The sequence below is a fragment of the Actinacidiphila sp. bgisy160 genome (assembly GCF_057707815.1).
The window spans coordinates 1-57047 of the sequence record NZ_JBYIQW010000045.1 but is presented as its reverse complement, the minus strand read 5'-3'; the positions used below and the strand labels follow the sequence as shown (position 1 = coordinate 57047).

General features: G+C 71.9%; 49 protein-coding genes and 3 tRNA genes (1 of these 52 running past the window's edge). 28 read left to right on the top strand and 24 right to left on the bottom strand.

The window, feature by feature from the left end; genetic code table 11:
- Positions 1–1365 carry the 3' portion of a glycine--tRNA ligase gene (locus tag AC3EUJ_RS28165; RefSeq protein WP_431966148.1) on the top strand. Its footprint begins 18 nt before the window's first position, so only the last 1365 of its 1383 coding nucleotides appear in the window; its start codon lies beyond the left edge, outside the window; its stop codon occupies positions 1363–1365.
- A gap of 94 nt (positions 1366–1459) precedes the next feature.
- Here the strand turns inward: AC3EUJ_RS28165 and AC3EUJ_RS28160 are convergent, their stop codons facing one another.
- The 3 genes from AC3EUJ_RS28160 to AC3EUJ_RS28150 form a co-directional block, all read right to left on the bottom strand.
- A complete protein-coding gene (locus tag AC3EUJ_RS28160) occupies positions 1460–2044 on the bottom strand; it encodes a TetR/AcrR family transcriptional regulator (protein ID WP_431966146.1) in 585 nt (194 codons plus the stop codon).
- 34 nt (positions 2045–2078) lie between these two features.
- On the bottom strand, positions 2079–3089 hold the full coding sequence (locus AC3EUJ_RS28155; protein WP_431966144.1) for an aldo/keto reductase: 1011 nt from the start codon (positions 3087–3089) through the stop codon (positions 2079–2081).
- Between the two features lie 153 nt (positions 3090–3242).
- Positions 3243–4775 carry an MFS transporter gene (locus AC3EUJ_RS28150; RefSeq protein ID WP_431966142.1) on the bottom strand — a complete coding sequence of 511 codons (1533 nt, stop codon included), beginning with the start codon at positions 4773–4775 and terminating at the stop codon, positions 3243–3245.
- 101 nt (positions 4776–4876) lie between these two features.
- On the opposite strand from AC3EUJ_RS28150, the gene AC3EUJ_RS28145 reads away from it, so the two are divergent.
- Positions 4877–5749 carry a helix-turn-helix transcriptional regulator gene (locus AC3EUJ_RS28145; RefSeq protein ID WP_431966140.1) on the top strand — a complete coding sequence of 291 codons (873 nt, stop codon included), beginning with the start codon at positions 4877–4879 and terminating at the stop codon, positions 5747–5749.
- On the opposite strand, the gene ybiA is transcribed toward AC3EUJ_RS28145, so the two are convergent.
- The 3 genes from ybiA to AC3EUJ_RS28130 are packed head-to-tail and all read right to left on the bottom strand — an operon-like array spanning position 5730 to position 8200.
- Positions 5730–6317 (bottom strand): riboflavin biosynthesis intermediates N-glycosidase, encoded by a 588-nt coding sequence (gene ybiA / locus AC3EUJ_RS28140; protein WP_431966138.1) that lies wholly within the window; start codon positions 6315–6317, stop codon positions 5730–5732. The two genes, AC3EUJ_RS28145 and ybiA, sit on opposite strands and share 20 nt — an antisense overlap.
- A 51-nt stretch (positions 6318–6368) precedes the next feature.
- Positions 6369–6791: a MarR family winged helix-turn-helix transcriptional regulator gene (locus tag AC3EUJ_RS28135; RefSeq protein WP_431966136.1), complete on the bottom strand. Its 423-nt coding sequence runs from the start codon at positions 6789–6791 to the stop codon at positions 6369–6371.
- Positions 6788–8200 carry an MFS transporter gene (locus tag AC3EUJ_RS28130; protein ID WP_431966134.1) on the bottom strand — a complete coding sequence of 471 codons (1413 nt, stop codon included), beginning with the start codon at positions 8198–8200 and terminating at the stop codon, positions 6788–6790. The genes AC3EUJ_RS28135 and AC3EUJ_RS28130 overlap by 4 nt, the downstream gene beginning before the upstream one ends.
- Positions 8201–8309: 109 nt before the next feature.
- On the opposite strand from AC3EUJ_RS28130, the gene dusB reads away from it, so the two are divergent.
- Positions 8310–9458: a tRNA dihydrouridine synthase DusB gene (dusB, locus tag AC3EUJ_RS28125; RefSeq protein ID WP_431966132.1), complete on the top strand. Its 1149-nt coding sequence runs from the start codon at positions 8310–8312 to the stop codon at positions 9456–9458.
- A 418-nt stretch (positions 9459–9876) separates the two neighbouring features.
- Positions 9877–12573, top strand: coding sequence for a pyruvate, phosphate dikinase (gene ppdK, locus AC3EUJ_RS28120; RefSeq protein WP_431966164.1), 2697 nt, complete (start codon positions 9877–9879; stop codon positions 12571–12573).
- Positions 12574–12750: 177 nt separating this feature from the next.
- Here the strand turns inward: ppdK and AC3EUJ_RS28115 are convergent, their stop codons facing one another.
- The 6 genes from AC3EUJ_RS28115 to AC3EUJ_RS28090 all read right to left on the bottom strand — a co-directional run bounded on the left by AC3EUJ_RS28115 (position 12751) and on the right by AC3EUJ_RS28090 (position 19638).
- On the bottom strand, positions 12751–13677 hold the full coding sequence (locus AC3EUJ_RS28115) for an oxidoreductase (RefSeq protein ID WP_431966130.1): 927 nt from the start codon (positions 13675–13677) through the stop codon (positions 12751–12753).
- Between the two features lie 60 nt (positions 13678–13737).
- Entirely contained in the window at positions 13738–13935 is a 198-nt protein-coding gene (locus AC3EUJ_RS28110) for an antitoxin (RefSeq protein WP_431966128.1), read from the bottom strand.
- Positions 13936–14711: 776 nt separating this feature from the next.
- Positions 14712–15365, bottom strand: a complete 654-nt coding sequence (locus AC3EUJ_RS28105; RefSeq protein WP_431966126.1) for a PhzF family phenazine biosynthesis protein — start codon at positions 15363–15365, stop codon at positions 14712–14714.
- A 28-nt stretch (positions 15366–15393) separates the two neighbouring features.
- Complete coding sequence (gene nirD / locus AC3EUJ_RS28100; RefSeq protein ID WP_431966124.1) at positions 15394–15726, bottom strand: nitrite reductase small subunit NirD; 333 nt, start codon at positions 15724–15726, stop codon at positions 15394–15396.
- The gene (nirB, locus tag AC3EUJ_RS28095) at positions 15723–18308 is read right to left on the bottom strand and encodes a nitrite reductase large subunit NirB (protein WP_431966122.1); all 2586 of its coding nucleotides are present in this window, start codon (positions 18306–18308) and stop codon (positions 15723–15725) included. Before nirB ends, nirD begins: the two co-directional genes overlap by 4 nt.
- A gap of 1 nt (position 18309) precedes the next feature.
- Complete coding sequence (locus AC3EUJ_RS28090; protein WP_431966162.1) at positions 18310–19638, bottom strand: NAD(P)/FAD-dependent oxidoreductase; 1329 nt, start codon at positions 19636–19638, stop codon at positions 18310–18312.
- Between the two features lie 172 nt (positions 19639–19810).
- On the opposite strand from AC3EUJ_RS28090, the gene AC3EUJ_RS28085 reads away from it, so the two are divergent.
- Positions 19811–21037: an MFS transporter gene (locus AC3EUJ_RS28085; RefSeq protein WP_431966120.1), complete on the top strand. Its 1227-nt coding sequence runs from the start codon at positions 19811–19813 to the stop codon at positions 21035–21037.
- On the opposite strand, the gene AC3EUJ_RS28080 is transcribed toward AC3EUJ_RS28085, so the two are convergent.
- The 4 genes from AC3EUJ_RS28080 to AC3EUJ_RS28065 all read right to left on the bottom strand — a co-directional run bounded on the left by AC3EUJ_RS28080 (position 21018) and on the right by AC3EUJ_RS28065 (position 24984).
- Positions 21018–21422, bottom strand: a complete 405-nt coding sequence (locus AC3EUJ_RS28080) for a PIN domain-containing protein (RefSeq protein WP_431966118.1) — start codon at positions 21420–21422, stop codon at positions 21018–21020. The two genes, AC3EUJ_RS28085 and AC3EUJ_RS28080, sit on opposite strands and share 20 nt — an antisense overlap.
- The gene (locus tag AC3EUJ_RS28075; protein ID WP_431966116.1) at positions 21419–21637 is read right to left on the bottom strand and encodes a type II toxin-antitoxin system VapB family antitoxin; all 219 of its coding nucleotides are present in this window, start codon (positions 21635–21637) and stop codon (positions 21419–21421) included. The genes AC3EUJ_RS28080 and AC3EUJ_RS28075 overlap by 4 nt, the downstream gene beginning before the upstream one ends.
- A gap of 52 nt (positions 21638–21689) precedes the next feature.
- On the bottom strand, positions 21690–23801 hold the full coding sequence (locus AC3EUJ_RS28070; protein WP_431966114.1) for a molybdopterin oxidoreductase family protein: 2112 nt from the start codon (positions 23799–23801) through the stop codon (positions 21690–21692).
- Positions 23802–24291: 490 nt separating this feature from the next.
- Positions 24292–24984 carry a SanA/YdcF family protein gene (locus tag AC3EUJ_RS28065; protein ID WP_431966160.1) on the bottom strand — a complete coding sequence of 231 codons (693 nt, stop codon included), beginning with the start codon at positions 24982–24984 and terminating at the stop codon, positions 24292–24294.
- 122 nt (positions 24985–25106) lie between these two features.
- Here AC3EUJ_RS28065 and AC3EUJ_RS28060 point away from each other — a divergent pair, with 122 nt between their 5' ends.
- The 7 genes from AC3EUJ_RS28060 to AC3EUJ_RS28030 all read left to right on the top strand — a co-directional run bounded on the left by AC3EUJ_RS28060 (position 25107) and on the right by AC3EUJ_RS28030 (position 33181).
- Positions 25107–25529 carry a gamma-glutamylcyclotransferase family protein gene (locus AC3EUJ_RS28060; protein ID WP_431966112.1) on the top strand — a complete coding sequence of 141 codons (423 nt, stop codon included), beginning with the start codon at positions 25107–25109 and terminating at the stop codon, positions 25527–25529.
- Between the two features lie 114 nt (positions 25530–25643).
- Complete coding sequence (locus tag AC3EUJ_RS28055; protein ID WP_431966110.1) at positions 25644–26522, top strand: sirohydrochlorin chelatase; 879 nt, start codon at positions 25644–25646, stop codon at positions 26520–26522.
- A gap of 36 nt (positions 26523–26558) precedes the next feature.
- Positions 26559–27866: a deoxyguanosinetriphosphate triphosphohydrolase gene (locus AC3EUJ_RS28050; protein ID WP_431966108.1), complete on the top strand. Its 1308-nt coding sequence runs from the start codon at positions 26559–26561 to the stop codon at positions 27864–27866.
- Positions 27867–28026: 160 nt separating this feature from the next.
- The gene (locus AC3EUJ_RS28045; protein ID WP_431966106.1) at positions 28027–29289 is read left to right on the top strand and encodes an NAD(P)/FAD-dependent oxidoreductase; all 1263 of its coding nucleotides are present in this window, start codon (positions 28027–28029) and stop codon (positions 29287–29289) included.
- 30 nt (positions 29290–29319) lie between these two features.
- Positions 29320–29766 carry a GNAT family N-acetyltransferase gene (locus AC3EUJ_RS28040; protein ID WP_431966104.1) on the top strand — a complete coding sequence of 149 codons (447 nt, stop codon included), beginning with the start codon at positions 29320–29322 and terminating at the stop codon, positions 29764–29766.
- A gap of 31 nt (positions 29767–29797) precedes the next feature.
- Positions 29798–31720 carry a DNA primase gene (gene dnaG / locus AC3EUJ_RS28035; RefSeq protein WP_431966102.1) on the top strand — a complete coding sequence of 641 codons (1923 nt, stop codon included), beginning with the start codon at positions 29798–29800 and terminating at the stop codon, positions 31718–31720.
- A gap of 108 nt (positions 31721–31828) precedes the next feature.
- Positions 31829–33181, top strand: coding sequence for an RNA polymerase sigma factor (locus AC3EUJ_RS28030; protein WP_431966100.1), 1353 nt, complete (start codon positions 31829–31831; stop codon positions 33179–33181).
- A gap of 60 nt (positions 33182–33241) precedes the next feature.
- Here the strand turns inward: AC3EUJ_RS28030 and AC3EUJ_RS28025 are convergent, their stop codons facing one another.
- From AC3EUJ_RS28025 to AC3EUJ_RS28010, 4 genes are all read right to left on the bottom strand, one after another.
- Positions 33242–35197 (bottom strand): ABC transporter ATP-binding protein, encoded by a 1956-nt coding sequence (locus AC3EUJ_RS28025; protein ID WP_431966098.1) that lies wholly within the window; start codon positions 35195–35197, stop codon positions 33242–33244.
- Positions 35194–36942 (bottom strand): ABC transporter ATP-binding protein, encoded by a 1749-nt coding sequence (locus AC3EUJ_RS28020; RefSeq protein WP_431966096.1) that lies wholly within the window; start codon positions 36940–36942, stop codon positions 35194–35196. Before AC3EUJ_RS28020 ends, AC3EUJ_RS28025 begins: the two co-directional genes overlap by 4 nt.
- 69 nt (positions 36943–37011) lie before the next feature.
- Entirely contained in the window at positions 37012–38466 is a 1455-nt protein-coding gene (locus tag AC3EUJ_RS28015) for an FGGY family carbohydrate kinase (protein WP_431966094.1), read from the bottom strand.
- 81 nt (positions 38467–38547) lie between these two features.
- Positions 38548–38847, bottom strand: a complete 300-nt coding sequence (locus tag AC3EUJ_RS28010; RefSeq protein ID WP_431966092.1) for a YtxH domain-containing protein — start codon at positions 38845–38847, stop codon at positions 38548–38550.
- Between the two features lie 177 nt (positions 38848–39024).
- On the opposite strand from AC3EUJ_RS28010, the gene AC3EUJ_RS28005 reads away from it, so the two are divergent.
- The 10 genes from AC3EUJ_RS28005 (at position 39025) to AC3EUJ_RS27960 (ending at position 43105) form a co-directional block, all read left to right on the top strand.
- Positions 39025–39097 (top strand) — tRNA-Asn (locus AC3EUJ_RS28005).
- Between the two features lie 14 nt (positions 39098–39111).
- Positions 39112–39184 (top strand) — tRNA-Asn (locus AC3EUJ_RS28000).
- A 168-nt stretch (positions 39185–39352) separates the two neighbouring features.
- Positions 39353–39429, top strand: a tRNA-Ile gene (locus tag AC3EUJ_RS27995).
- A 285-nt stretch (positions 39430–39714) separates the two neighbouring features.
- Positions 39715–40524: a transposase family protein gene (locus AC3EUJ_RS27990; RefSeq protein ID WP_431966091.1), complete on the top strand. Its 810-nt coding sequence runs from the start codon at positions 39715–39717 to the stop codon at positions 40522–40524.
- Between the two features lie 147 nt (positions 40525–40671).
- On the top strand, positions 40672–40887 hold the full coding sequence (locus AC3EUJ_RS27985) for an HNH endonuclease (RefSeq protein ID WP_431966089.1): 216 nt from the start codon (positions 40672–40674) through the stop codon (positions 40885–40887).
- A gap of 187 nt (positions 40888–41074) precedes the next feature.
- Positions 41075–41932, top strand: coding sequence for a peptidoglycan-binding protein (locus AC3EUJ_RS27980; RefSeq protein ID WP_431966087.1), 858 nt, complete (start codon positions 41075–41077; stop codon positions 41930–41932).
- Between the two features lie 14 nt (positions 41933–41946).
- The gene (locus AC3EUJ_RS27975; RefSeq protein WP_431966085.1) at positions 41947–42180 is read left to right on the top strand and encodes a holin; all 234 of its coding nucleotides are present in this window, start codon (positions 41947–41949) and stop codon (positions 42178–42180) included.
- A complete protein-coding gene (locus AC3EUJ_RS27970; RefSeq protein ID WP_431966083.1) occupies positions 42177–42539 on the top strand; it encodes a hypothetical protein in 363 nt (120 codons plus the stop codon). The genes AC3EUJ_RS27975 and AC3EUJ_RS27970 overlap by 4 nt, the downstream gene beginning before the upstream one ends.
- Positions 42536–42667, top strand: a complete 132-nt coding sequence (locus AC3EUJ_RS27965) for a hypothetical protein (protein ID WP_431966081.1) — start codon at positions 42536–42538, stop codon at positions 42665–42667. Before AC3EUJ_RS27970 ends, AC3EUJ_RS27965 begins: the two co-directional genes overlap by 4 nt.
- A 117-nt stretch (positions 42668–42784) precedes the next feature.
- Positions 42785–43105, top strand: a complete 321-nt coding sequence (locus AC3EUJ_RS27960) for a hypothetical protein (protein WP_431966079.1) — start codon at positions 42785–42787, stop codon at positions 43103–43105.
- Positions 43106–43192: 87 nt separating this feature from the next.
- Here the strand turns inward: AC3EUJ_RS27960 and AC3EUJ_RS27955 are convergent, their stop codons facing one another.
- Together AC3EUJ_RS27955 and AC3EUJ_RS27950 are read right to left on the bottom strand one after the other, a co-directional pair.
- Positions 43193–44323, bottom strand: coding sequence for an NsdA family TPR-like regulatory protein (locus AC3EUJ_RS27955; RefSeq protein WP_488180972.1), 1131 nt, complete (start codon positions 44321–44323; stop codon positions 43193–43195).
- Complete coding sequence (locus AC3EUJ_RS27950; RefSeq protein WP_488180971.1) at positions 44266–44535, bottom strand: hypothetical protein; 270 nt, start codon at positions 44533–44535, stop codon at positions 44266–44268. The genes AC3EUJ_RS27955 and AC3EUJ_RS27950 overlap by 58 nt, the downstream gene beginning before the upstream one ends.
- A 173-nt stretch (positions 44536–44708) precedes the next feature.
- On the opposite strand from AC3EUJ_RS27950, the gene AC3EUJ_RS27945 reads away from it, so the two are divergent.
- The 5 genes from AC3EUJ_RS27945 (at position 44709) to AC3EUJ_RS27925 (ending at position 48153) form a co-directional block, all read left to right on the top strand.
- Complete coding sequence (locus AC3EUJ_RS27945; protein ID WP_431966075.1) at positions 44709–45245, top strand: hypothetical protein; 537 nt, start codon at positions 44709–44711, stop codon at positions 45243–45245.
- Positions 45242–45712, top strand: coding sequence for a hypothetical protein (locus AC3EUJ_RS27940; protein WP_431966073.1), 471 nt, complete (start codon positions 45242–45244; stop codon positions 45710–45712). Before AC3EUJ_RS27945 ends, AC3EUJ_RS27940 begins: the two co-directional genes overlap by 4 nt.
- Before the next feature lie 181 nt (positions 45713–45893).
- Positions 45894–47024 carry a radical SAM protein gene (locus AC3EUJ_RS27935; protein ID WP_431966158.1) on the top strand — a complete coding sequence of 377 codons (1131 nt, stop codon included), beginning with the start codon at positions 45894–45896 and terminating at the stop codon, positions 47022–47024.
- A complete protein-coding gene (locus tag AC3EUJ_RS27930) occupies positions 47021–47188 on the top strand; it encodes a hypothetical protein (protein WP_431966071.1) in 168 nt (55 codons plus the stop codon). The genes AC3EUJ_RS27935 and AC3EUJ_RS27930 overlap by 4 nt, the downstream gene beginning before the upstream one ends.
- Before the next feature lie 86 nt (positions 47189–47274).
- The gene (locus tag AC3EUJ_RS27925) at positions 47275–48153 is read left to right on the top strand and encodes a GNAT family N-acetyltransferase (RefSeq protein ID WP_431966069.1); all 879 of its coding nucleotides are present in this window, start codon (positions 47275–47277) and stop codon (positions 48151–48153) included.
- Positions 48154–48429: 276 nt separating this feature from the next.
- On the opposite strand, the gene AC3EUJ_RS27920 is transcribed toward AC3EUJ_RS27925, so the two are convergent.
- Together AC3EUJ_RS27920 and AC3EUJ_RS27915 are read right to left on the bottom strand one after the other, a co-directional pair.
- A complete protein-coding gene (locus AC3EUJ_RS27920; protein ID WP_431966067.1) occupies positions 48430–51699 on the bottom strand; it encodes an FG-GAP-like repeat-containing protein in 3270 nt (1089 codons plus the stop codon).
- 961 nt (positions 51700–52660) lie between these two features.
- On the bottom strand, positions 52661–56011 hold the full coding sequence (locus AC3EUJ_RS27915; RefSeq protein ID WP_431966065.1) for a DNRLRE domain-containing protein: 3351 nt from the start codon (positions 56009–56011) through the stop codon (positions 52661–52663).
- Positions 56012–56469: 458 nt separating this feature from the next.
- On the opposite strand from AC3EUJ_RS27915, the gene AC3EUJ_RS27910 reads away from it, so the two are divergent.
- On the top strand, positions 56470–57047 hold a 578-nt coding region (locus AC3EUJ_RS27910; protein ID WP_431966063.1), incomplete at its 3' end, for a hypothetical protein.

Below are 57047 nucleotides of genomic sequence, written 5' to 3'. Positions count from 1 at the left end.
GACACCATCGTCAGCCTGAGCAAGCGCCGTGGCTTCGTTTTCCCCTGCAGCGAGATCTACGGCGGTCAGCGCGCCGCCTGGGACTATGGGCCGCTGGGCGTCGAACTGAAGGAGAACATCAAGCGCCAGTGGTGGCGCGCGATGGTCACCTCCCGGGAGGACGTGGTCGGCCTCGACTCCTCGGTGATCCTGGCCCGTGAGGTCTGGGAGGCCTCGGGTCACGTCGCCACGTTCACCGATCCGCTCACCGAGTGCACCTCCTGTCACAAGCGTTACCGCGCCGACCACCTGGAGGAGGCGTACGAGGCCAAGCACGGCCACCTGCCCGCCAACGGCCTGTCGGACCTCAACTGCCCCAACTGCGGCAACAAGGGCACCTTCACCGAGCCCAAGCAGTTCTCCGGCCTCCTCGCCACCCACCTGGGCCCGACCCAGGACTCCGGCTCGGTCGCGTACCTGCGTCCGGAGACCGCGCAGGGCATCTTCACCAACTTCTCGCTGGTGCAGACCACCTCGCGCCGCAAGCCGCCGTTCGGCATCGCCCAGACCGGCAAGTCCTTCCGCAACGAGATCACGCCCGGCAACTTCATCTTCCGGACCCGTGAGTTCGAGCAGATGGAGATGGAGTTCTTCGTCAAGCCGGGCGAGGACGAGACCTGGCACGAGTACTGGATGCAGCAGCGCTGGGACTGGTACCGGGGCCTCGGCATGCGCGAGGAGAACATGCGCTGGTACGAGCACGCCAAGGAGAAGCTGTCCCACTACTCGAAGCGCACCGTCGACATCGAGTACCGCTTCAACTTCGGCGGCACCGAGTTCTCCGAGCTCGAGGGCATCGCCAACCGCACGGACTACGACCTCAAGGCGCACAGCCAGGCCAGCGGCCAGGACCTGTCGTACTTCGACCAGGAGGCCGGTGAGCGCTACTTCCCGTACGTCATCGAGCCCGCGGCGGGTCTCAACCGCGCCATGCTCGCCTTCATGCTCGACGCGTACAACGAGGACGAGGCCCCCAACGCCAAGGGCGTGATGGAGAAGCGCACCGTCATGCGCCTCGACCCGCGCCTGGCGCCGGTCAAGGTCGCCGTCCTGCCGCTGTCGCGCAACCCGCAGCTCTCGCCCAAGGCGAAGGGCCTCGCGGCCGACCTGCGGCGCCACTGGAACATCGAGTTCGACGACGCCGGCGCCATCGGCCGCCGCTACCGCCGTCAGGACGAGATCGGCACCCCGTTCTGCGTGACGGTCGACTTCGACACCCTCGAGGACAACGCGGTCACCGTGCGCGAGCGCGACACCATGAAGCAGGAGCGCGTCTCGCTGGACCAGGTCGAGGCCTACCTCGGCGGCCGGCTGCTCGGCTGCTAGGCCCGGACCCGGACGCATGCGAAAGGCGCCCGGTCACCCCCCTCGGGGTGGCCGGGCGCCTTTCGCGCGTCCGCGGGGCCCGGGCGGCCGGGGCTCAGGGCCTCAGGCCGCGCAGGATCAGGTCGTTGACCGCGGAGTACGCGGCGTCGACGCCCGGGCTGAACCACGACCCGGCGTACGCCGGGTCGTGGAAGCGGGCGGTGGCGTCCCACACCGCCTGTGCGGCGGCCCCGGGGTCGCCGGCGGCGAACTCCCCGCCGGCCACGCCGTCCCGGATGATCCGGGTGAGGAGCCCGACCATGACCGCGACGTGACCGGCGACCACGGAGCTGTGCTCCTCGGTCAGCGCCATGTAGGTGGCGAACAGCTCGGGGTCGCCGCCCGCCTTGCGCCGCTTGGCCGCGAACAGGGCCTCCAGCCAGGCGCGCAGCCGCGCCTGGGCCGGCCGCCCGCCGTCCTCCGCTATCGCCGACAGCTCCGCGTGGGCCTGGTCGAGCCACCGCTGGGTGACGGCCTCGCGCAGCGCGGCCTTGGTGCGGAAGTGCCGGTAGACGCTGCCGTGGCTGACGCCGAGGGCACGGGCCACGTCGACCACGGTGGCCTTGGCCGGGCCGTAACGGCGCAGCACCTCTTCCGTGGTCTCGAGGATGCGTTCGGCGGTCAGCGTCTCGGGTGGCATGGTCGCCATTCTCCCAGGGCCGGGCGGGTGCCCGTCAGTGCCGGTGCTCACTGTCCAGGTGGGCCATCTGCGACTGCGGGTAGCGCTCGCCGGCGGCCGCGCCGGCCGGGACGGCGGTCTCGATCGCCGCCAGGTCGTCCGCGTCCAGGGTCACGTCCAGCGCGCCCAGCGCCTCGGCCAGCCGCTCGCGGGTGCGGGCGCCCACCAGCGGGACGATGTCCTCGCCCCGGGACAGCACCCAGGCGATGGCGGTCTGGGCGACCGTGACGCCCTTCTGCTCCGCGATCTTGCGCAGCGCCTCGACCAGCCCGAGGTTGTGCTCCAGGTTCTCGCCCTGGAAACGGGGGCTCATGGCGCGGAAGTCGTTGCCGGCCAGCTGCCGGTCGCGGGTGAAGTGGCCGCTGATCAGACCGCGGGACAGCACACCGTACGCCGTGACGCCGATGCCCAGTTCGCGGGCGGTGGGCAGGATCTCGTCCTCGATGCCGCGGGAGATCAGCGAGTACTCGATCTGCAGGTCGCTGATCGGGGCCACGGCGGCGGCCCGGCGCAGGGTGGCGGCGCCGACCTCGGACAGGCCGATGTGCCGTACGTAGCCGGCCTCGACGAGCTCGGCGATGGCGCCGACGGTCTCCTCGATCGGGACGTCCGGGTCGACCCGGGCGATGCGGTAGACGTCGATGTGGTCCGCGCCCAGGCGCTGCAGGGAGTACGCGGCGAAGTTCTTCACGGCGGCCGGGCGGCCGTCGAGGCCCAGCCACTCGCCGCCGGGCCCGCGCAGGGCGCCGAACTTGACGCTGACCAGTGCCTTCTCGCGGTCGGCCGGGGAGGCCGTGCGCAGGGCCTGGCCGACGAGCAGCTCGTTGTGGCCCATGCCGTAGAAGTCGCCGGTGTCGATCAGCGTCACGCCGGCGTCGAGGGCGGCGTGGACGGTGGCGATCGACTCGCCGCGGTCGGCGTCGCCGTAGAGGGCGGACATGCCCATGGCGCCGAGGCCGAGGGCGGAGACGGTGGGGCCGGAGGAACCGAGGGTGCGGTTCTGCAAAGGGGACTCCTTGGTCGCATCAGGAGGTCGTGCGGGGATGCCGGCAACAATGGCACATGTGCTGACAGATTTCAATATCTGTCAGCACACGTGTCACTCCCGGCTCCGTCTCCACGGGCCGGACCAGGGTCCCGGACCCGGCCCGGCGGCTCCTCAGGCCACCTGGCGCGGCAGCCGCAGGCTGGCCAGCGCCGTCACGACCACCGCCGCGAGCTGCACGACCAGCACCGTGACCAGTGCCTCCCGCGTCCCGTGCGAGGGGGCCAGGGCGAGGAAGAGTGTTCCGAGGGTGGCCACGCCCAGAGCCAGCGCCGACTGCTGGGTGGTGACCATGACCCCGCTGCCCACCCCGGCCCGCTCGGCCGGGACGTCCGCGAGCACCAGCCGGAACAGCACCGGCAGCTGCAGTCCCTGACCGAGGCCCGCGATCGCCACACCCGGCAGCAGGGCCCAGGCCGTCATCCCCGGTCCCCAGCTGCGGGCCACGGTCAGCGCCAGCACCGCGACGCCGACGCCCTGCAGGACGCCGCCCGCCGTGACCACGCGCCCGCCGTAGCGGCCCACCAGGCGCGGTCCGGCCAGCGAGGCCAGGAAGAACGCCACGGCCATCGGCACGAGCGTGGCGCCCGCCTCCACCGGCCCGTAGCGCAGGCCCTGTTGCAGGGCGACGGCGATCACGAACATGAAACCGCCGAAGCCGATGGAGAACGGCACCATCAGCGGCAGCGCCCGCCGCATCCCGGTGAGCACGAACAGGCTCGGCGGCACCAGCGGGATCCGCCCGGCCCGGTCGGCCCGCCGCTCGACCAGGAAGAACGCCAGGGCCGCGAACGGGAAGATCGCCAGCGACACCCACGTCCACGCCGGCCAGCCGGCCGCCCGGCCCTCGGTCAGCGGCGCCAGCAGGGTCACCAGCGACACCGCCAGCAGCAAGGTGCCCGGCCGGTCGACCGGCGCGGGACGGTCGGAACGAGTCTCCGGCACCGAGCGCAGCGCGAGCAGCAGACCGGCCGCCGCGACCGGCACGTTGACCAGGAACACCGCGCGCCAGCCGGTGCCCGCGATGTCCGCGGCGACCAGGACGCCGCCGAGGATCTGGCCCGCGACCATGGACAGGCCGGCGGTCGCGCCATACAGGCTCAGCGCCCTGGCCCTGCGGTGACCGGCGGTCGCGGAGTGGATGGTGGCCAGCACCTGGGGCAGCATCAGCGCGGCCGCCGCGCCCTGCGCGACGCGGGCGCCCACCAGCACCCACGCGTCCGGCGCCAGGCCGCAGGCGAGCGAGGTCAGGCCGAAGGCCGCCATGCCGGCGAGGAAGAGCCGGCGGCGGCCGAAGGAGTCGCCGAGCCGGCCGCCGAGCACCAGCAGCACGGCGTACGCCACGCCGTAACCGGCCACGACGAGCTCCAGCACGGCGACCCCGGCGTGCAGGTCGGTCTCGATGGCGGGCAGGGCGACGTTGACGATGAAGAAGTCGATGAGCGGCAGCGCCGCGCCCAGCAGCACGGTGAACAGTCCCAGCGGGCTGAGCGCCGGCGCGGCGGGGCCGGGCGGCGCCCCCGCGGCCGGTGGCGCGGTTCTCGCGGCCGGTGCCGGGCCGGTGGCGTCCACCTGGATGACGTGGGGTCGTACCTCGGCGCGGGAACGGAGGCCGGTGGATACGGAGGTTTCGATGCGATCGGTCACGTATGCCACGATGACCTTGTTCCCAGGGGGGTACCAGAGAGCGTTTATCCAGGTATCGCGACCACCTGGCAATGGTCTGGGGTGTCAGGCACCCTGGAGGTATGACGTCTCCCAGCGCCGCCGCGCGGAGCGAACTCGCTTCCTTCCTCCGCAGCCGCCGTGAACGGATCTCCCCCGAGCAGGTCGGACTCCCGCCCGGCCGCCGACGCCGCACTCCCGGGCTGCGCCGTGAGGAGGTGGCACAGCTCGCCGCGGTCGGGGTGACCTGGTACACGTGGCTCGAGCAGGCCCGCGAGATCCGGATCTCCGCCCAGGTGGCCGACTCCATCGCCAGGGCCCTGATGCTGGACCCGAACGAGCGCACCCACCTCTTCCTGCTCGCCGGGGTGCAGGACCCCAACCCGCGCGCCCAGTGCCCGGGGATGTCCGACCAGATCCGGGAGATGCTGGCGAAGCTGGAGCCGCTGCCGGCCGCGGTCCTCAACAGCCGCACCGACGTCATCGCGCACAACCGCACCTACGCGCGGCTCATCAGCGACCTCGACAGCCTCCCCTTCGAGGACCGCAACATCATGTGGCTGGTCTTCACCGACCCGGCCTGGCGCGAGGGCCTGCCCGACTGGCACGACACCAGCCGGCAGCTGGTCGCCAAGTACCGTGCGGCGATGGCCGAGCACCTCGCGGAGCCCGCGTGGAAGTCCCTGGTCAAGCGGCTGGAGCAGGCCTCACCGGAGTTCCGCGAGCTGTGGGAGCGTCATGAGGTGCAGGAACCGGAGAACCGCACCAAGCGCTTCCTCAACCCCCGGGTCGGTCTGCTGACCTTCCACTTCACGCACCTGTGGCTCGGCCCCAGCCAGGGTCCGCGGCTGGTCACCTACTGCCCGGCGGACGCTGCCACCCGCGAACGGCTGGAACGGCTGTACGCGTACGAGATGGCCGGGTCCGCGCCGAGCGCTATGCCGATGCCGGTGTGAGGAGCTGCTGCCGCGCCTCCATGAGGGCGAAGCCCAGCAGGTTCAGGCCGCGCCACCGCAGGGGGTCGGCGGCGCCCTCGTCGTCGGCGGCCAGGCCGATGCCCCATACGCGGTCCACCGGGCTGGCCTCGACCAGCACGCGTGAGCCGGTGCCCAGCAGGTAGTCGCGCAGCGCCGGGTCCTGGCCGAACTTGGCGACGTTGCCCTCGACGACGAGTTCCTCGCGGTGCCGCTCCCAGGTGGCGTTGTCGAAGCCGCGGACCTGGCGGCCCAGCTTCTTCGCGGCGTTCGGGTGCGGGGCGTCGAGGATCGCGGCGAGGGCCCGGTCGTCGCCGAAGAGGCGGGCCTTGCCGGCCATCATCCAGTGTTCGGCGGTGGCGTAGCCGATGCCGTCGACGGTGAACTCCGAGGGCCACCACTGGCTCAGGCAGCCCGCGCCCACGCTGCCGTCGCGCTGCGGCCGGTGGCCCCAGAAGAACAGGTACCTGGGCCGTATGCCGCGCGCGGTCAGCTCCGTCAGCGCTGCCCGGGAACGGGCGTCGCGGGGCTCGGTGATCTGCGTCGTCATGTCAGTGACGGTAGCGCCGGGCACCGACAACGGCCCCCGGTTTTCCCCGGCTCACCCCTGGGCCGATCCGAGCAGCTTGGTCACCACCCGGTCCAGCGCCGCGAGTTCCTCCGCGTCCAGCTCCACCAGGCCCGGCGGGGGAGCGCCCAGGATGCGGTCGGCCTCCCGCGCCGCCGCGGCCCCGGCGGGTGTGACGCTCAGGAGCTTGCGGCGCCGGTCGCGCGGGTGCGGCGTGCGTTCCACCAGCCCCCGCCGGGCGAGGTCGTCGACGACGAGTGTGACATACGGGCGGTCCGTGATGAGGTCGGCGGCGAGGTCGCCCGGGGTCACGGGGGCCGCCGCGATCCGGCGCAGCGCCTTGACCCGGAAGAAGCTCATGCCGAGGGCGTCGGCCACCTCGCGGCGGCGTTCGTTGCGCTCGAGGACGAGCGTCCGCAGGCCGCGCCATACCCGGGTGGCCGTGGCCTCGTTCACCGGGCACCCACCGGCTCCCGGGCGGCGTCCGCGCCGAGCCGCTTCGCGGCGCGTTCCGCGGTGCCCGCCGCCCAGTGGCCCGAGGTCAGGGCCCCCAGCGCCAGGATCGCCACTCCGCAGCCGGTGATGATCCACCACGCGGTGAGGTCGAGTCCGGCGGCGAGCGCGGCGCCCATGACGGCCACGCCCAGGGACTGCCCGACCTGCCGGCTGGTCGAGGCCACCGCCGCGGCGACCCCGGCCTGGGTCCGCGGCATACCGGAGACGGCGGTGTTGGTGATCGGCGCGTTGACGAAGCCGAAGCCGACGCCGAACAGGACGTACGCGGTGAACAGCTTCGCGTCCGAGGCGGTCGCGTCCAGCGCGGCGAACATCACGCCGCTCGCCGTGGTGGCCACACCCGCCAGCAGCAGCGGCAGCCGCGGGCCACGGCTGCCGACCATGCGGCCGGACAACGGGGCGCAGACCAGGGCCATGGCCGCCATCGGCAGCAGGTGCAGACCGGCGTCCAGGGCCGACATCCCGCGAACGTCCTGGAGGTACAGGGTGTTGAGGAAGAGGAAACCGGCGAGGGCCGCGAAGGCGCTGACCGCTATCACCGTCGCCCCGCTGAACGGCGCGCTGCGGAAGAAGCGCGGGTCGATCAGCGGTTCCCTGCGCCGCCGCTCGTAGGGGACCAGGCCCACCGCGGAGCACGCGGCGAGCACCAGGCAGCCGACGATGACCGGGGAGCCCCAGCCCGCCGCGGGCGCCTCGATGATGGCGTACGTCAGTGAGCCGAGCAGCGCGATGACCAGCAGTTGACCGACCGGGTCGATCCGGCGCGGCCGGGGGGCCCGGGACTCGGGCACGTACAGTGTGGTGAGCACCAGGGCGAGCAGGCCGATGGGCAGGTTGAGCCAGAACACCGAGCGCCAGCCGACCGACTCCACGAGCGCGCCGCCGATGATCGGACCGGCGGCCATGCTGATGCCCACGACACCGCCCCACGCCCCGATCGCCCGCGCGCGCTCGCGCGGATCTGTGAAGACGTTGGTGATGATCGACATCGCGACGGGGTTGAGCATCGAGCCGCCGACCGCCTGCAGCATGCGGAAGACCACCAGCCATTCCAGGCTGGGGGCGATGCTGCACAGACCGGACGCGACGGTGAAGATCACCAGCCCGGTGCGGAAGATCCGGCGGCGGCCGATCCGGTCGGCTGTGGAGCCGGAGAGCATGAGCAGCGAGGCCAGCACGAGCGTGTAGGCGTCGATCGTCCACTGCAGCCCGGAGATGGAGGTGTGCAGGTCCCGGCGCATGGCGGGCAGCGCGACGTTGAGGATGGTGTTGTCGAGGCTGACGATCAGCAGACTCATGCAGCAGATCGCCAGCACCAGCAGACGTCTGCCCCGGCTCAGCTCCGGCATCGGCCGTTCCCGTCTCCGTGATCGCTGTGATCGGGCGGATTGATTGTATGTGTGTAACCATTTCACGCTACACCCAATCCCTCCCGGGTGATACGGGAGAATGGTCCGCATGACTGCTGACGCCACCGCTCCCGCACTCCGCATCGGCCCGCACACCGTGTGGCCCCCGGTGGTGCTGGCACCGATGGCCGGGATCACCAACGCGCCGTTCCGCACGCTGTGCCGCGAGTTCTCCGGCGGCAAGGGGCTCTTCGTCTCTGAGATGATCACTACCCGGGCCCTGGTCGAGCGCAACGACAAGACCATGCAGCTGATCCACTTCGACGGCACCGAGAAGCCGCGCTCGATCCAGCTGTACGGGGTCGACCCGGTGACCGTCGGCAAGGCGGTCCGGATGATCGTCGACGAGGACCTCGCCGACCACATCGACCTGAACTTCGGCTGCCCGGTCCCCAAGGTGACCCGCCGGGGCGGCGGCTCGGCCCTGCCCTACAAGCGCAACCTGCTCCGCTCGATCCTGCGCGAGGCGGTCGGCAACGCGGGCGACCTGCCGGTCACGATCAAGATGCGCAAGGGCATCGACGACGACCACACCACCTATCTGGACGCCGGCCGGATCGCCGTCGAGGAGGGCGTCACCGCCGTCGCGCTGCACGGCAGGACCGCCGCCCAGCACTACGGCGGGACGGCCGACTGGGAGGCGATCGCCCGCCTCAAGGAGCACGTCCCGGAGATCCCGGTGCTGGGCAACGGCGACATCTGGAGCGCCCGGGACGCGGTCCGGATGATGCGGGAGACCGGCTGCGACGGCGTCGTCGTCGGGCGCGGCTGCCTCGGCCGCCCCTGGCTCTTCGGCGACCTCGTGGCCGCCTTCGAGGGCGGCGGCGCCCCGGCCGCACCGTCGCTGCGCGAGGTCGCCGGCGTCATGCGGCGCCACGCCGAGCTGCTGGGGGAGTGGCTGGGCGACGAGGAGCGCGGCGTCATCGACTTCCGCAAGCACGTCGCCTGGTACACCAAGGGCTTCTCGGTCGGCTCGGAGATGCGCCGCAAGCTGGCGATGACCTCCTCCCTCGCCGAGCTCGACGCCCACCTCGCCGACCTCGACCTGGACCAGGAATGGCCGGATGGCGCCGAAGGCCCGCGCGGTCGGACGGCCGGGAGCAAGCGCGTGGTGCTCCCGGACCGCTGGCTGGAGGACCCGTACGACTGCTCGGTGGTCGTCGGCGCCGATGCCGAGCTGGACACTTCGGGCGGCTGAGGAGGTTTCTCCGGTCCATGGGGAGGTCCGGACTGTAAGACAAAAGGCGGGGAGGCCGAGTGATTCTCGCCACGCCTGATAGGGGTATCGCTCAAATGAGCGGTGGGAGTGTCACCACACCTCTCCAATGAGTGGCACTGGGTGCCAAGGTTGTCGTGGCCACATGCTCAAGTCATCCGTCACGTGGAGTGACCGACTCCGAGTGTGCCGATCACGTGGCGAGAGCATGTGTTCGACGGTTGAACACACCCATCGTTCACCCGGAAGGACGCCACGACTTTCGATCTCTCGGCGGATGGGTGGTTACGCCCGTGTGACCTGGTGATTGACGTACTGCAGCGCCTTCGAGATGGGTACGCTCCCCGCCGTCAGGGCATCCCGGCCGCGAGGAGCGAGTCCCGTGTCGGAAGAACAAGTAATCCAGAAGTTCGTCTACGACTTCACTGAGGGCAACAAGGACCTCAAGGACCTGCTCGGCGGCAAGGGTGCGAACCTCGCCGAGATGACCAACCTCGGTCTGCCCGTCCCCCCGGGCTTCACGATCACCACCGAGGCGTGCAAGGTCTACCTGGAGTCGGGCGCCGAACCCGCGGCGCTGCGCGACGAGGTGAGTGCGCACCTCGAGGCGCTCGAGCGGAAGATGGGCAAGAAGCTCGGCCAGGCGGACGACCCGCTGCTCGTCTCCGTCCGGTCGGGGGCGAAGTTCAGCATGCCGGGCATGATGGACACCGTCCTCAACATCGGCCTGTCCGACGCCTCGGTCGCGGGCCTGGCCGCGCAGGCCGGCAACGAGCGCTTCGCATGGGACTCCTACCGGCGCCTCATCCAGATGTTCGGCAAGACCGTGCTGGGCGTCGACGGCGAACTCTTCGAGGACGCGCTGGAGGACGCCAAGCGGGCCAAGGGCACCCACGATGACCTCGACCTGGACGCGGCCGATCTGCAGGGCCTGGTCGATCAGTTCAAGGCCGTCGTCGCCAAGGAGACCGGGCGGGACTTCCCGCAGGACCCGCGGGAGCAGATGGACCTGGCCGTCCGCGCCGTCTTCGACTCGTGGAACGGCGAGCGCGCCAAGCTCTACCGCCGCCAGGAGCGCATCCCGGGCGACCTCGGCACGGCTGTGAACGTCTGCTCCATGGTCTTCGGCAACCTCGGCTCCGACTCCGGCACCGGCGTCGCCTTCACCCGCGACCCGGCCACCGGCCACCAGGGCGTGTACGGCGACTACCTGAGCAACGCGCAGGGCGAGGACGTCGTGGCGGGCATCCGCAACACCGTGCCGCTCGCCGAGCTGGAGCAGCTGGACAAGGCCTCCTACGACCAGCTGATGCAGATCATGGAGACCCTCGAGACGCACTACAAGGACCTGTGCGACATCGAGTTCACCATCGAGCGCGGCAAACTGTGGATGCTGCAGACCCGTGTCGGCAAGCGCACCGCCGCCGCCGCCTTTCGTATCGCCACCCAGCTGGTCGACCAGGGCCTGATCGACGAGGCCGAGGCGCTGCAGCGGGTCAACGGTGCGCAGCTGGCGCAACTGATGTTCCCCCGTTTCGACGAGAAGGCGAAGGCCGAGCGGATCGGCTGGGGCATCGCCGCCTCGCCGGGCGCGGCGGTCGGCAAGGCCGTCTTCGACTCGTACACCGCCGTGAAGTGGTCGCGCTCCGGCGAGAAGGTCATCCTCATCCGCCGCGAGACCAACCCCGACGACCTCAACGGCATGATCGCCGCAGAGGGCATCCTCACCTCGCGCGGCGGCAAGACCTCGCACGCGGCCGTCGTCGCCCGCGGCATGGGCAAGACCTGTGTGTGCGGCGCCGAGGAGCTCGAGGTCGACACCAAGCGCCGCCGGATGACGGCCCCCGGCGGGGTCGTGGTCGAGGAGGGCGACGTCATCTCCATCGACGGCTCCTCCGGCAAGGTCTACCTGGGCAAGGTGCCGGTCGTCCCGTCCCCGGTCGTGGAGTACTTCGAGGGCCGCATGCACGCCGGCGCCGACGACGCCGACGAGCTGGTGCGGGCCGTGCACCGGATCATGGCGTATGCCGACCGGGTCCGCCGGCTGCGGGTGCGCGCCAACGCCGACAACGCCGAGGACGCCTCGCGCGCCCGCCGCTTCGGCGCCCAGGGCATCGGCCTGTGCCGCACCGAGCACATGTTCCTCGGCGAGCGCCGCGAGCTGGTGGAGCGGCTGATCCTCGCCCACACCGACTCCGAGCGCGACAAGGCGCTGTCCGCGCTGCTGCCGCTGCAGAGGGCCGACTTCGTGGAGCTCTTCGAGGCGATGGACGGGCTGCCGGTGACCGTGCGCCTGCTGGACCCGCCGCTGCACGAGTTCCTGCCCGACATCACCGAGCTGTCGGTGCGCGTCGCGCTCGCCGAGTCCCGCAAGGACGCCAACGAGAACGACCTGCGCCTGCTCCAGGCCGTCCACAAGCTGCACGAGCAGAACCCGATGCTCGGCCTGCGGGGTGTCCGTCTCGGCCTGGTCATCCCCGGCCTGTTCGCCATGCAGGTGCGGGCCATCGCCGAGGCCGCCGCGGAGCGCAAGAACGCCAAGGGCGACCCCCGCCCCGAGATCATGATCCCGCTGGTGGGCACGGTCCAGGAGCTGGAGATCGTGCGCGAGGAGGCCGGGGCCGTGATCGCCGAGGTCGAGGCCGCCACCGGCACCGAGCTGGGGCTCACCCTGGGCACGATGATCGAGCTGCCCCGCGCCGCCCTGACCGCCGCTCAGATCGCCGAGGCCGCCGAGTTCTTCTCCTTCGGCACCAACGACCTGACCCAGACGGTCTGGGGCTTCAGCCGCGACGACGTCGAGGCCAGCTTCTTCACCGCCTACCTGGAGAAGGGCATCTTCGGCGTCTCCCCGTTCGAGACCATCGACAAGGACGGCGTCGGCGCCCTCGTCCGCTCCGCCGCCGCGGCCGGCCGCGCCACCCGGCCCGACCTCAAGCTCGGCGTCTGCGGCGAGCACGGCGGCGACCCCGAGTCCGTCCACTTCTTCCACGAGGTGGGCCTGGACTACGTCTCCTGCTCCCCGTTCCGCATCCCCGTCGCCCGCCTGGAGGCGGGCCGGGCCGCGGCGCTGAGCAAGGGCAGCGACAGCCGGTAACCCCGGCCAGGAGGACCATCTCCCACCCTCACCGGGGGCGGCACCTTTGTGCGAAGGTGCCGCCCCCACTTTCGTTCCGCCCCTCTACGAGCGGAACGGGCCGCGCACCCTCGCAGGTGATGCCGCGGTCCGCCGGAGTTCACCGTCATGGCGACGGGCGTCCCGGTACGCGGCGGCTCACCCCGCCGCGGGCAGCTCGTAACGGACGCGCGTGAGCTGTTCGGAAGCCGCCCACAGCAGCTCGCCGGCGCGGTCGTCGCGGGTCCACGGGGCACGCCAGGAGGGGACGGGGGAGCCGCGCCACCCCTGGAACCGGGGACCGGTGAAGGAGTCGGGGAGCACGCCGGGCGCCGTGGCGGCGTACAGCAGCGGGAGCGCGCCGGCGTCCGCGGACTGGGCGATCACCCGGTTGCCGAGGTTCACCACGCGTTCGAGGGTCCGGCGGTTCTCCATGCGCGCGGCGCGGGTCTGCAGCCCGGTGCTCGCGTAGCCGGGGTGCGCCGCGGTGGCGACGGTGCCGGCGCCCGCGGCCGCCAGCCGCCGGGACAACTCGTGGACGAAGAGCAGGTTGGCGCTCTTGGAGCGGGCATACGCGATCCAACGGCGGTAGCGGCGCCGGCTGTTGAGGTCCGTGGGGTCGATGGTGGCGACCACGTGCATGCTGCTGGAGACGGTGACGACGCGGGATCCCGGGGTGGCCAGCAGGCGCGGCAGCAGGAGTCCGGTGAGGGCGAAGTGGCCGAGGTGGTTCACGCCCATCTGGGTCTCGAAGCCGTCGGCGGTGGTGCCGTACGGCAGGGCCATCACGCCGGCGTTGTTGAGCAGCAGGTCCAGCCCGGTGCCGCCGTACCCGGCGGCGAAGGCGCGCACCGAGGACAGGTCGCCCAGGTCGAGGTGGCGGTATCCGGCGCGGGCCTCGGGCACTTCGGCCTTCAGGCGCTCGACCGCCTGCTTGCCGCGCGTCTCGCTGCGGCAGGCGAGGAGCACCCTGGCGCCCCTGCGGGCGAGCTCGCGGGCTGCGCAGTAGCCGATACCGCTGTTCGCGCCGGTGACGACGGCCGTGCGGCCGCTCTGGTCGGGGATGTCGTTCGCGGTCCACACCATGCGGGTCAGCGTAGGGCCGCCGCGCCGCCCTCCACACGGGGGCGCGACGGCCCTACGGCGTCAGGAGTGCGGGGGACGGTCCTCGCCGGAGCTGCCCGTGCCGAACTCGTCGCCCAGCTTGTCCTGAGCGGTGTCGACCTGGCGCTGGTACTTCCCGCCGGTCTTCTCGTCCAGCATGTCGCCGCCCTTGTCGATGCCCTTGTGGGTCTGGCTCTCGTGGCCCTTCAGCTTGGCTTTGATCTTGTCGAACATGGACATCGCTGTCCTCCTCGCCGTAGTGGCACTTCTCTCAGCATCACCGCCCCACCGAAGATCCGCATCCGGAACCTCCGGGGCCGCAAAATCGCAGGTCAAAGCGGTGCCGCGAGGCGCGGCCACGGCGAGGGCGCCCCGTGTCGGCCGGCGCGGGCCGGTGTGCACGGTGGCGTTGCGTGTCGGGCGAGGGCATTGCGGGAAGCGGGCGCGATGTCCCGCCCCGGGCGAGGACGGGGCTGAGGCCGGCGCGGGCCACGGGGCCCGGGCGGCCGGCCGGGAGGGCGCGTCGGCCGTTGCCGGGTACCGCGAGAGAATCCGGGGCGCCGGCCACGGGATCCGCCTCCCGGGCCGGCGCGACGTGCCGTCCTGGCCGAGGGCAGAGGGTCGGTGACGGGTGGGCGCGGCGTCGATCACGGGGCAGCGGCCCGTTGCGCCGCGGGCGGTTGCGACGGCGACGCGGGCCCGGTCCGCCCTGGGCCCTGCGCCGGATGACGGGGGCGGGCGGCCGGCGGCCCGCCCCTCCCGTGTGACGGGCGGGAGCCACGGCCCCGGCGGCTGCTCCTTGCCGTGGCGGTCGGTCGTCGGGCCTCGTGAGCGCGCCCGCGCGTCGCCACCGGGCACCGGCCGTTGGGCCGTCGGCGAGCGGACGGGCTCGGCGCCCCGGGCTGCCGGCTCCCCGGGGCCGTGTACGCGCCCGGGGCGGTGATCGCGGGGGCCGACGGCCGGTTCGGCCGGTGTGCGTGCGGGGGTTGCTGGGGTCGTGCCGGATCGACGACCGGTCAGGGGGCCAGGGCCACCCGGCCGCCGATGTCGACGGTGCCGTCGGGGTGGGGGCGGGTCAGGATCTGTGAGCCCAGGCCCTGGCGGACATCCAGCGGGCGCCCGAGTCCGGCGGTGAGTACGAGGGCGGCGGCTCCCGTCGCCTCGTCCTCCACGATCGCGTCGCCGCGGCGCGGGAAGGCCCGCGCCCGCACGCGTCCGGCCGCCTCGTCCGCCCAGGCCCACGCGTAGAGCCAGCCCTCGCCGGGCGGCGGCGCGGGCAGCGCGTCCACCTCGGCGGGCGAGCCCAACCGCTGGGTGCGACGCCCCGACGCCCACTCGGCGCGCCCGCGCACCCAGGTGAACTCGCCCTCCGCCCAGGCCTTCACCGCGCCGGCCGGCGGCCGCAGCACCTCGGCCCCGAGCAGCCATGCCGTCCCCACCGTCGCGTGACCCGCGAAGGGCAGCCGCACACTCGGCGTCCAGATGTCGACGACGCCGCGCCCGGCGTCGTCGACGAACACGGTCTCGCTGTAGCCGAGCTCGGCGGCCAGCCGCTGCCGTGCCTCCGTCCCCGGCACGGACGCGCCGTTGCGTACCACCCCGAGCAGGTTCCCGCCCCGCCCGTCGGGACCGACGAACACCCGCAGCACCTCTACCTCGACCTCGGCCATGGACCGATTCAAGCAGGTGCCGCGTCCGTCACCGCATCCGCACCGGGAAGGCCGGGACCGAGACCGCCTCGTCGTCGAGGCAGCGGCCGTTCTCCAGGTCGAAGCGCTGCTTGAGCAGCGGGGAGGCGACGAAGGCCCGGCCTTCGGCGGTGGAGCCGGTCAGGCCGCGGGACAGGACGTAGGCGCCGGTGAACGGGTCGCGGTTGTCGATGGCGTACAGGCGCCCGTGCCGGTCGGTGAAGAGGGCGGCCTGCCGGCCGTCGGGGAGGAGGGCGGCGACGCCGCGGCCGGGGGTCAGGGCTTCGTGCTCGCAGACGGCGAACCAGTCGGCGGTGCCGGGGAGGAGGACTTCGACGGTCATGCGGTGGTGGTCCCTTCGAGGGTGCGGACGGGGAGCACGGGGCCGGCGAGCAGGTCGAGGTCGGGCTTGACCTGGTCCCGCTCGGGGACGAAGCGCACGGAGGGGTCGGGGACGCCGGGCGCGTTGACGAAGGAGACGAAGCGCCGCAGCCGCTCCGGGTCGCCCAGCGTCTGCGCCCACTCGTCGCGGTAGTGGGCGACGTGGTCGGCCATCAGCCGCTCCAGCTCCGCGCAGATGCCGAGGGAGTCGTGGACGACGACGTCCCGTACGTGGCCGAGCCCGCCCTCGAGCCGCTCCAGCCAGGCGGAGGTGCGCTCCAGGCGGTCGGCGGTGCGGATGTAGAACATCAGGAAGCGGTCGATCAGCCTGACCAGCTCGGCGTCGCTCAGGTCCTGGGCGAGCAGGTCCGCGTGGCGCGGGGTGGCGCCGCCGTTGCCGCCGACGTAGAGGTTCCAGCCGCCCACGGTGGCGATGACGCCGAAGTCCTTGCTCCGGGCCTCCGCGCACTCGCGCTGGCAGCCGGAGACGGCGGACTTGAGCTTGTGCGGTGAGCGCAGGCCCCGGTAGCGCAGCTCCAGGTCGATGGCCATGCGGACGCTGTCCTGCACGCCGTAGCGGCACCAGGTCTGCCCGACGCAGGACTTCACGGTGCGCAGCGCCTTGCCGTACGCGTGCCCGGACTCGAAACCGGCGTCCACCAGCCGGGCCCAGATCACCGGGAGCTGGTCGACCCGGGCGCCGAACAGGTCGATCCGCTGGCCCCCGGTGATCTTGGTGTAGAGGCCGAAGTCGCGGGCCACCTCGCCGATCACGATCAGCTTCTCCGGGGTGATCTCACCGCCGGGGATACGGGGCACGATCGAGTACGAGCCGTTGCGCTGCATGTTGGCCAGGAAGTGGTCGTTGGTGTCCTGCAGCGCCGCCTGCTCGCCGTCCAGGACGTAGCCGGAGGCACCGATCGTGGGGGCGAGCGAGGCGATGATCGACCCGACGGCCGGCTTGCAGATCTCGCAGCCGTCGCCGCCGCGGGCGCCGTCGCGGCCGTGACGGTCGAGCAGCTCGCGGAATCCGGTGATCCGCAGCGCGCGCACGATCTCGTAGAGCTCCTGGCGGGTGTGGGCGAAGCAGCCGCACAGCCCCTTGTCGACCTCGACGCCCGAGGCCTCCAGCTCGGCGGTGACCAGCTGGCCCAGCACCTTCACGCAACTGCCGCAGCCGGTCCCGGCCTTGGTGCACTTCTTGACCTCGGGGACGGTGGCGCAGCCGTGCTCGGTGACCGCGCCGCGGATCGCGGCCTTGGTGACGTTGTGGCAGGAGCAGATCACCGCCTCGTCCGGCAGCGCCGAGGGGCCCAGCGCCACGGGGGCGCCCGCGCCCGCCGGGAGCACCAGCTGCTCCGCGGGGACCGGCGGCACCGAGCCGGTGAGCGGGCGCAGCATGCCGTACTGCTCGGCGTCGCCGACGAGGATGCCGCCCAGCAGCACACCGTCCCGCGAGACGACCAGCTTCTTGTAGACCCCGGAGCGGGAGTCGGAGTAGACCACGTCGAGGCAGCCGGCGGTCGCGCCGTGCGCGTCGCCGAAGGAGGCGACGTCCACACCGAGCAGCTTCAGCTTGGTGGAGGTGTCGGCGCCGGTGAAGGAGCCCTCCTCGCCGGCGATGGCCTTCGCCGCGGTCTCGGCCATGTCGTAGCCCGGCGCCACCAGGCCGTACACCCGGCCGTCCGAGGCCAGGGCGCACTCGCCGATCGCATAGACGTACGGGTCCTCGGTGCGGCAGGTCGCGTCGACGACGATGCCGCCGCGCTCGCCGACCGGCAGCCCGCACTCACGTGCGAGCTGGTCGCGCGGCCGTACGCCCGCCGAGAAGACCACCAGGTCGACGTCGAGCGACGAGCCGTCCGACAGCGCCATGGCCCTGACCGAGCCGTCGCCGGTCGTGAGGATCTCCTGCGTGCCCACGCCCGTGTGGACGGTCACGCCCATGTCCTCGACGGTGCGCCGCAGGGCCTCCCCGCCGCCCTCGTCGACCTGCACCGGCATCAGCCGGGGCGCGAACTCCACGACGTGGGTGTCCAGTCCGAGCCCCTTGAGCGCGCCCGCCGCCTCCAGCCCGAGGAGCCCGCCGCCGACCACCGCGCCGGTGCGCGAGGTCATCGCGTACTCCTCGATCGCCAGCAGGTCCTCGATCGTGCGGTAGACGAAGCAGCCGCCCGCGTCCTTTCCCGGGACCGGCGGCACGAAGGGGTACGAGCCGGTGGCGAGCACCAGGGTGTCGTAGCCGACGGTCAGGCCGGAGCGGGCGGTGACCGTCCGGGCCTGCCGGTCCACGGCGACCGCCGGGTCGCCCAGATGGACTTCGATGCCGTGCTCCGCCATGAAGCCGGCCTCCACCAGGGAGAGCGACTCGGGGCCCGCGCCGGCGAAGTACGAGCTGAGGTGGACGCGGTCGTACGCCGGGCGGGGCTCCTCGCAGAGCACCACCACCCGGGCGCGGGAGGTCAGGCCCCGGTCGGCCAGCGCCTCCAGGAACCGCTGTCCGACCATCCCGTGGCCGACGAGCACAATGGTAGGCGTGGTCATGTCAGGACCCTCCGTTGTCGGTGAGCAGGTGGAGCGGGGGAGCGGGCAGTGGCTCGTCGCCCTCCCAGGTGCGGGCGAGGGTGCCCACGGTGCTGAGGTCGCCGAGGAGGATGCCGCCGACGAGGCGGTCACCGCGCAGGACGACCTTCCGGTAAGCGCCGCGCGTGGCGTCGGCGAGACGGAGCACGTCGTCGCCCGGCGCGGGGGTCGTCTCGCCGAAGGAGGCGATGTCCAGGGTCGCCGGGCCGCCCAGGGTGAGCCGGGTCAGCGAGCGGGTGCCGCCGTAGCGCGCCGCGGGGTCGGCCGTCAGGACGTCGGCCAGCGCATCCGCCTGCTCGGTGGCCGGGCCCGCGAGGCCGTAGACGACGCCGTCGTGCTGGGCGCAGTCGCCGATGGCGTGGACCGACGGGTCCGAGGTGCGCAGCGTGTCGTCCACCACCACCCCCTTGGCGACCGCCAGCCCCGCCGCCTGGGCGAGACCGACGCGCGGCCGGACGCCGCAGGCCAGCACGACCAGGTCGGCGCCGAGGTGGTAGCCGTCGGCGAGTTCGACCGCGGTGACCACCGGACGCGCCGCCCGGCCGTCATCAGCGGCCCCCCGGGGCAGGGTCAGCGGACGCGCCCCGGCGGGCCCGCCTCCCGTACGCGCGGCCATCACCAGCCGCAGCTGCCGGGAGGGCTGCGCGCCCCCGTCCTCGTCGCGGGTCAGCAGACCGCGCACCCGGCACTGGGTGTGCACCTCGACGCCCAGCCCCTCCAGATGGGCGCGCAGCAACTCCGCGGCGGCCTCGTCGAGATGGCGTTCCAGCAGGTGCTCACCCTGGGTGGCGACCACCACCTGCGCCCCGCGCGCCGCCAGCGCCCGCGCCGCCGACACCCCGAGCAACCCGCCGCCGACGACCACCGCGCGGGCCCCGGGACGCACGGCCGCCGAGAGCGCGAGGCAGTCGTCCATCGTGCGGAAGGCGTGCACCCCCTCCGGCACCATGCCGCTGTCCCGCGCGAACAGCCCGCGCAGCGGCGGCAGCACCGGATTGGAGCCGGTCGCCAGCACCAGCCGGTCGTACCGGACCACACCGCCGTCGTCGCAGACCACGGCCCGCTCGTCGCGGTCGATCCGCACCACCCGGACACCCCGGCGCACCACCGCTCCGGGCGCACCCGGCAGGGCGACCACCTCCGGCGCGTACCGGCCCGCCAGCACCTCCGCGAGCAGCACCCGGTTGTACGGGGTGTGCCGCTCCTCGCCGATCACCGTGACGTCCACGCCGGAGGGCGCCAGACGCTGCGCGAGTCGCGCCCCCGCCAAGCCGCCGCCGACCACCACCATTTTCATGGCACGAGCCTGCGGTGCCGCTGTTACCCGGCCGCATCCCCGTCGTTTCCCGGGGGGAACAGTGCCCTCAGCGTCGGGCCGGCATGGCTGTGAGGCCGAAGTGGCCCACCGATCCCGCGGCTTGGTGGCCCTGTCCGCCAGTCCACCTGGTCCCTACGGTTGACCCATGACCCTGGCGCGACTCACCCCGCCCGCCGGCCCACCCAGACTCCTCGCGCTCGCCCAGCTCGCCAACTCCGTCGGCGACGGCGCCTATCTCGTCTGCTCCGCGCTCTACTTCACCCGGATCGTCGGCCTCCCGCCCGAGCAGGTCGGCCTCGGCCTCACTGTCGCCTGGGGCCTCGGCTCCGTCGCGGGTGTGCCCCTCGGCCACCTCGCCGACCGGCGCGGCCCGCGCGGCACGGCCGTTGTGCTGGCGCTCACCACGGCCGCCTCGGTGGCCGGCCTCCTCGCTGCCCGCTCCTTCGCGGCCTTCCTCCTCGCCGTGTGCGCGTACGCCGTCGGCCAGTGCGGGCTCGCCGCCGCCCGCCAGGCCCTGCTGGCCGCCCTGGTACGGCCCGAGAAAAGGACCGGGCTGCTGGCATACCTCCAGTCCACGCTCAACGCCGGGCTGGGCGCCGGAGCCGCGCTGGGCGGGCTCGCCCTGCACGCCGGCACACGCACCGCCTACCTCGCGGTCCTCGCCGTCGACGTGGCGGGATTCCTCGTCTGCGCGGCCGTGCTGTCCCGGCTGCCCGCCGTACCGCCCCGGCCGCCCGTCGCCGCTGCCGAACCGGCCTTCGCGGTGCTCCGCGACCGCCGGTACGCCCTGGTCACCGCGCTCAACGCGATCCTGCTGCTGCGCATGCCGCTGCTGTCGCTGGTCGTCCCGCTCTGGGTCGTGGAGCACACTTCCGCCCCCGGCTGGATCGTGGCCGCCCTGCTGCTGCTCAACACCGCCGCCGTGACGCTCTGTCAGGTGCGGGCGGCGCGCGCCGTCACCGGCCTGCCTTCCGCGTGCCGCGCCGTGCGCCGCTCCGGTGTCCTCCTGCTCGCCTCCTGCGCCGTCTTCGCGCTCTCGGCGTACGGCGGTTCGGCCGCCGTCGCGGCGGGTGTGCTGCTGGCGGCCGCGGCCCTGCAGGTCGCGGGGGAGATGCTGCAGTCCGCGGGCTCCTGGCAGATCGCCTTCGACCTGGCCCCACCGGACCGCCAGGGCCAGTACCAGGGCTTCTTCGGCGCCGGCACCGCCGCCGCCCGCACCCTCGGCCCGGCCCTCCTCACGCCCCTAGTCCTGTCGGGCGGCACCGCGGGCTGGCTCGTCCTCGGCGCCCTCTTCCTCGCGGCGGCCCACGCCATGGGACCCGCGACCCGGCTCGCCCGGCCCCGCGCCCTCGCTACCGACGGTCGACCCTGATCATGGCGATCCCGGGCCGGACCTTGGCCACCGACGCGAAGTCCTGGTCGGCGTGGATCAGGGTCAGACCGTGGGCCTCCGCGGTCAGCGCGATGAGGATGTCCATGGGCGACGGTCCGCGGTGGTGCCCGATGGCGATCAGATCACGCTGCACGGCGTGGATCCGGCGCCAGGGATCGTCGAGCGCCGGGCACCGGCCGAAGGTCCGGCGCAGCACGGAGAGAAAGGGCTCGTACTCCCGATCGGCGCGCACACCGGTCATCAACTCGGCTTCGACCGGCGGACACATGGCGACCAGCCCCCGGGCCACATGCGTGGGCCACGGCTCGGGGATCTGCCGCCGCAACAGGCGCCACACCGCCGAGGTGTCGGCGAGGTAGCTCATCGGCCGCCGCGCTCCTGCTCCGCCAGGTAGTCGAAGTCCAGGACGTCCTCGGCATGTTCCTGGAGCCATGCCAGTCCGCGGGCACGGTCGTCGGCGCTCGTCCCGGCCGCTATCGACAGGGCCAGATTGATCGTCTCGCGCTTCGTCCTGGTGCCGAGCTGCCGCTGGGCGAGGGCGAGCATCGCGTCGTCCAGATCGATGACCGTGCGTGCCATGACGGCCTCCCCGGTTGATATCAGGTGGGATGCCAGTATATCAACAGCGATATCAGACGTCGATGGTCCGCGGCTCCGCCCGTTCGACGCGGACCGCGCACACCTTGAACTCCGGCATGCGGGACGTCGGGTCGAGCGCCGGGTTGGTCAGGGTGTTGGCCCGGCCCTCGCCCGCCCAGTGGAAGGGCATGAAGACCGTGTCCGGACGGATGGCGCGGTCCACCCGGGCCGGCGCCACCGCGCGGCCCCGGCGCGACGTGACGGCGACCGGCTCGCCCTCGGCGACGCCGATGCGCTCGGCCAGGCGCGGGTGGAGCTGCACGAAGGGCCCTGGCGCGGCCGCGTTCAGCTCCGCCACCCGACGTGTCTGGGCGCCCGACTGGTACTGCGCCAGCACCCGGCCGGTCGTCAGGTACAGAGGGAAGTCCCCGTCCGGCTCCTCGGCCGCCGGCCGGTGCAGCACCGGCACGAACCTCGCCCGGCCGTCCGGCGTCGCGAACCGGTCGAGGAACAGCCGGGGCGTGCCCGGGTGCGCGGCGGCGTCCCCGGCCGGGGCGTCCGGGCACGGCCAGAACACCCCGTCCTCCGCCTCGGTCCGGCGGTAGGTGATCCCCGAGTAGTCCGCGGGCCCGCCCGCCGACGCGCGGCGCAGCTCCTCGAAGACCTCCTCCGGGTCGGCCGGAAAGCCCTTCTCCCAGCCCAGCCGCGCGGCCAGCCGGTTCAGCACGTACAGGTCGCTGCGCACACCCTCCGGTGGGTCCAGGGCCTTGCGCCGCAGCAGCACCCTGCCTTCCAGGCTCGTCGTGGTGCCCGTCTCCTCGGCCCACTGCGTCACCGGCAGCACCACGTCGGCCATCGCCGCCGTCTCCGACAGCACCACGTCGCACACGGCGAGGAAGTCCAGCGCCGCGATGCGCTCCGTGACGTGCGCCGCCCGCGGCGCGGAGACCACCGGGTTGGAGCCCATCAGCAGCAGGCCCTTCACGTCCCGGCCCAGCGCGTCCAGCAGCTCGTACGCGCTGCGCCCCGGCCCCGGCAGGTCGTCCGGGTCGACCCCCCACACCCCGGCCAGGTGGGCGCGCGCCGCCGGGTCGTCCAGCTTGCGGTAGCCGGGCAGCTGGTCGGCCTTCTGGCCGTGTTCCCGGCCGCCCTGGCCGTTGCCCTGCCCCGTGAGGCAGCCGTACCCCGACAGCGGGCGCCCCGCGCGGCCCGTCGCCAGGCACAGGTTGATCCACGCGCTCACCGTGTCCGTGCCCTTCGACTGCTGCTCCGGGCCGCGCGCGGTCAGCACCATCGCCTCCGGCACGGCGCAGAACATCTCCACCGCCGCACGCAGGCTGGGCACCGGCACCCCCGTGATCCGCTCGACCAGCTCCGGCCAGAGCGACATCGCCGCGGCGCGCGCCTCCGGCCAGCCGGTCGTGCGCCGCGCGACGAAGTCCTCGTCCACGCGGCCCTGCGCGACCACCAGGTGCAGCAGGCCCAGCGCGAGGGCGAGGTCGGTGCCGGGACGCGGTTGCAGGTGCAGGTCGGCGTGCTCGGCGGTGCGCGTGCGGCGCGGGTCCACGACGATCAGGCGGCCGCCGTTCTCCTTCAGCTCCGTGAAGTAGCGCAGCGCGGGCGGCATCGTCTCGGCGAGGTTCGAGCCGACCAGGATCACGCAGCCGGTCCGCGGGATGTCCGCCAGCGGGAACGGCAGGCCCCGGTCCAGGCCGAAGGCCCTGGTGTGGGCGGCCGCGGCGGAGGACATGCAGAAGCGGCCGTTGTAGTCGATCTGGGACGTCCGCAGCACGACGCGGGCGAACTTGCCCAGCGCGTACGCCTTCTCGTTGGTCAGGCCCCCGCCGCCGAAGACGCCGACGGCGTCGGGGCCGTGGGCGGCCCGCACCCGGAGCAGGCCTTCCGCGACCCGGTCCAGGGCGTCCTCCCAGGTGGCCGGCTCCAGCTGCCCGGAGGCGCGGTCCCTGACCAGCGGTCCGGTCAGCCGTGCCGTCGGGGACAGCACGGCGGGCGCGGTGCGGCCCTTGCCGCACAGGGCTCCCCTGTTCACGGGGAAGTCCCGCTCCACCACCTCGGGGATGCCCCCGCTGCCTGGACGCAGGCCCATTCCGCACTGCAGGGCACAGTACGGACAGTGCGTGTCGACGGTTCCGCTGGCGCTCATGCCGTCCACGATGCGGCGCCGGTGTTTCGCCCCACGCCCGCGGGCGTTACGCCCGGCGCACGGGGCGCTCCCCGCGGGGTTGTGCCGGGTGTGAGGCTGTGCGACCGGTGCCGCGGGTGCGGGTGCCTGCGGCGGGCGGTTCCCCAGCCGCCGCGGTTGGTCGCCGCCACGCACGGGCGCAGGCCCTCACCATCGCGCCGGATGGGGGCTACTCCGGTCGAAGGCTGGGGAGGAGGGCGGGCGAACCGCCCGCCGCAGGCGCGACGTCCGCCCACGAGGCACCGCCCGCCGCAGGCGCAGACGACCCGCACACGGCAACCGGCCGCAAGGGGCACCCCGGTCCGGGGCTACCGGGTCTATTCGCTTCACCACCGGGCTCAGCCCGGTGGTGAAGCGAATCTTTGGCCCGCTGTGACCTCAGTTGTGTGCACGGATCCGCGCTGTTCGCCTCAGCCCGGGTCAGAGCGGCCGGTTCGGGGCGGCGAGGATGTCAACCCAGGGTGCGCTGGACGCCCCGCTCACGAGGGCCGAGGAAACGGGGATCCGGGGTGAACGCCGCGTCGAAGGCGGCCTTCACGGCTCCCGCGACCTCGCGGGTCCCCCCGTAGTACCAGGTGGCGTCGTGCCGCTCGTCGACCCCGATCCCGTACGCCTCGATCCCGGCCGCCCCGCACAGCGCCAGCGCCCGACGTATGTGGAAGCCCTGGCTGACCAGGAGCGCCCGGTCGACGCCGAAGACCCGCCGGGCCCGGGTGCAGGAGTCCCACGTGTCGAAGCCGGCGTAGTCGAGGACGACCTTTTCCGAGGGCACGCCGTGCGCCGCCAGGTAGTCCCGCATCGCGCTCGGCTCGTCGTAGTCGGTGCGGCTGTTGTCGCCGGTGACGAGGACCGCCCGCACCTTGCCCGCCGCCCACAGCTCGGCGGCCGCGTCGAGGCGGTGGGCCAGGTAGGGGGAGGGCTCACCGTTCCACAGGCCCGCGCCGAAGACGACGGCGACGGGCTCCGCGGGGGCGGTCGCCACCGTGCGGACCCGGTCGTCGGTCGTGACCTGGAGCCACGTCGAGGGGAGCAGCGCCAGCACGCCCAGCGCCACGGCCCCCCACAGCAGGCGCCGCCGTCCCCGCCTGGACCGCGGCAGCCGTGTGAGTCGCGTGAGCCGTCGCACTCCCGTGAGCCGCCGCAGCCGCGCGAGCCGCCGCAGCCGTGGCAGGACGGCTCCTCCGCCCGCCTCCGGCGCCTTCCGGTTCACGCTTCGTTCCACGTCCGAGTCGACGTCCCGCACGTCCTTGCGGTTCCATGATGATGATGCGTGACGACCATTCCCGACTCCCGTTCTTCGTGTACGGGACCCTGCGGCCGGGCGAGATCAACCATTCCTGGCTGCTGCGCGGCCGGACGACGTCCGAGACGCCCGCCGTGCTGCACGGCGCGCTGCTCTTCGAGGGCCCGGGCTACCCGTACGCCGTCGCCGACGACCACGGCCGCGTCCACGGCGATGTGATCCACCCGGTCGATGACCTGTACCAGGAGGTGCTCGCGGACCTCGACCGTCTGGAGGAGTACAGCCCCGATGAGCCCGGTAACCTGTACGAACGCGTCGTCCGCGACGTGCGCACCTACGCCGGGCGGACGCTGCCGGCCTGGGTCTACCTGGCGGCCGCCGACCACGAGCGCGACCTGCGGGAGAAGGGACGCCCCATCGCCGGCGGCGACTGGAAGCGCCGCTGACGCGGCCCGTGTGCGCGGGGCCCTCACACCGGCCCGTGCGACGTGTGATGCGGCGGAAACCAGTCGTCATGCCGGTGCAACGGCCCGGCAATCCCCGCTCGCCACACTCAGTGCATGACGGCCAAGGAACCCGCACCGCACGGCGTGCCAGGACCGGAGCACTTCGACAGCACGGCACAGCTCATGTCCCGGATCACCACGCAGCTCAGCAGCCGGCTCGCCCGGGTGACACTGCGCTCCGCGGCCCCGCGCCCCCCGGTCCTGGTCGCCGTCGCGCACGGCAGCCGCGACCCGGCGGCGCTGCGCACCGCGCTCGCCCTCGTGGACCGGATCAGGGACCTGCGCCCGGGGCTGTCCGTGCGGCTCGGCCACATCGAGATCGACGAGCCGCCGCTGGACGACACCCTGGCCGCCCTGGACGGGGAGGCCGTCCTGGTACCGCTGATGCTGACCCGCGGCCACCACGTCAAGCGGGACATCCCCGGGGCGCTGGCCCGTGCCCCGCACCTGCGCGGACGGGTCGCGGCGCCGCTCGGCCCGCACCCGCTGCTGGCCGAGGCGCTGCACGACCGGCTGGCCGAGGCCGGCTGGCGCACCGGCTCCCCGCGGGCCGCCCGGCGCGCCGGGATCGTGCTGGCCGCCGCCGGGTCCCGGGACCCGCGGTCGGCCCGGGACACCGAGGCGACGGCGGCGCTGCTGCGGGCCCGGCTGGGCGGGAACGTCCCGGTGGTGCCCGCGTACGCGTCGGCGGGGCCGGACGTCGCGGGCGCGGTGCGGCGGCTGGCGGCCGGCGGCCGGGACCGGGTCGCGGTGGCGTCCTGCTTCGCTGCGCCGGGCCGCTTCGCGACGGCGACGGCCGCCGCGGCGCCGTGGATCGCCGCGGCCCCGCTCGGCGCGCATCCGGCGATGGCCGCGCTGGTGCTGCACCGCTACGACCGGGCGCTGGCCGGCACGGCGGGTTCCGCCGCCGCGGCGCAGCCGGCCACGGCGTAGCCGCCGGTATCCGGTCGCGCCCGCTACCGTCGCGGTATGGACGCGAACCACCCCGCGGCGGCCGACTACGCCCCCTACAGCGAAGCCGACACCGAACGCTACGTGCCCGAGCCCGACAAGCGGGCCGGTCGCACCTCGTTCCAGCGGGACCGGGCCCGCATGCTGCACTCCGCGGCACTGCGCAGGCTGGCCGGGAAGACGCAGGTGGTGGACCCGGTCGACGACGCCCGGGCGATCAACAGCAGCCCGCGGACGCGGCTGACGCACAGCCTGGAGTGCGCCCAGGTCGGCCGGGAACTCGGGGCGGCCCTCGGCTGCGACCCGGACCTGGTGGAGACCGCCTGCCTGGCCCACGACATCGGCCATCCGCCGTTCGGCCACAACGGCGAGATGGTGCTCGCCGAGGTCGCGGCCGGCTGCGGCGGCTTCGAGGGCAACGCCCAGAGCCTGCGCATCCTGACCCGGCTGGAGCCGAAGCGTTTCGCCCACGCCGACGACGGCACCCTGATCAGCGTGGGCCTCAACCTGACCCGGGCGGCGCTGGACGCGGCGACGAAGTACCCGTGGACGCGCGGCGGACACCCCACCGACCCCACCAGCCCCAAGTTCGGCGTGTACGAGGACGACCTGCCGGTCTTCGAGTGGCTGCGCCGCACCGCCCCCGCCGACCGCCCGTACGTGCAGTGCTTCGAGGCACAGGTCATGGACTGGGCCGACGACGTGGCGTACTCCGTCCACGACGTCGAGGACGGTCTGCACGCCGGCCACCTGGACCCGGCGGTGCTGCTCGCCGACCCCGAGCGCCGGGAGATCTTCGCCGTGGCAGCCGCCCGCTACGCCCCCGGGGCGGCCGGGGACGAGCTCGCCGAGGCCCTGGACCGGCTGCTGGACATGGAGTGGTGGCCGCACGGCTACGACGGCTCCGCCATCGCCCAGGCCCGGCTGAAGGACGCCAGCTCGCAGCTGATCGGCCGTTTCTGCCTGGCCGCCGAGCGCGCCACCCGCGACGCCTACGGCACCGGCCGGCTCACCCGCCACCGCGCCCAGCTGGTCGTACCGCGCGACCAGCGGCTGGAGTGCGCCGTACTGAAGGCGGTCGCCGACCGTTACGTCATGCAGCGCGAGGCGCAGGAGCGGCGGCGCGCCCAGCAGCGCGTGGTCATCGGGGAACTCGCCGAGGCCCTGCTGGCCAGGGCGCCGGAGGGGCTGGACCCGCAGTTCCGCGGCATCTTCGACGCGGCCAAGGACGACCGGGCCCGGCAGCGGGCCGTCGTCGACCAGATCGCCTCGCTCACGGACGCCGCCGCGACCGCTCTGCACGCCCGGCTCACCGCCTCCCGGTGAGCTCCCGGCGGGCCCCCGTCCGCCCCCGCGCGCCGTGCCGCCCCCGTTCCCGGTCGGCGCGGCACTCTTCACGTCGGCCCTGCCGTGCGGGACGCTCACATCACTGGCAATTGCCAGAGGGAGGGCCGCCGGGCACCCGAGGACACCAGGGAGGCGCACAGTGGTGGACGCAGACCACACATTCGTCATCGTCGGGGCGGGGCTCGCCGGGGCGAAAGCGGCGGAGACGCTGCGCTCCGAGGGCTTCACCGGCCGCGTGATACTGATCGGGGACGAACGCGACCACCCCTACGAGCGACCGCCGCTCTCCAAGGGCTTCCTGCTCGGCAACGAGGAGCGCGACTCGGTCTTCGTCCATCCCGCCGCCTGGTACGCCGAGCACGACGTCGAACTCCACCTCGGCCAGCCGGTCACCGGCCTGGACCGGGCCGGCCGGCGCATCACCCTGGGCGACGGCACCGCCATCCCGTACGACCGGCTGCTGCTGACCACCGGCGCCGAGCCGCGCCGGCTGGACATCCCCGGCACCGACCTGGCCGGGGTGCACCACCTGCGCCGCCTCGCGCACGCCGAGCGGCTGAAGAACGTGCTGACCGCGCTCGGCCGCGAGAACGGCCATCTGGTCATCGCCGGGGCGGGCTGGATCGGCCTGGAGGTGGCGGCCGCCGCCCGCGGCTACGGCGTCGAGGTCACGGTCGTCGAGCCGCAGCCGTGCCCGCTGCACTCCGTCCTCGGCCCGGAGCTCGGCGAGGTCTTCGCCGACCTGCACCGCGAGCACGGGGTGCGCTTCCACTTCGGCGCGCGGCTCACCGAGATCACCGGCCAGGACGGCATGGTGATGTCGGTGCTCACCGACGACGGCGAGGAGCACCCCGCCCACCACGTGCTCGCCGCGATCGGCGCCGCGCCGCGCACCGCGCTCGCCGAGGCCTCCGGGCTCGCGCTGGCCGACCGTGCCGCCGGCGGCGGGATCGCCGTGGACGCCTCCCTGCGCACCTCCGACCCCGACGTCTTCGCCGCCGGTGACGTCGCCAACGCCGAACACCCCCTGCTGGGCGGCCGGTTGCGGGTCGAGCACTGGGCGAACGCGCTCAACAGCGGGCCCGTGGCGGCGCGTGCCATGCTCGGCAGGGACGTCGTGTACGACCGGGTCCCGTACTTCTTCACCGACCAGTACGACCTGGGCATGGAGTTCTCCGGGCACGCCGCCCCCGGCACCTACGACCAGGTGCTGGCCCGGGGCGACATGGGCAAGCGGCAGTTCATCGCCTTCTGGCTGCGCGAGGGCCGGGTGCTGGCCGGGATGAACGTCAATGTGTGGGACGTGACCGACACCGTCCAGAAGCTCATCCGCTGCGGCCGCCAGGTCGACCCCGACGCGCTGGCCGACCCCAAGGTGCCGCTGGCCTCCCTCCTGGAGTGACCCCGGGAGCGGTCACCTAGCATGGCTGTCATGGAGCCCAGAACCGCCGTCGTACCCGTTGAGGAGATCTTCGATCTGCGCTGGAGGGTGCTGCGGCCCGGGCTCCCCCGCGTTTCGGCGATCTTCCTGGAGGACGGCCACCCGCTCGCCTTCCACATGGCGGCCTACGGCGACGGCGGCGACGAGGTCGTGGCGTGCGTCACGCTCTTCCCGGAGCGGCTGCCCGGCGACACCGCGGTCGAGTACCGGATCCGCGGCATGGCCAGCGCGCCCGAGGTCCGCGGCCGCGGCTACGGGTCGGCGCTGCTGCGCGCCGCGCTGGAGCAGGCCCGGCAGCGCGGGGCCGAGCTGGTGTGGTGCAACGGCCGCACCTCGGCGCGCGGCTTCTGGGAGGGCCAGGGCTTCACGGCGGTGGGGGAGGAGTTCGTGCTGGAGCCGGCCGGTCCGCACTTCCTCTTCGTCGCCAAGCTGGTCTGACCTTCCGCGGGCAGCGCCGTAGAATCCTTCCGTGGCTGGGCGGATCAGGGACGAGGACGTCAAGGCGGTGCGGGACGCGGTCCCGATCGACGCCGTCGTGTCCGAGTACCTGCAGCTCAGGAACGCGGGCGGCGGCAATCTGAAGGGCCTGTGCCCCTTCCACGACGAGAAGTCCCCGTCCTTCCACGTGAGCCCCAGCAAGGGGCTCTACCACTGCTTCGGCTGCCAGGAGGGCGGCGACACCCTCGACTTCGTGATGAAGGTCGACCACCTGTCCTTCTCCGAGGCGGTCGAGCGGCTCGCCGCCGTGGCGGGCATCACGCTGCGGTACGAGGAGGGCGGCTACACCCCGGGCCGCCAGCAGGGCGAGCGGATCCGGCTGATCGAGGCGCACAAGGCCGCCGCGCAGTTCTACGTCGAGCAGCTCGGCGGCGCCGAGGCGGAGATCGGCCGGAAGTTCCTCGCCGAGCGCGGCTTCGACCAGGCCGCCGCAGAACACTTCGGCGTCGGTTACGCCCCGGCCGGGTGGGACCACCTCGTCCGCTTCCTGCGCGGCAGGGGCTTCACCGACCGCGAGCTGATCGTCTCCGGGCTGGCCAGCGAGAGCCGCCGCGGCGGCGCCATCGACCGCTTCCGCGGCCGGCTGATCTGGCCGATCCGCGACATCACCGGCGAGGTGATCGGCTTCGGCGCGCGCAAGCTGCGCGAGGACGACCAGGGCCCGAAGTACCTCAACACCCCCGAGACGCCGATCTACAAGAAGTCCCAGGTCCTGTACGGCATCGATCTGGCCAAGAAGGAGATCGGCCGCACCAGCCGGGCCGTCGTGGTCGAGGGCTACACCGACGTCATGGCCTGCCACCTCGCGGGCGTCACCACCGCCATCGCGACCTGCGGCACCGCCTTCGGCGGCGATCACATCAAGATCCTCCGCCGGATGCTGATGGACAACGCCAACGCCGAGGTGGTCTTCACCTTCGACGGCGACGAGGCCGGCCAGAAGGCCGCCCTGCGTGCCTTCGAGGACGACCAGAAGTTCGCCGCCGAGACCTCCATCGCCATCACCCCCGGCGGCATGGACCCGTGCGAACTGCGCCTGGCCGAGGGGGACGCGGCCGTGCAGCGGCTGATGGACACCCGCACGCCGCTGTTCGCCTTCGCTCTGCGGTCGGCCGTCGCCCGCTACAACCTCGACACCGCCGAGGGCCGGGCCTCCGCACTGGAGGCGGGCGCGCCCATCGTCGCGGGCATCAAGAACGCCGCCATCCAGCACGAGTACGCGGTGCAGCTCGCCGGCATGCTCGGCATCCTCGACTCGCAGTTCGTGGTGCGCCGCGTCGCACAGCTCGCCCGCTGGCAGCGCGAACGCCGCCAGTCCCAAGGCCCGTCGGGCCCGGGCGGCCCCGGCCACGGCACCCGTGGCGGCCCGCCGCCGGCGCAGCAGGCGGCCCCCGCCGGGCCGGCGGCGCCGCGCGGTCCCCGGCTGGACCTGCGCAGCCCGGCGCACCGCGTCGAGCGTGAGCTGCTCAAGCTGGCCCTGCAGCACCCGCAGCTGGTCTCCCCGGCCTTCGACGCCTACGGGGAGGACGAGTTCACCGCCCCGCCGTACACCGCCGTGCGCCGCGCCATCGCCGAGGCGGGCGGCGCGGAGTCCGCGGACGCCGACTACCTGGCCCGCGTGCGGGACGTCGCGCCGGACGACACGGTCCGCGGCATGGTGACGGAACTCGCCGTCGAGGCCGTGATGCACAAGGCCCCCGACATCTACGCGGGCGAGGTCCTCGTCCGGGTCCGCCTGCTCGCGGTCGAGCGTCGTGTCGCCGAGGTCCGCGCCTCCCTCACCCGGCTCGGTCCCCGTGCCGACGAGGCTCGGCTCGCGGCCGTCCAGGGCGAGCTGTGGGCCCTCCAGCAGTACGGCCAGCGGCTGCGCGAGCAGGGCGCCGCAGCCCTGTGAGCCGGGCCGCGCCGGGCCGTCCGGCCCCGGAACGGACGGGGACGCGGGCGTGACGAGGGGGTTGCCCTCCGTCACAAAAAAGCGGCGCACGACCCTCGTGGGCACGGTGTGCCGTACGCCACACTGGGGGTGGTGCAAGAGTCCTCGGAGCGCGGACTACCGAGCGGTGTCGACGGTGACGCCACCGGAGTACCGCTGACGGCGAACTCCCGGACGAGCCGCGGCGAGGGCGCCGCGACCGTTCCGCCGGTGCGTGTCTCCGAGTCCGTGGCTGCGCTCACCGTGGAGGTCGCTCCCGTGCACATCCGGACCCTGACGCCCCCGGCGCTCCCGGCCGACGACCTGCTGGAGTGCGTGCCGGAGCAGAACCACGCGGCCGTGCACCCCGAGGAGCCGGCCGGCGAACCCGGCGAGAGACAAGCGCATGCGCGTGCGCAGGCCGCGGCCGAGGCCGGGCCCGACCCTGACCTCCAGTCCGACCTCCAGCCCGGCCCCGAGTCCGATCCCGACCCGGGCCCCGTACGACGGCGGTCGGGCGACGAGGTCTCCGGCCCGTCCGCCGACCTCTTCCGCCAGTACCTGCGGGAGATCGGCCGGATACCCCTGCTCACCGCAGAGGAGGAGGTCGAGCTCGCCCGCCGGGTCGAGGCCGGCCTCTTCGCGGAGGAGAAGCTGGGCAGCACCCCGGACCCCGACTCCCGGCTCGCCGTCGACCTCGACCGGCTGGTGGTGCTCGGCCGGATGGCCAAACGCCGCCTGATCGAGGCCAATCTGCGCCTGGTCGTCTCGGTCGCCAAGCGTTACGTCGGCCGCGGCCTGACCATGCTCGACCTGGTCCAGGAGGGCAACCTCGGGTTGATCCGCGCCGTGGAGAAGTTCGACTACGCCCGCGGCTACAAGTTCTCCACCTACGCGACCTGGTGGATCCGCCAGGCCATGAGCCGCGCGCTGGCCGACCAGGCCCGCACCATCCGGGTCCCGGTCCACGTCGTGGAGCTGATCAACCGCGTCGTCCGCGTCCAGCGCCGCCTGCTGCAGGAACGCGGCTACGAGCCCACCACCGAGGAGGTCGGCGCCCACCTGGAGATCCCCCCGGAGCGGGTCACCGAGGTGCTGCGGCTGGCGCAGGAACCGGTGAGCCTGCACGCCCCGGTGGGCGAGGAGGAGGACGTCGCCCTCGGCGACCTCATCGAGGACGGCGACGCCGCCTCGCCCGTGGAGTCCGCCGCCTTCCTGCTGCTGCGCGAGCACCTGGAGGCGGTGCTGTCCACCCTCGGCGAGCGCGAGCGCAAGGTCGTCCAGCTGCGGTACGGCCTGGCCGACGGACGCCCGCGCACCCTGGAGGAGATCGGCCGGATCTTCGGCGTGACCCGTGAGCGCATCCGGCAGATCGAGTCCAAGACCCTGGGCAAGCTGCGCGACCACGCCTTCGCCGACCAGTTGCGCGGCTACCTGGACTGAGGACGCGTGAGCCCCCGCCGGCCGGGCCGGCGGGGGCTCGTGTCGCGGCGGCGCGGGCGGTCAGTCGACCTCCGCCACCGCCTGCGCGAACTGCGCCGCGTACAGCCGGGCGTAGGCGCCGTCCTTGGCCAGCAGCTCCTGGTGGGTGCCCTGTTCGACGATGTCGCCGCTCTCCATCACCAAGATGACGTCCGCGTCGCGGATCGTGGACAGCCGGTGCGCGATGACGAAGCTGGTGCGGCCGTGGCTGAGCTGCGCCATGGCCCGCTGGATCAGCACCTCGGTGCGCGTGTCGACCGAGCTGGTGGCCTCGTCGAGGACGAGGATCACCGGGTCGGACAGGAACGCCCGCGCGATGGTGATCAGCTGCTTCTCGCCGGCGCTGACGCCCGTGCCGTCGTCGTCGATGACGGTGTCGTAGCCGTCCGGGAGGGTGCGGATGAAGCGGTCCGCGTGCGCGGCGCGCGCGGCCTCCTCGATCTGCTCGCGGGTGGCTCCCTCGGTTCCGTACGCGATGTTCTCCGCGATCGTGCCGCCGAACAGCCAGGTGTCCTGCAGCACCATGCCGATGCCGGAGCGCAGTTCCTCCCGCGGCATGGACGCGATGTCGGTGCCGTCGAGGGTGATCCGCCCGCCGGTGACCTCGTAGAAGCGCATGAGCAGGTTGACCAGGGTGGTCTTGCCCGCGCCGGTCGGGCCGACGATGGCCACCGTGTGGCCCGGCTCGACGGTCAGCGACAGGTCCTCGATGAGCGGCTTCTCCGGCTCGTAGCGGAACGCCACGTCCTCGAACCGGACCTCACCGCGCTGCTCCTTGCGCAGCGAGAGCGTCTTCGGCTCCGGGCTCTGCTCCTGCGCGTCCAGCAGCTCGAAGACCCGCTCGGCGGAGGCGACCCCGGACTGCACCAGGTTGGACATGCTCGCCACCTGCGTCAGCGGCTGGCTGAACTGGCGGCTGTACTGGATGAAGGCCTGAACGTCGCCGATGGACAGCGCGCCGCTCGCCACCCGCAGGCCGCCCACGACGGCGACCAGGATGTAGTTGACGTTCCCGATGAACATCATCGCGGGCTGGATGACGCCCGAGATGAACTGTGCGCGGAAGCCCGACTGGTAGAGCGCCTCGTTCTGCTCGCGGAAGGCCTCCGCCGACTCCTCCTGGCGGCCGAAGACCTTCACCAGGGTGTGCCCGGTGTACATCTCCTCGATGTGGGCGTTGAGCTTGCCGGTGGTCGCCCACTGCCGCACGAACTGCGGCTGGGCCCGCTTGCCGACCGCAGTGGCGACGAACACCGACAGCGGCACGGTCACCAGTGCCACCAGCGCCAGCAGCCAGGAGATCGAGAACATCATCACCAGCACGCCCACGATGGACAGCAGCGCGAAGATGATCTGCCCCATCGTCTGCTGGAGCGTCTGGCCGATGTTGTCGATGTCGTTGGTGGCCCGGCTCAGCACCTCGCCGCGCGGCTGCCGGTCGAAGTACGACAGCGGCAGCCGGGACAGCTTCGCCTCGACGTCCTGGCGCAGCCGGAACACGGTGCGCTGGATGACGGTGGTGGCGAGCCGGCCCTGGACGATCGCGAAGACCGCGGCGGCCGCGTAGACCGCGAGGGCGGTCAGCAGGACGTGGCCCACGGCGTCGAAGTCGATCCCGGCGCCCGGGGTGAAGTCGGTGGACTGCAGCAGGTCGGCGAGGGCGTCGCTGCCCTGCTGCCGCAGGTGCTCGATCGCCCCGGCCTTGTCGGTGCCGGCCGGCAGCGAACGGCCGAGCACCCCGGCGAAGATCAGGTCGGTGGCCCTGCCCAGGATCCTCGGGCCGATGACGTTGAGGGTGACGCCCAGCGTCGTGCAGGCCAGCATGGCGATGACCAGGGCGCGTTCGGGACGCATCAGCCCCAGCAGCCGCTTGCCGGAGCCCTTGAAGTCCAGGGACCGCTCGGTGGGCTGGCCGCCCATGAACCGCATCGGACCCGCCGCGGGTCCAGGCCCCCTCCGGGGCGCGGGGACGCTCATGCCGCCTCCTGCTCGGTGAGCTGGGAGAGCACGATCTCCCGGTACGTGGGATTGCCGTCCATCAGCTCGCGGTGGGTGCCGGTGCCCACCACACGGCCCTCGTCGAGGACCACGATCCGGTCGGCGTCGCGGATGGTGCTGACCCGCTGAGCGACGATCACGACCGTCGCGTCCGCCGTCTCCCGGGCCAGCGCCCGGCGCAGCGCGGCGTCGGTGGCGTAGTCCAGCGCCGAGAAGGAGTCGTCGAAGAGGTAGATGGCCGGCTTGCGCACCAGGGCCCGCGCGATGGCGAGGCGCTGGCGCTGGCCGCCGGAGACGTTGGTGCCGCCCTGCGCGATCGGGGCGTCGAGTCCGGAGCCGCCGCCCTCCTCCGCGAGGCGTTCCACGAAGTCCCGGGCCTGCGCGATCTCCAGGGCGTGCCAGAGGTCCTCGTCGGTGGCCTCGGGGTTGCCGTAGCGCAGGTTGGAGGCGACCGTCCCGGAGAACAGGTACGGCTTCTGCGGGACCAGGGCGACCGTCTCGGCCAGGTGCGCCGCGTCCAGTTCGCGGACGTCGACGCCGTCGATCAGCACCTGGCCGCCGGTGGCGTCGAACAGCCGCGGCACCAGGCCGAGCAGGGTCGTCTTGCCGCTGCCGGTGGAGCCGATCACCGCCGTGGTCTCCCCGGGCCGGGCGATCAGGCCGACGCCGCGCAGCACCTCGGCCTCGGCGCCCGGGTACGCGAAGTCCGCGGCGCGCAGTTCCAGCTCACCGCGCCGGACCGGGAGCCGCACCGGCTCGGCGGGCGGGATGACGCTGGGGTCGGTGCCCAGCACCTCCTCGATGCGCTCGGCGCACACCTCGGCGCGCGGCACCATCATCACCATGAAGGTGGCCATCATGATCGACATCAGGATCTGCATCAGGTAGCTGATGAACGCGGTCAGCGCGCCGATCTGCATGCCGCCGCTGTCGATCCGGTGGGCGCCGAACCACAGCACGGCCACGCTCGTGACGTTCACGACGGCCATCGCGACCGGGAACATCAGCGTCATCGTCCGCCCGGCACGCAGCGCGACGTCCGTCAGGTCGTCGTTGGCCCTGCGGAACCGGTCCTGCTCGAAGTCGTCCTTGACGAAGGCGCGGATGACCCGGATGCCGGTGATCTGCTCGCGCAGCACCCGGTTCACCGTGTCCAGCCGGACCTGCATGGAGCGGAACAGCGGGCGCAGTTTGCGGACCAGCAGCAGTACCAGCACGCCCAGCACCGGCACCACCGCCAGCAGCAGCGAGGACAGCGGCACGTCCTGGCCGAGCGCCATGATGATGCCGCCGAAGCACATGATGGGTGCCGAGACCATCAGCGTGAAGGTCATCAGCACCAGCATCTGCACCTGCTGGACGTCGTTGGTCGTACGGGTGATCAGTGAGGGAGCGCCGAACTGCCCGACCTCGCGCGAGGAGAAGCGCTGCACCCGGTCGAAGACGGAGGCGCGGATGTCCCGGCCGACCGCCATCGAGGTGCGGGCCCCGTGGTAGACGGCGCCCACCGAGCAGGCGAGCTGGGCCAGGGTCACGGCGAGCATGACGCCGCCGGTCCGGAGGATGTAGCCCGTGTCCCCCTTCACGACGCCTTCGTCGATGATGTCGGCGTTCAGGGTGGGCAGGTAGAGCATGGCGAGGGTCGCCACGAGCTGTAGCACGACGAGCGCGTACACGGCGCGCCGGTAGGGCAGCAGATGGGGCCGGAGCAGACGGATCAGCACAACGGGCGAGCTTATAGTCCGATGGTTGCCGCAGGCACAGGGTTTACCGGCTCATGGCCGGCACCGGGATCAACCCGGGAACGCCCCCGGATGCGTCTGCTCACGCACCGCGATGTACTGCTGCCGCACCGAGTGCCCGATCGGCCCGTCGTCCGGGCCCGGTTCGGCGACGGCGTAGTCCGCGGGGTGCCAGTACGGGGGCTGATCCGGCGCGGCTGTGCCGTTCACCACCCCCAGCGACCACGCCGCCTGCCGGGCCGCGCCCAGCGCCGCGTACTCGCCCGGCGGCGGGACCACGATCTGCGCGCCCAGCAGCGCCGGGGCCATCGACCGTACGGCGGGCAGGTCACCCGCGGGGCCCAGCAGGAAGATCCGGCGCACTTCCACCCCGCGCCCGCGCAGCACGTCCAGCGCGTCCGCCAGCCCGCACAGCATCCCCTCGAAGGCCGCCCGCGCCAGGTGCTCCGGCTTCATGCTCTCGCGCCGCAGCCCGTGCAGCGTCCCCGCGGTGTGCGGCAGGTCCGGCGTGCGCTCGCCCTCCAGGTACGGCAGCAGCACCAGGCCGTACGAACCCGGCGTGGAGCGCAGCGCCAGCTCCGACAGACCGGCCAGGTCGGTGCCGAGCAGCTCGGCGGTGCCGCGCAGCACCCGCACCGCGTTGCGGGTGTGCACCACCGGCAGGTGGCGGCCGGTCGCGTCGGCGAAGGAGGTGATCGTGCCGGTCGGGTCGCTCAGGGCGCGGTCGTGCACCGCGAAGACCGTCCCGGCCGCGCCCAGCGACACCACCGCGTCCCCGGGGCCGACGCCAAGACCGAGCGCGGCCGCCATGTTGTCCCCGGTGCCGGCCGAGATCAGCAGTCCCTCCGGGGTCCGGCCGGCCGGCTCGGCGGGCGCGAGCACCTCGGGCAGCTGCACCGGGTGGCCGAGCGCCAGCTCCACGAGGTCCGTTCGCCACCGGCCGGTCGCCGCCGACCAGTAGCCCGTGCCCGAGGCGTCGCCCCGGTCCGTCGTACGCCGCTGGGGGCGGCCCATCAGCTGCCACACCAGCCAGTCGTGCGGCAGCAGCACCTGGGCGGTGCGCTGCGCCGAGGCGGGTTCGTGCCGGGCCAGCCAGCGCAGCTTCGCCACCGGGTACGCGGCCTGCGGCACCGCCCCGACCGCCTCGGCCCAGGCACCCGGACCGCCGAGTTCCTCGGTCAGGTCGGCGGCCTGGATCTGCGCCCGCTTGTCGTTCCAGAGCAGTGCGGGCCGCACCAGCGCCCCGCCGGCGTCCAGCGCCAGCATCCCGTGCTGCTGCCCGGAGACCCCGATGGCCTCCACGCCTTCGAGCATCCCGCTCCTGGCCGCCTCGCCCAGCGACAGCAGCCACGCCTCGGGGTCGACCTCGGTCGGTGTCCCGGCGCCCTCACCGCCCGGCAGGGGGTGCGGGGCGTGGGTCTGCCGGAGCACGGCTCCGCTGCCGGTGTCGCACACGACCACCGTCGTGCCGGTGCCCGAGCTGTCGATCCCCGCCACAATCCCCATGCGGGCATCATGCCGCACCCGGCGCGTACGGCGGAAAACCGGTCACCGCCGCCCGCATCCGCACGCGCCGGACCGGCGCCGTCAGGTGTTGCTGGTGCCCCAGTCGTCCTCGACCGCCGACCCGTTGCCGCGCATCCGGCGCAGCCGCTCCGCGACCGCCGGCGGCAGCCGGTCCCCGACCTTGGCGGTCACCGCGTCCACGGCCTTGACGGCCGCCCCGCGCCCCGCCTGCCCGGCGGACTCCACCGTGTTCCTGACCGCGGGGTTCTGCGCGATGCGCTGGGCGCTCTTGCGCAGCTGCTCGTACCGGTCGCGGCCGGCCCGCGCCCCGAGCACGTATCCGACGGCGACCCCGCTGATGAACGTCAGCCGGTAGCGCATGGCTCCACCCTCTCCTCGTCTCGGGGCTGTGCTTCGCGCCTACCCGTCGTGGCCTGCGGACAACCACGGAGATACCGGTTGGCGGAGCACCCCCCACCTTGCGCTAATGTATGTGTCGCAGCGAGCGCACGCCGTCCGGGATGCCGGAAACGGGTGCATTCGGTGCAAGCGGAGCGATCCCCTGTAGCTCAATTGGCAGAGCAGCCGGCTGTTAACCGGCAGGTTACTGGTTCGAGTCCAGTCGGGGGAGCTCGCGCTCCTCTATCCCCTGTAGCTCAATTGGCAGAGCAGCCGGCTGTTAACCGGCAGGTTACTGGTTCGAGTCCAGTCGGGGGAGCAGCGGTCAAGGACCCTCTCGGGGGTCCTTTTTCATGTCCCGGGGAACCGAGCACCAGGTGATCGCGGTCCATGAGGTGGTGCGTCTGTGACCCGCGAGGGCGACAGATCGTATGAGCAGCTATGCTGCGGCAGACGACGTGCACGGGATGGTGACGGCACGCCGTACGGGGCGGTAGCTCAGCCGGTTAGAGCAGCGGACTCATAATCCGTCGGTCGTGGGTTCGAGTCCCACCCGCCCCACCAAAGGCCGTGGCCCGCAGGCTCAGGACCTGCAGCGGAATAACGAGCGGCGTCCCTCCGGGTCACCCGGAGGGGCCGCGAAGATCATTAGCTCGCCCGATGCTCGCCCGAAGTGTCAGCACGGGTCGTCAGTGACGTTTTCTCAGCGAAATGATCTACGCGAAGCGGCGTGAACCAGCCCATACATGAGCACGCCGGACGGACTGGGCCCGGCTGTGGACAGACGTAAAGCCCCTGGTAGGACAGGTCTCACCACAAGATCATGTCCGAACCACCAGAGGCTTCACGTTGGTCACCTATGTTGCCACGCTCGACGTTCCGCGCCATGTCGTGGAGTACCTGTCCCGTCTACTGGCCGCGCACCGGCGGCGAATCGGCACTCCGCGCGGCAGCCGCGCGCTCGGCCCGTTCCGCCAGGCCGTACTGGTGCTGCGCTGGTTCCGCGAGCGCGGCTGCGTGCACTGCCTGGCCCGCGACGCCGGCGTCTCCCAGGCCACCGGATACCGCTACCTCCACGAAGGCATCGACGTCCTCGCCGACCAGGCACCGGACCTGCACGAGGTCCTGGACCACTGCCGACGCGAGGGCATGACTCACGTGATCCTCGACGGCACGCTCATCGAATCCGACCGCGTGGCCGGGGTCCGCGACAACGGCAACGACCTGTGGTTCAGCCAGAAGCACAAGGCATTCGGCGGCAACGTGCAGTTTCTGTCAGCCCCCGACGGCACCCCGCTGTGGGTCTCCGATGTCGAGCCCGGCTCCACCCCCGATATCACCGCCGCCCGCATTCACGCCCTCCCCGCGCTGTACAAGGCAGCAGCCGACGGGCTGCCCACCCTGGCCGACAAGGGCTACATCGGTGCCGGGATCGGCATCCGCGTCCCGGTCCGCCGCCCGAAGGGCCAGTCCGAGCGGGCCCTGCACACCGACACGCGAACCACCAACAGCCTGATCAGAGGCATCCGTGCACTCGGGGAACGCGCCGCAGCCGAGCTCAAGCAGCGCTGGCGCACCCTGCAACACGTCACCATCAGCCCCAGCCGGATCGGCGACATCGCCCGCGCCGCCCTCGTCCTCAACGGGATATGGAAGTGATCACCGCTGAGAAAACGTCACTGGGCCAAGCTCAATCCCGAGCTGAACCGTAAGCGAGCCCGGGACTGGGCCATCGCCAACCCAGAGAAGCGGCGTGCACAGCACAGCCTACGTCGGGCGCGAGTTCGAGCCGCGAGGGTAGAGGCCGTGGACTATGCAAAGTTGCTGGAGCTCCACGGATTGAACTGCCATCTGTGTGGCGAGCCCATCCAAGGGCGGGGTGACCTGCACTTCGATCACGTCGTCCCGCTGGCGAGGGGTGGGGCACACAGCATGGACAACATCCGTCCAGCGCATATGACGTGCAATCTCCGCAAGGCCGTCAAGTTCGTGTTTGAGCTTCCGTGGGCACGGCTGAGGTAGAGAGCCTGACAGCTGACGGCCCCGTACGGATCACCGTATGGGGCCGTTGGCTTACACTTCCGAGGCCGCTGGTTGTGGGCCGGGCCGTCATTCCGATTTGCGGAGATGGCTCATGGATTTCGTCCCGCGTGAAGCCTGGGGAGCCCCGGCCGCCTCGCCGGCTGCGTATGTGGCGAAGACACGTGGCGTGAAGGTGCATTACCTGGGCGCGCCGTACGCCAGCCGCGCGCACAGCCTGTGCGACGACATGGTGCGCAGCATCCGGGCCGAGCACCTGGCCAACGTGAAAGAGAACTACGTCGACATCGCGTACACCGCCCTCGTCTGCGAGCACGGCAGCGTCTTCGAGGGCCGTGGCACGCACAGGCGGACCGGCGCCAACGGCAGCCAGGCGCTGAACGAGCAGGACTACGCGGTGTGCGCGCTGCTCGGCAGCAAGGGCATGACCGTGCCGACGGACGCCATGCTGAACGGGCTGGTCGACGCGATCGAGTGGCTCCGCCGCAGCGGCGACGCCGGGAACTGGGTCGGCGGCCACCGGGACGGCTACGCCACCGCGTGCCCGGGGGACCAGCTGTACGCGTGGGTGGAGCAGGGCGCGAAGCGTCCGGCCGGGGTGAAGACCCCGACGCCGCCACCTGGGATCTACGTTGTGCGGGCGCAGGACACGATCGCGGCCATCGCCCGCCGGCTCAACGTGTCGTGGCAGGAGCTGGCGGTCGTCAACGGCATCAAGGCGCCGTACACGATCTACCCCGAGCAGCAGCTCCACGTGCCGGGCAAGCCGGTTCTCGAGATCCCTCCGTTCCCCGGCGAGGACGCGTTCGTCATCGGCCGCCGACACCCCGCGGTCGTGGAGCTGGACGCCTGCCTTATCGCCAAGGGGTTCACCCGGAACCACGACGGCAACGGCTACCAGAAGGGGCCGCTGTTCACCGAGTACACCCGCCGCAACGTCGCCGACTTCCAGCGCGCGACAGCCGAACTGCGCAGCGACCCCGACGGCTACCCGGGCCCGCTGACCTGGAAGCTCCTCCACTCCTGAAAGGCCCCTGTCCCATGCCCCGTCACGCCCGCATCGAGCCGAAGGTGAAGGCCGCCACGTCGGCCGCGTACCTCGCGTCGACCGGCCTGCTCGGCGTCCTGGCCGCCGTCCAGGACCACGCCCGCCTCCTCGACCCGCTGCCCGACAGCCTCGCCCCGTTCGTGCTGGCGATCGTGCCGACGCTGCTGACGTTCGCGGCCGGGTGGAAGGCCAGGCACGCGCCGAGGATCGGGAGCGCGAGCCGGTGAGCGTCGACGCGACCGGCAACGGCCTCGTCGACGCCATCCTCCTGTGGGGTGCCGTTGCGGCGGCGCTGGCCGGTCTCTGTACGGTGGCGTGGCGGGTCGTCCGCTGGGCCGTCCTCCTCGGCCGCCGCATCAACCAGTTCATCGACGATTTCTACGGCGAGGAGGCCCGCCCCGGTGTCCCGGCCAGGCCGGGTCTGCTGGAACGCGTCGGGTCCATGGAGGAGCGGCTGGGCAGCTTCCAGCACGAGCTGTACCCCAACGACGGCGGCAGCCTGCGTGACGCCGTCGACCAGGTGAACCGCCGCCTGCGCCTGATGTGCCCGGACTGCGACCACGACCAGCCAGGAGGCCAGGAATGAGCAGCAACGCGACCTTGACCCTCGTCATCCTCGGCATCGTCACCGGCGGCACGATCGTCGGCGTCGCCGGTATCCGGGCCGTTGTCGAGATCGTCCGCGTCCGCGCAGGGGCCGCCAAGAACGGCTGACCGGCCCCCCGGCTCCCCACAGACCGGAACGCCCGCCCCTCCTCCGGAGGCGGGCGTTCCGCCGTCTCTGTCATCATCTGGGCCGACTCGACCCGTCCGACCGTTCCGGGGAGACCCATGAGGCCCTACACCCGCCCCAACCGCCGCCCGCGTCCCAGCGTTGAGCGGGCCCACCACCAGATCGAACGAGTCGCGCACGTGCGGACCTGCTCCCGCTGCCATCACCCGGTGCTGAGCCACGCGATCGAGGACGGCGTGCGGGTCTGCTCGCGCGGCGAGGGCGTACGGATTTCGTGCGCGGACTGCGCGGAGACCTGGGCCCGCATGCCGGCCGTCACGGCCATGGCCAACCTCGCGCGGGTGCTGAGCACCCCGCCCCGCGTCGCCTCCCTGGAGCCGGCGAGCCTGGTCCTGAGCGGGGTCGACGTCTGCCGGTAGCGTGCGGTTTGTCCGAATCCCAGGCTTCTCGGACCCGACTGCGCCCCGCCCGGAGTGGAACCCAGGCGGGGCGCGGGTGTCTCCGGGTCAGGCCGCGTGCGCGGCCTGCCAGATGCGGGCCCGCTCGTCCAGGTCGTGCGCAGCCCGCATGCCACGGCGGCCGAACACCGCGAGCTGACGGCGGATGCCCGCGACCTCGTCGACGGCCCGGGCGGACCGGACCCCGTTGAGGAGGTCCAGGGACTTGCCCCAGGAGCCGCACGCCGCTTCGACGTGGCCCTGTGCGGCCTGCTCCCGGCCCTGAGCGGCCAGGGTGAGCGCGGTGATCCGCTCGTGGCCGGTGCGGGGCCGGTTCCGCGCGGAGGCCGCATAGTGCCGCTCGGCGTTGGCGTGGTCACCGAGAGCGTGGAAGGTCTTCGCCGTGTGCGAGGCGACCGTGGCCCGGGGCGAGCCCCACCGTGCGGCCCACACCGGCAGCTCGTCCGCGCTGCCCGAGAGGACGAGGTCCTGTGCGGCGCGGACCTGGCGGGCTGCCTCCTTGCCCCGGCCGGCGTTCGCCAGTGCGCGGGCCCGGGTGATGGCGAACAGTGACTCGGTGGCGGGGGCCGCCTTGCCCTTGATCCGGGCGAGTGCGGCGTCGGCGAGCTCCAGTGTCGATTCGGGTCGGCGGATGTCCATGCCGTTGTGGGCGAGGATGCGCAGTATCCATGCGGCGTGCAGGTCGTCGCCGGCCTCGCGGGTGAGGGCGTACGCCTGGAGGTAGTAGCGCTGGGCCAGGCCGTGCTCGGACGCGTCGTACGCCTTCCAGCCGCACAGGTAGGCGACGCTGGCCGCTGCCGACAGGGCTTCGGCGCGGTCCTCATCGCTGGCGAACGTGGCCCGGCACAGGTCGGCTACGTCCGAGCGGAGGTACTGGACGACGGCGGTCCGGCCGTGCTGCCCGCCGTGCCGCTCGTCGATCCTGGTGAACAGGTCGGTCATGTCGCGCACGGCCTCGATCTCCGCGCGTCCCGCGCGGGGGCCGGTGTGCTGTCCGCGCTGCCCGCGCTCGATCGCTTCCTCTATCCCGAGCGGGAGAGCGGCCGCCGCGACGCTGTATGCGGCGTTTGTGAGAAAACTGCGGCGTTGGATGTCGGCCTCCCCGAGGCGCCGTAGCATGTCTACCGGATCGGGCCCCAAGAACGTCCCAAGCGCTTCTTGGGGCCCGTCCTTCTCCAGGGCCCCGAGCGCGAGTTGAGACGGCCGGACCTGTCGGCCAGCCTCCTTGAGATCGCCTCCGCAATGTACGTCGCCGTCTGCGGGCTCGGCTGACCGCCTCCCACCCAGAACGCCACAGCGGACCGTCCTGTCCGCAGGGAATCGCCGGCCTCGGCCGCCACTACGCGCACCGCGGCCGCGAGCTGTTCGTACGTCAAACCCGCTTCCCGCATGGCCTCGACAAGGGCCTCGTTGCGCGCACGCGAGTGATTCGCCACTTCGTCCACCCTCCCAAGCAGGGCGTTGAACCCGTTGAACAGAGTCGTGCTCGACGGGGATAGCCGTTCCACAGTAGCGGTCGGTGTACTCGCTGTAACAGCAGACAGCCGCTTGGGGGCCTGGAGCTATGGCGAGGACGACGAGAGACCACGACGCGGGCGAGGAGCCCGGCGCCGCCGTGCTGGTGAGCACCCTGTACGAGCGCCAGCTCGCGGTAGCGCACTGGCTGTTGCAGGCCGCCGAGCGCGGCATACGGCGCGCGGTGTGGGAGGAGCGCGGGCTGATCATGCTGGAGTGCGGCACGCTGTTCTCCGTTGTCCGTATCCCGGCCGCGTTCGTCGAGGGCGCCGCTCGATCCAGCGACCCTCACGAGATCGACGGGTACCTCGCGGAGGCCCTGGACGGCGGACCCGTGGTCGTGGACCGGATCAGCCAGCGGTACTACGCGCTGGTGCCCGGAAGCGCGGCCCGCCACTGGGACGTTGCGGGCACCGTGTGCCTGGGCCGTAACTCCTGCCTGGGCGTGCCGTACCCGGACCGCACCGCGCCGCGCGTGGGCCGCCCGTACTGGTCGGTGCCGATGGACTCGGCCGGTGACCTGTGCGTGCCCGGCCTGGTTGCCCGGGTGATCGAGGCCGGACGACCACGCGGAGCCCTCGCGTGACCGGCCCGGCCGAGCCGATCGACGCGGCCACGATCTGGGCGAACTGCCGAACTCTGCCGGTCTTCCGTGATCGTGAGGCGGCCGAGGCGCACGAACTGGTCCTCCGAGGCCACGTGCATCTCCTCCTCGCCGAGCTCGGCCCGGTCCCGCCGTCCCTCGCGAACCTCGTGGAACGAGCCCGGGGGTTCCTGGCGGAGGACTGCGGCGAGGGCATGTGGTCGGCCTACTGGCACCTGGAGAACCTGGCCATGGCCGGGCGGCTCCTGCTGCCCGCTGTCCTCGGCGACCAGGCGTTCCCGTGCAGCTGGTGCGGGTGGTTCACCGACACCACGCGCGAGGTCCGGCACACCGACAGACGGCGCGCCTTGCTCGGGTCCCGCTACGCCTGCGGGCCGTGCCGCGAGACGCGCCGCCTGGTCGTGTGGACCGACGACGCCCGGCAGACCGTCGCTGCTGCCACCCCGTAGACCGCCGCCTCGCGCGCGGCGTGCGGCGAAGCCCCGCACGCGAGGCGGTGCCCAACTCGAAGGCGCGCGGACCGCCCCGCGTCGATGCCGGAACTGGAGAAGACGAATGGGCTACATCGAAGACGACGCCCAGGCCCTCGCCCGCACCCTCGCGGGCAGGCGTCCCCCCGAGGGCGGCGTCATGCACGCCCTGATCGCGAGCCCGTTCCTGGACGGGTACCTCGCGGTCCGGCCGGGCAGCCAAGCCGGCGCCCGCCTGCCCGAGGATCGGTTCCGCGCACTCGAGGACGTCACAGCCACCGGGGGAACAGCCCCCGCGTGGTTCGCCGACCTCGCACGCGACACGTGGGGCCTGGACCTCGGCGGCCGGACGCTACGGGACAACGTCCTTGTGCGGAAGCCGACCGAGTTCGGGTTCGGCCGCGCGAGCTGGGAGATCAACCTCGGCTGCAACTTCGCCTGCAAACACTGCTACCTCGGCTTGAAGGAGTTCGCCGGCCTGCCGTGGGAAGACAAGGTCAGGCTGCTGGACATCATGCGCGACGCCGGGGTGCTGTGGCTGCAGATCACCGGCGGCGAGCCCACGATCGACAAACACTTCCAGGACGCCTACCGGTACGCCTTCGGCCTGGGCATGATGCTGACGATCTCCACGAACGCCTCCCGGCTGTGGGAGCCGTCGCTGCTGGAGATGTTCGAGAAGTTCCCCGCCTATCGGCTCGTGGTGAGCGTCTACGGCGCGACAGAGGAGAGCTTCGACGGCCTCACGCAGCGCCGCGGCTCGTGGAAGACGTTCCAGCGCGGCATGGCCGCAGCCCGCGAGGCCGGGCTTCCCGTGCGGCTGAACATCGTCGTCACCGAGGACAGCGCGCACGAGGTCGACGCGATGGTGGCCATGGCCGAGGAGTGGGGGCTGCGGCACCACGTCTACACGAACATGACGCCGACGATCTACGGCGGCCCCGAGTCGCTGCTCGCCCAGTCCTCCAGCCACCTGCGCGAACGCACCCCGGTCCAGGGCTGCAACGCCGGCCACACCTTCTTCCACGCCGACCCGCACGCCAAGGTCAGCATCTGCAAGGTGGGCCGCGACGACCAGATCGACCTGATGACCGAGGGCCTTGACGGCCTGCGTCGGCTGCCCGGAGTGGCCGACAAGTTGATGCTTCGCACCGGGGGCTGCTCCGGCTGCCAGCTGTCGGGCACCTGTCTGGTGTGCCGCCCGCTGGCCAAGCAGTTCCAGGAGGCGAAGGCCCCGCTGGCGAACTACTGCCAGCACGGACAACCCAAGAAGGAGTTGGTGCAGTCATGACCGCTGTTCCCGTCACCATCGGCCGGACCCCGCCGCCGCGGACCCGCCCGGAGGTCCCGGCCGCGCTCGTCGCCGCGCAGTCCGTCACCCCGGTCGCGGACCTGGACGACCTGATGGGCGGCATCGCCTGCTCGTGCGCGGGCAGCGACGACAACCCCCACTGATCGCTGAGCGATCACAAACGGTCGGGCCCCGGCGCATCCTGCGCCGGGGCCCGCGCCTCCTGTCCCCGAGAAGTAAGGTGCGACCCATGCTCTTCCGCTGGGAATGGCTGCGGCCGGTGCTGACGGTGCCGTACGTGCCGACGCTGGGCCCCGTCCATCCGTCGGTGCTGACCGAGGACCTGTTCGCCGACGTGCTCCGTGCGGCCGAGCAGCAGCGGCGGTTCCTGCGGTACGACAAGGACGTGCGCTGGTCGGACGTGAAGGACGAGACCGTGCTCGCCGAGGACATCGCGCACCGGCCGGGGGAGACCCTGGTCCCCACGCTGGTGCGGCGCGGTAAGGGCACCGTGAAGGTCCACGTCTACGGCGTCGAACCGGACTCCCCGCTGGTGGCCGGGGAGCTGGCCGCCAAGCTGTGCGCCCGCCACGACGCCGCCCGGGCCCGCATGGTGACCTTCCTCGGCCCGGAGCACGCGGGCTGTGACGGGGCTGGGACGCGCGTGCAGCTCAAGGACTTCACCAGCATGTCGAGCCCCGACCCCGAGCCCGGCACGGTGCTCCCCTTCGACGACTGCCCGGGTGCGGTGCGCGCCAACTTCACGGCCTTCGCCGCGCAAATGGCCGCCGACGGGTTCGCATTCCTGCACCGGCAGATGCTCGCGGGCGCCGTGGGCCCGGTCCTCGTCGCCGTCCACGAGGGGCGCGTCGCGGGCGCCATCGGCCCCATGGAGATCCGGCCGGACGCCGTCGGCGCCCGCCAGCTCATGCCCCAGTATTTCGGCGTCCTGCCCGAGCACCGCGGCCGCGGCTACGGCCGCGCCCTGTGGCGGGCCGCGATGCACTGGGGCCAAGAGCACAGTGCCGCGTACCAACTGTTGCAAACAGAGGTCGGCGGCGCATCCGATCGGCTGTGCCGCAGCGAGGGCTTGACGTCGCTCGGAATCGTCTATTCGAAGCCCATCTAGGATGGATGATTGCAATATGGTGCCATCTATCCAAGTTGTCGCTTCCCTTGAAAGTGCTAGATTCCCGTGCTCCAGGCTGGGAAATCCGCAGGGCGCCGAGTCTGCTCCCCGCGCCCGCTGGGATGGTCCCCACGGTCACGGTCAGTGCGAGGCAGCGGTCCGCGCTACCTGCGCTGAGGCCTCTGCCACGGGCGGTACGTTCGCGAATGATGACCGGTGGGAGGTGGGTGGTCGGGGCGGGACGCTACCCGCACCGACCACAGCGTGTGCGTGATGTCAGCCGACAGTCATTTTGCCGTCCCATCCGTTGCTGACGACGGTGGTGTAGGTACCGACGGTGGTGGTGCCTCCGCTGTACATGCGGACGCTGCCGTCGTTCATGACGGCCCACATGTCGGGGATGCCGTCGTGGTTGGCGTCGGGGGTGCCGAGTAGGAGGCGGACGGTGGTGGTGGTCCAGCCGGTGGCGGCGTAGGTGGTGTCGGCGCCGTTGAGTGAGTTGCCGGAGTTGGCGAGGGAGTCGATGGCGGTGCCGCCGGTGCTGTTGGGCTTGCCGTAGCGCAGGGTCAGTTTGCCGGAGGACAGGGTACGGAAGACGAGGTCGACGGCTCCGTCGTTGTTGTGGTCGCCGACGGAGACCAGGTCGCGGTCGGGCCAGACGCTGCCACCGTTTTGCAGGATGGCGGTGGTGAAGGCGCCTGCGGTGTAGCCGAGGAAGGCCCAGTAGTGGCCGCCTTCGGTGGCGAGCATGTCGGGGCGGCCGTCGCCGTCGATGTCTCCGGCGGCGAGGATCTGGTCGAGGGTGGCCGGATCAGGTGCGCCCTCGGGCAGCAGGACCTGAAGGCGTTTGCTGACGTCGAAGCTGCCGTAGCCGTCGCCTGGGTAGATGTAGAGCTTGCCGTCGTTCATGCGGGCGATCAGGTCTTGCAGGCCGTCGCCGGAGATGAAGTCGCCGTTGTGGGTGAGCAGGGCACCGGTCCAGTAGTCGTCGGGGTAGGCGCTGTTGGTCTCGACGAGCCCGCGTTGGTCGTAAGCGGCGCGGTTGTAGGCGTATAGGTCCCCGATGCTGGTCGCGGGGTAGACGCGCAGGTCCTTGTACTGGTCGACGACGACGGCGTCGGGCCAGGCGTCGCCGGTCAAGTCGCCAGCGGCATCGGCGGTGTCGCGTGGGGTGACGTAGAAGATGTACTTGGTTCCGGCGGACCGGTTCCCCGCGGAGTCAACGGCTCGGACGTAGAAGACGTTGGGGCCGGCGTTGTGGGGGTTGAGGTGCATGGTGACGCTTCCGCCGGGTGCGGCGGGGGTGCCGCTACCGCCGTAGCTGGTGCTGTTGAAGGAGAACTCGTACCTGACGGTGTCGGCGGATCCGTCGGAGCTGAGGGTGAAGTCACCGGACGTGCCGTAGTTGACGGTGCTCCAGATGGTGCCGGTGCCGTCGTCCTCGGGGTAGTCGGCGGAGGTGACCTTTGGCGAGTTGGGTTTGTCGGCGTCGAAGACGAATCCGCAGTTGCCCGAGCCGGGTGGGGCGTAGGTGGAGGCGGCGCCGGTGGAGTCGATGGCGCGCACCCGCCACCAGTAGGTCTTTCCGTTGGCGAACTTGCTGCTGAGCACCGTGACGCTGGCGTGGCCGCTGCTGTCGACGGTCTGATTACCGTCAAGGATCTTGGTGCTGCTGCCGTCCTGCCACAGCTCGAAGTCCAGATATTTCAGATCGCCGTCGGGGTCGGTTGCGGTGGCGGCGAAGGTCAGGTCGGACTTGCCGACACTGGAGGTGCCCTCGAGGTCGCAGTCCGGGCCGGGGGCCATGGTCTGCTGGGTGGGCTCGTTCGGCTTGTGGTTGTAGATGATCTTCAGGTAAGGAGAGTTGCTGCTGCTGGCCTCGAACTTCTTCCACGGGTAGGCCGAGCTTTCGTCGGCAGCACGCAGGCCCATGGTGGCGTAGCCCCAGCCGTTGTCGGCGGCGTCCTGGGCCAGTGAGGTGGCGGTGAACTTCACCCAGTTGTCCGGGCAGCTGCTGCTGTAGCCGTGTGCGACGTTTTGGGCGTCGACCTGCTCGATCCACGAGGGCTGGTTGTTCCAGGTGGTGGAGGAGCTGATGCTCCCGGTGTGCCACAGCTCGACGCTGCGGGCGGAGCAGGACCAGGAGTAGGTCTCCAGGGCGTAGAAGTACGCGGAGGAGACGGCTGCGCCTTTGAGTTTGCTGCTGGACAGGGAGAGCTGGAAGAAGGAGTGGGACAGTCCCCTGGTGGTGGACTCGTAGCCGACGCGGGCGGTGTCGGTGCCGTCGTTGAAGTTGGTGCCGTTCCAGAAGCTGGAGGTCGGGTACGGCTGGTAGGCGGTGGTCCAGTTGTTGGTGTGCCCGGTGAAGGACGGGTCGATGAAGACCGGGTAGACGGTGGACTCACCGGTGAGCAGCTTGAGGTTCGGCCTGATGCTCAGCGTCGTGCCGCCGGTGAGGGTGCTCTGGGCCAGAGCGTCGTGGCTGCCGGGTTGAGGGCCGGCCAGTCCAGCCAGGGAAAGGACCGAGTCCGCGCCGGTGCCGGTGAGGAAGGCTGCAGGCCGCGCCCCCGCCGTGGCGGCGTGTCCCCGGTACGCGGCTGGGCCGGCGCTGGTGTCGTCGGTGGGGGTGGGAGCGGCGGTGTCGTCCAGATAGTCGGGGGTGTGGGAGGCGCTGGGGTCGGGGGCGTCCGCAGGGTCTTCGGGCGGGTCGACGTCCGGGCCGGCCGAGGGAAGCGGGTCGTCGGAAGGGCGGGGCGGCTGCGGGTCGTCACCTTCGGTGGCGGCGGGCTTTCCGGCAGAGTCCCACATGTAGGGGGTGGGGGAGACCGCGACCTCACGGCCTGCGGTGTCCTTGGCGTGGACGACGTGGGTGACCGGGTCCAGGGTGAAGGCCAGGTCGGGCGAGGTCAGTCCATAGGAGACCTCGGCGAGAGCCGGATCATCCGCGGCCTGCGCGGTTTTGACGATCAGCAGGTGGGAGAACCCGGCGTCGCGGGCCGTCAGCAGCAGATCGACCCCGGGCAGGACGTCCTGGTACAGGGCCCGCGGCCCGTCGATCACGGGGGCGGGCAGGGGGCCGGGCCAGGTCATGGTGAGCTTGTGGCTGTCGGTGGTGAAGGTCACCAGATCAGTCGACGAGGCCGCCTGAGCGGTGCTGGTCGCCAGAGCCGCCCGGACCTGGGACCGGGAGGCCCGCCGCCCCGTGCTGCCGCCGGAGAAGACCACGGGGTTGTTCACGGCCTTGGGGGCCCAGCCACCGCCTTTTACACGGCGCAGGCGGGTGTCGATCGGCCGCCAGGTCCCGTCGACCTTCGCGCGGAACGCCACGGCACGGGTTTCCAGTTCGAAGCTGCCGTCCGGGCGGGCCCAGGTGGTGCTGCTCGCGTCGCGCAGCGCGGTGACCTCCACCCGCTTCCCCGATGTGCGCGCCTTGGCCAGTGCGGTGGTCTCGTCCCGCAGCCTTGGTGCGGCCGACTTCTTGTCGGCGCCGTGTGAGGCGTCGTGGTGGAGGGCGGGTAGCTGGGTCAGGCCGAATGTGGCGGCCACGGCGACGGCCAGCATCGCACCAACCCGCCGCCGACTACGACGAACACGCAGCCATCGTCTGTCCACGAAACTCTTTCCCCTCCCCGATCCGTAGCCGCCCGACGAGCGTCACCTGCCGACGAAAAGCTCGTTTCACACATGCGCTCTTCGTTGTTTGGCTACAGTTAACCTGCTGTTTCCTATTCGTTGAGGGATCCGCTTCGGATACCCTCCGGCGAGCAGGATTGCGCGAGCAGATCATGCCTTACCGATTCGTTCCGCGCCAGCGTCCGCAGTGGTACCGAGTGTCCGTCTGGTGCGGAGTGTGCGGCTTTTGCGGGCCACGGTCCGCGTCGTGTACTTGATGGCCTGATCGCGGCCCTCGCTCGACATCGCCCCAGGTGAAGCGGATGCGGTAGGGGATGGGCTGGTTCAGTATTCCCCTTTTTCGTGGCGGGCGAAGGGTGGGGTGAAGGTCTTCGGCGTCGCATTCAGTATTTCTATCCCAGGTTAACTCTATTTCTTCGAGGCGCCTAAAGGTGCTTCTCGGTGGGTGTAATTCGGCGGGATCTATCCGGGCTGTATTTCATTTCCTGGGTGAGTGGCCTGCGACCTTTTCGCTGCCTTCTGTGGTGGGGAGGCTTCCGCAGTCGGTGACGTTCTTTTCCGTGCCTTGAACGATGGCCATGGGCGCGTGACGGGGCGCAGGCTGGGCGCAACATCGGCAGTCATGTCCGCGAGCGGTCCGCTTGGACTGGCATGACCGGGCTGGAGAGCCCGGTGGAGTGTGGCGCGGTGCGGGTGCGCCGAGGACTGATGGGGGCTCTCTCGGAGCTGGTGCCCGGCGGGCAGCCCTGGTCTGCGGGCGATGCGTTGAGGTCGGACTGCGGGCGGCTGTGATGCCAGGTGTGGTGGCTATGGGGCGGGGCCTGGTGCCCGCCTGGAAGGGCGGGCACCAGGCCCCGACGGGGACGGGTGTGGGTCAGCCGAGGGCCTTCTTGGTGCTCCAGTCGGTGCTGATGACGTTGACGGGTGTGCCGACGGAGGTCTTCGTGCCCTTGTAGAAGTCCACGGTGCCGTTGGCGTTGCGGGCCCAGATGTCGGGAATGTGGTCGCCATTGACGTCGGGTGTGCCGGCGGCCCAGGTGATGGCGGTGGTGCTCCATCCGGTGGCGTAGTTGGTGTCGACGCCGGTGAGGGAGTCCACGGCGTGGGTGATGGACGCGAGCAGGGTGCCGCCGCCACTGTCGGGTTTGCCGTAGCGGACCCACAGCGTTGCGGTGCTCAGCTTCCGGAAGACCAGGTCCCGTGCTCCGTCGCCGTTGACGTCCTCGACGCTGATCAGGTCGCGGTCGTCCCAGGTGGTGAGGGTGACTCTTTCGGCCTGGGTGAAGGCGGCACCGGTGTATCCGGTGAAGAACCACAGCGCCGTTCCGGCGGTGGCGAACATGTCAGGCCTGCCGTCGTTGTTGAGGTCTCCGATGGACAGGATCTGGCTCAGCTCGCCCGGTTGGGGGACGGCCACCCCGTCGGGGGCTTGCGCGGGCAGGAGGATCTCGAGGCGTCGGCTGACATCGACGCTGCCGTATCCGTCGCCGGGGTAGGCGTAGAGCTTGCCGTCGGGCATGCGGGCGATGAGGTCGGTGAGCCGGTCGGCTCCGATGTAGTCACCGTTGTGCGTGATCAGCGCGGGGTTTTGGTTGGCGCTGTCGGTCCAGTAGCCGTCGGGAAGAGGACGGCCGGCGTCGTGAGCAGCGGGCAGGGAACGGTGGATGTCGCCGGCTGCGTCAGCGGGGTAGAGACGCAGATTCCCCTGGACGTCGATGACATACAGGTCGGGGCGGGTATCGCCCGTGGTGTCGCCTGGGCCGTCGCCCGTGTCACGCGGGGTTACGTAGAAGACGTAGTCCGTGCGGGCGGAGGTGTTGCCCGCGCTGTCGACCGCCACGGCATACAGGACGTTGGGACCGGCGACCTTGGGCTGAATGGTGACGGTGGCGCTGGCCCCGGGGGAGACGGTCTTGGTGTTGTCGTAGGCGGTGGTGTTGAGGGAGTACTTGTAGGTGACGGTGTCGGTGGATCCGTTGGGGCTGAAGGTGACGCTACCGGTGGTGCCGAAGGGTTTGGTGCTCCAGTTGGAACCGGTGCTGTTCTCCTCGGGGTAGTCGGTGGAGGTCACGTTCGGGGAGTTGGGCTTGGCGGCGTCGTAGACGAAGCCGCAGTTGTCGGTCGAGGGCGGGGCGTAGGTGGAGGCGGCGCCGGTGGAGTCGATGGCGCGCACCCGCCACCAGTAGGTCTTGCCGTTGGCGAACTTGCTGCTGACCACCTTGACGCTGGCGTGACCGCTGCTGTCGACGGTCTGGTTACCGTCAAAGATCTTGGTGCTGCTGCCGTCCTGCCACAGCTCGAAGTCCAGGTACTTCAGGTCGCCGTCGGTGTCGGAGGCGGTGGCGGAGAAGGTGATGTCGGAGTTGCCGACGGTCGAGGCGGCCACGGTGTCGCACTTCGGCCCCGGGGACATGTCGAGTCCGGTGGGCTCGTTGGGCTTGTGGTTGTAGGTGATCTTCAGGTAGGGGGAGTTGCTGCTGCTTGCCTCGAACTTCTTCCAGGCGTAGGAGGAGGTTTCGTCGGCGGCGCGCAGTCCGAGGGTGATCTTGGTCCAGCCGTTGTCGGCGGCATCCTGCGCCAGGGAGGTGGCGGGGAAGTTCACCCAGTTGTCGGGGCAGCTGCTGCTGTAGCCGTGTGCGACGCTCTGGGCGTTGATCTCCTCGCTCCACGAGGGCTGGTTGTTCCAGGTGGTGGAGGAGCTGATGCCGCCGGTGCGCCACAGCTGGACGCTGCGGGCCGAGCATGACCAGGAGTAGGTCTCCAGGGCGTAGAAGGAGGCCGACGAGACGGCTGCGCCTTTGAGTTTGCTGTCCAGCGAGAGCTGGAAGAAGGAGCGGGACAGGCCGCCGGTGGTGGACTCGTAGCCGACGCGGGCGGTGTCGGTGCCGTCGTTGAAGTTGGTGCCGTTCCAGAAGCTCGTCGTGGGGTAGGGCTTGTAGGCGGTGGTCCAGTTGTTGGTGTGCCCGGTCATGGACGGGTCGATGAAGACCGGGTAGACGGTGGAGCCGCCGGTGAGCAGCTTGAGGTTGGGCTTGATGCTCAGGGTGTGGTCGGTGAGGGTGGTCTGGGCCAGGGCGTCGTGGCTTCCGGGCTGGGGGCCGGCCAGTCCGGCCAGGGAAAGGACCGAGTCCGGGCCGGTGCCGGTGGTGAAGGCCGCAGGCCGCGCTCCGCTGATGGTGGTGTGGTCCTGGTAGGCGGCCGGGCTGGCGCTGGTGTCGCTGGTGGGCGCGGCAGTGTCGTCGCTGTCGTCGGGGGTGTGGGAGGCGTTGGGGTCGGGGGCGTCGGCGGGGTCTTCGGGCGGGTCGACGTCGGGGTCGGCCGAGGGGGGCGGGTCGTCGGCGGGCCGGGGTGGCTGCGGGTCGTCGCCTTGTGTGACGGCGGGCGTGCCGGCGGAGTCCCACATGTAGGGAGTGGGGGAGACCGCGACCTCACGGCCGGTGGCGTCCTTGGCGTGGACGACGTGGGTGACCGGGTCGAGGGTGAAGGCCAGGTCGGGCGAGGTCAGCCCGTAGGAGACTTCGGCGAGGGCCGGATCGTCGGCGGCCTGCGAGGTCTTGACGATCAGCAGGTTGGAGAACCCGGCGTCGCGGGCCGTGAGCAGCAGGTCGACACCGGGCAGGACTTCTTGGTACAGGGCCCGTGGCCCGTCGATGACCGGGGCGGGCAGGGGGCCGGGCCAGGTCATGGTGAGCTGGTGGCCGTCGGTGGTGAAGGTCACCAGATCCGTGGATGAGGCCGCGTCCTGCAGGGCGGTGACAGTGGCCGGCCGGATCTGACCGCGTACATGGGACCGGTTGGCGCGGTCGGCGGCGCGGCTGCCGCCGGAGAAGACCAAGGGGCTGTTCACGGCCTTGGGGGCCCAGCCGCCACCCTTGACACGGTGCAGGCGGGTGTCGATCGGCCGCCAGGTGCCGTCGACCTTGGCCCGGAACGGCACGGCACGGGTCTCCAGTTCGAAGCTGCCGTCCGGGCGGGCCCAGGTGGTGCTGCTCGCGTCACGCAGCGCGGTGACCTCCACCCGCTTGCCCGAGGTGCGGGCCTTGGAGACGGCGGCAGCCTCGTTCAGCACCTTTGGCGCGGCCACCTGCTCCTTTCCGCGCGCGGGGGAGGGGGCGTGGTGGAGGGCGGGCAACTGGGTCACGCCCAGTGCGGCGGCCACCGCGGTTGCCAGCACCGCACCGACCCGCCGTCGACTACGAGGCGTGCGCAGCCATGCTCTGTCCACGAAACGTCTTCCCTCCCCGAAACCCGGATTCGCCGGGTACTGCTTTTGCGCACCTCTTTCGGGCGCAATACGTGCCAGCCACCCACGCCCCGCCGCCTGCATTTCAGGCTGGGGCACAGAGGTGCCAGCAGATCATGTACGACCGGGCGAGTAAATTCCAGTGTTCTCGCGTATTCCGTCAGGCCATCCGGAGGTGCGGGAACCGTTTGCGTGATGTGCAGGACCTGCGATTCCCGGCAATTCACCGAGACCATCGCGTGTGGATGGTGTCTCGTCGCCGTACGGGTCGGGACGTGCAGCTGGGTGTTTTGGAATGATCTTGCCGCTTATTTTCGCATGCGGGCACCTTGTAAAGGAAAGTCTTTGCATTGTCGAAATGCCGTAATCCTGAATCTTCTCCGGGTCGACATGTCTTGGTTGCGAATTCCCTGTGTGACGGGCATCACATTGGCTGTTTCGTGTTTGACGGCGAGTGGAATGAGGGCAGAGGATTCGGCGGATTCTTTGTGTTGTCTTCGGGGTGGGGCGCGCGCTTTTTGGGCGCGGGTTTCCTGCCGGCCGCCATGGGGGGCTGTTCGGTGTTTGGTTCGCTGTCGTGGTCCGGCCGTGGTGCACTGCCCCGTACCTCCAAAGCACGCTCGCGTACGCGCCGGGTCCGGCTGGGTATGGGGGCGGCGATTATGGCCGCCTTGGTGGTGGGGCTGCTGCCGGCGCAGGCGATGGCGGCGCCGCCACCGGGCGGGGACCGGTCGGGCGTGGACCTGATCGACATTCCTGCCGAGGAGAAGGCCACCGACGCCGACACCGGGGTCCTGGACGACCTGACCGGCGAAGCGACCGTGCCACCAGTGGAATACGAGCCGGTCAACACCACCGCGCCGGCAGGGGGTCAGGACGCGGTGACGCTGACCGATCCGGTCGCGGGTGATCTGGTGCAGGCCGGTTCCCTGCCGGTGTTGCTGGGCGCCCCGACGGACGCGGACACCCCAGAGGAACTGGATCCGCTCAAGGGCACCTGGCAGGTGGAGGTCGCCGA

Bases quoted from the DNA above. Each gene is read 5' to 3' on its own strand.
- AC3EUJ_RS28160 (WP_431966146.1), bottom strand. From the start codon at position 2,044: ATGCCACCCGAGACGCTGACCGCCGAACGCATCCTCGAGACCACGGAA.
- AC3EUJ_RS28145 (WP_431966140.1), top strand. From the start codon at position 4,877: ATGACGTCTCCCAGCGCCGCCGCGCGGAGCGAACTCGCTTCCTTCCTC.
- ybiA (WP_431966138.1), bottom strand. From the start codon at position 6,317: ATGACGACGCAGATCACCGAGCCCCGCGACGCCCGTTCCCGGGCAGCG.
- AC3EUJ_RS28130 (WP_431966134.1), bottom strand. From the start codon at position 8,200: ATGCCGGAGCTGAGCCGGGGCAGACGTCTGCTGGTGCTGGCGATCTGC.
- dusB (WP_431966132.1), top strand. From the start codon at position 8,310: ATGACTGCTGACGCCACCGCTCCCGCACTCCGCATCGGCCCGCACACC.
- AC3EUJ_RS28115 (WP_431966130.1), bottom strand. From the start codon at position 13,677: ATGGTGTGGACCGCGAACGACATCCCCGACCAGAGCGGCCGCACGGCC.
- AC3EUJ_RS28110 (WP_431966128.1), bottom strand. From the start codon at position 13,935: ATGTCCATGTTCGACAAGATCAAAGCCAAGCTGAAGGGCCACGAGAGC.
- AC3EUJ_RS28105 (WP_431966126.1), bottom strand. From the start codon at position 15,365: ATGGCCGAGGTCGAGGTAGAGGTGCTGCGGGTGTTCGTCGGTCCCGAC.
- nirD (WP_431966124.1), bottom strand. From the start codon at position 15,726: ATGACCGTCGAAGTCCTCCTCCCCGGCACCGCCGACTGGTTCGCCGTC.
- nirB (WP_431966122.1), bottom strand. From the start codon at position 18,308: ATGACCACGCCTACCATTGTGCTCGTCGGCCACGGGATGGTCGGACAG.
- AC3EUJ_RS28090 (WP_431966162.1), bottom strand. From the start codon at position 19,638: ATGGTGGTGGTCGGCGGCGGCTTGGCGGGGGCGCGACTCGCGCAGCGT.
- AC3EUJ_RS28085 (WP_431966120.1), top strand. From the start codon at position 19,811: ATGACCCTGGCGCGACTCACCCCGCCCGCCGGCCCACCCAGACTCCTC.
- AC3EUJ_RS28080 (WP_431966118.1), bottom strand. From the start codon at position 21,422: ATGAGCTACCTCGCCGACACCTCGGCGGTGTGGCGCCTGTTGCGGCGG.
- AC3EUJ_RS28075 (WP_431966116.1), bottom strand. From the start codon at position 21,637: ATGGCACGCACGGTCATCGATCTGGACGACGCGATGCTCGCCCTCGCC.
- AC3EUJ_RS28070 (WP_431966114.1), bottom strand. From the start codon at position 23,801: ATGAGCGCCAGCGGAACCGTCGACACGCACTGTCCGTACTGTGCCCTG.
- AC3EUJ_RS28060 (WP_431966112.1), top strand. From the start codon at position 25,107: ATGCGTGACGACCATTCCCGACTCCCGTTCTTCGTGTACGGGACCCTG.
- AC3EUJ_RS28055 (WP_431966110.1), top strand. From the start codon at position 25,644: ATGACGGCCAAGGAACCCGCACCGCACGGCGTGCCAGGACCGGAGCAC.
- AC3EUJ_RS28050 (WP_431966108.1), top strand. From the start codon at position 26,559: ATGGACGCGAACCACCCCGCGGCGGCCGACTACGCCCCCTACAGCGAA.
- AC3EUJ_RS28040 (WP_431966104.1), top strand. From the start codon at position 29,320: ATGGAGCCCAGAACCGCCGTCGTACCCGTTGAGGAGATCTTCGATCTG.
- AC3EUJ_RS28025 (WP_431966098.1), bottom strand. From the start codon at position 35,197: ATGAGCGTCCCCGCGCCCCGGAGGGGGCCTGGACCCGCGGCGGGTCCG.
- AC3EUJ_RS28015 (WP_431966094.1), bottom strand. From the start codon at position 38,466: ATGGGGATTGTGGCGGGGATCGACAGCTCGGGCACCGGCACGACGGTG.
- AC3EUJ_RS28010 (WP_431966092.1), bottom strand. From the start codon at position 38,847: ATGCGCTACCGGCTGACGTTCATCAGCGGGGTCGCCGTCGGATACGTG.
- AC3EUJ_RS27975 (WP_431966085.1), top strand. From the start codon at position 41,947: ATGCCCCGTCACGCCCGCATCGAGCCGAAGGTGAAGGCCGCCACGTCG.
- AC3EUJ_RS27965 (WP_431966081.1), top strand. From the start codon at position 42,536: ATGAGCAGCAACGCGACCTTGACCCTCGTCATCCTCGGCATCGTCACC.
- AC3EUJ_RS27960 (WP_431966079.1), top strand. From the start codon at position 42,785: ATGAGGCCCTACACCCGCCCCAACCGCCGCCCGCGTCCCAGCGTTGAG.
- AC3EUJ_RS27950 (WP_488180971.1), bottom strand. From the start codon at position 44,535: ATGCGGGAAGCGGGTTTGACGTACGAACAGCTCGCGGCCGCGGTGCGC.
- AC3EUJ_RS27945 (WP_431966075.1), top strand. From the start codon at position 44,709: ATGGCGAGGACGACGAGAGACCACGACGCGGGCGAGGAGCCCGGCGCC.
- AC3EUJ_RS27935 (WP_431966158.1), top strand. From the start codon at position 45,894: ATGCACGCCCTGATCGCGAGCCCGTTCCTGGACGGGTACCTCGCGGTC.
- AC3EUJ_RS27930 (WP_431966071.1), top strand. From the start codon at position 47,021: ATGACCGCTGTTCCCGTCACCATCGGCCGGACCCCGCCGCCGCGGACC.
- AC3EUJ_RS27925 (WP_431966069.1), top strand. From the start codon at position 47,275: ATGCTCTTCCGCTGGGAATGGCTGCGGCCGGTGCTGACGGTGCCGTAC.